The sequence below is a fragment of the Nitrosospira multiformis ATCC 25196 genome (assembly GCF_000196355.1).
Taxonomy (GTDB): Bacteria; Pseudomonadota; Gammaproteobacteria; order Burkholderiales; family Nitrosomonadaceae; genus Nitrosospira; species Nitrosospira multiformis.
Genome location: NC_007614.1, coordinates 3,112,686 through 3,169,584, shown reverse-complemented (window position 1 = coordinate 3,169,584; position 56,899 = coordinate 3,112,686). Strand labels below are relative to the sequence as shown.

General features: G+C 54.5%; 56 protein-coding genes, 2 tRNA genes and 1 riboswitch (2 of these 59 only partly in view). Of the genes, 41 read left to right on the top strand and 17 right to left on the bottom strand.

What is annotated here, in order from left to right; all coding sequences use genetic code 11:
* The 6 genes from NMUL_RS14395 to NMUL_RS14370 form a co-directional block, all read left to right on the top strand.
* Window positions 1–495, top strand: the end of a protein-coding gene (locus tag NMUL_RS14395) for a methane monooxygenase/ammonia monooxygenase subunit B (protein WP_011380155.1). Its footprint begins 750 nt before the window's first position; 495 of the gene's 1,245 nt are visible here — the last part of the coding sequence; its start codon lies off the left edge, out of view; it ends in the stop codon at window positions 493–495.
* 181 nt (window positions 496–676) lie between these two features.
* Complete coding sequence (locus NMUL_RS14390; RefSeq protein WP_011381620.1) at window positions 677–1,267, top strand: hypothetical protein; 591 nt, start codon at window positions 677–679, stop codon at window positions 1,265–1,267.
* A gap of 149 nt (window positions 1,268–1,416) precedes the next feature.
* Entirely contained in the window at window positions 1,417–2,007 is a 591-nt protein-coding gene (locus NMUL_RS14385) for a hypothetical protein (RefSeq protein WP_041352601.1), read from the top strand.
* A 281-nt stretch (window positions 2,008–2,288) separates the two neighbouring features.
* Window positions 2,289–2,714 (top strand): copper resistance CopC family protein, encoded by a 426-nt coding sequence (locus NMUL_RS14380; protein ID WP_011381618.1) that lies wholly within the window; start codon window positions 2,289–2,291, stop codon window positions 2,712–2,714.
* Window positions 2,711–4,819: a CopD family protein gene (locus NMUL_RS14375; RefSeq protein WP_011381617.1), complete on the top strand. Its 2,109-nt coding sequence runs from the start codon at window positions 2,711–2,713 to the stop codon at window positions 4,817–4,819. The genes NMUL_RS14380 and NMUL_RS14375 overlap by 4 nt, the downstream gene beginning before the upstream one ends.
* Before the next feature lie 367 nt (window positions 4,820–5,186).
* The gene (locus NMUL_RS14370) at window positions 5,187–5,747 is read left to right on the top strand and encodes a hypothetical protein (protein WP_011382038.1); all 561 of its coding nucleotides are present in this window, start codon (window positions 5,187–5,189) and stop codon (window positions 5,745–5,747) included.
* Between the two features lie 161 nt (window positions 5,748–5,908).
* On the opposite strand, the gene NMUL_RS14365 is transcribed toward NMUL_RS14370, so the two are convergent.
* The 5 genes from NMUL_RS14365 to NMUL_RS14345 all read right to left on the bottom strand — a co-directional run bounded on the left by NMUL_RS14365 (window position 5,909) and on the right by NMUL_RS14345 (window position 12,006).
* Window positions 5,909–7,243 (bottom strand): MFS transporter, encoded by a 1,335-nt coding sequence (locus tag NMUL_RS14365; protein ID WP_041352670.1) that lies wholly within the window; start codon window positions 7,241–7,243, stop codon window positions 5,909–5,911.
* 174 nt (window positions 7,244–7,417) lie between these two features.
* Window positions 7,418–7,696, bottom strand: coding sequence for a hypothetical protein (locus tag NMUL_RS14360; RefSeq protein WP_011382036.1), 279 nt, complete (start codon window positions 7,694–7,696; stop codon window positions 7,418–7,420).
* Between the two features lie 1,089 nt (window positions 7,697–8,785).
* On the bottom strand, window positions 8,786–9,577 hold the full coding sequence (locus NMUL_RS14355; RefSeq protein WP_011382035.1) for a hypothetical protein: 792 nt from the start codon (window positions 9,575–9,577) through the stop codon (window positions 8,786–8,788).
* A gap of 999 nt (window positions 9,578–10,576) precedes the next feature.
* Window positions 10,577–10,981: a hypothetical protein gene (locus NMUL_RS14350; protein ID WP_041352669.1), complete on the bottom strand. Its 405-nt coding sequence runs from the start codon at window positions 10,979–10,981 to the stop codon at window positions 10,577–10,579.
* A gap of 949 nt (window positions 10,982–11,930) precedes the next feature.
* Window positions 11,931–12,006, bottom strand: a tRNA-Thr gene (locus NMUL_RS14345).
* Window positions 12,007–12,370: 364 nt separating this feature from the next.
* Here NMUL_RS14345 and aroQ point away from each other — a divergent pair.
* From aroQ to NMUL_RS14275, 13 genes are all read left to right on the top strand, one after another.
* Window positions 12,371–12,826 carry a type II 3-dehydroquinate dehydratase gene (gene aroQ, locus NMUL_RS14335; protein ID WP_011382033.1) on the top strand — a complete coding sequence of 152 codons (456 nt, stop codon included), beginning with the start codon at window positions 12,371–12,373 and terminating at the stop codon, window positions 12,824–12,826.
* 219 nt (window positions 12,827–13,045) lie between these two features.
* Window positions 13,046–13,510 (top strand): acetyl-CoA carboxylase biotin carboxyl carrier protein, encoded by a 465-nt coding sequence (accB, locus tag NMUL_RS14330; RefSeq protein WP_011382032.1) that lies wholly within the window; start codon window positions 13,046–13,048, stop codon window positions 13,508–13,510.
* Between the two features lie 99 nt (window positions 13,511–13,609).
* A complete protein-coding gene (gene accC, locus NMUL_RS14325) occupies window positions 13,610–14,968 on the top strand; it encodes an acetyl-CoA carboxylase biotin carboxylase subunit (protein ID WP_011382031.1) in 1,359 nt (452 codons plus the stop codon).
* Between the two features lie 128 nt (window positions 14,969–15,096).
* Complete coding sequence (gene prmA / locus NMUL_RS14320; protein ID WP_011382030.1) at window positions 15,097–16,011, top strand: 50S ribosomal protein L11 methyltransferase; 915 nt, start codon at window positions 15,097–15,099, stop codon at window positions 16,009–16,011.
* Window positions 16,012–16,039: 28 nt separating this feature from the next.
* Window positions 16,040–16,921 carry a zinc-ribbon and DUF3426 domain-containing protein gene (locus NMUL_RS14315; protein WP_011382029.1) on the top strand — a complete coding sequence of 294 codons (882 nt, stop codon included), beginning with the start codon at window positions 16,040–16,042 and terminating at the stop codon, window positions 16,919–16,921.
* A gap of 106 nt (window positions 16,922–17,027) precedes the next feature.
* The gene (locus tag NMUL_RS14310; RefSeq protein ID WP_011382028.1) at window positions 17,028–17,840 is read left to right on the top strand and encodes an ABC transporter ATP-binding protein; all 813 of its coding nucleotides are present in this window, start codon (window positions 17,028–17,030) and stop codon (window positions 17,838–17,840) included.
* Window positions 17,833–18,630 (top strand): lipid asymmetry maintenance ABC transporter permease subunit MlaE, encoded by a 798-nt coding sequence (gene mlaE / locus NMUL_RS14305; RefSeq protein ID WP_011382027.1) that lies wholly within the window; start codon window positions 17,833–17,835, stop codon window positions 18,628–18,630. Before NMUL_RS14310 ends, mlaE begins: the two co-directional genes overlap by 8 nt.
* Complete coding sequence (mlaD, locus tag NMUL_RS14300; RefSeq protein WP_011382026.1) at window positions 18,630–19,115, top strand: outer membrane lipid asymmetry maintenance protein MlaD; 486 nt, start codon at window positions 18,630–18,632, stop codon at window positions 19,113–19,115. Before mlaE ends, mlaD begins: the two co-directional genes overlap by 1 nt.
* A 158-nt stretch (window positions 19,116–19,273) precedes the next feature.
* A complete protein-coding gene (locus NMUL_RS14295) occupies window positions 19,274–19,930 on the top strand; it encodes an MlaC/ttg2D family ABC transporter substrate-binding protein (RefSeq protein ID WP_011382025.1) in 657 nt (218 codons plus the stop codon).
* A gap of 3 nt (window positions 19,931–19,933) precedes the next feature.
* Window positions 19,934–20,224, top strand: a complete 291-nt coding sequence (locus NMUL_RS14290; RefSeq protein WP_011382024.1) for an STAS domain-containing protein — start codon at window positions 19,934–19,936, stop codon at window positions 20,222–20,224.
* 139 nt (window positions 20,225–20,363) lie between these two features.
* A complete protein-coding gene (locus NMUL_RS14285; RefSeq protein ID WP_011382023.1) occupies window positions 20,364–21,293 on the top strand; it encodes an ABC transporter ATP-binding protein in 930 nt (309 codons plus the stop codon).
* Window positions 21,290–22,045, top strand: coding sequence for an ABC transporter permease (locus NMUL_RS14280; protein WP_011382022.1), 756 nt, complete (start codon window positions 21,290–21,292; stop codon window positions 22,043–22,045). Before NMUL_RS14285 ends, NMUL_RS14280 begins: the two co-directional genes overlap by 4 nt.
* Before the next feature lie 101 nt (window positions 22,046–22,146).
* Window positions 22,147–22,398: a BolA family protein gene (locus tag NMUL_RS14275; RefSeq protein WP_011382021.1), complete on the top strand. Its 252-nt coding sequence runs from the start codon at window positions 22,147–22,149 to the stop codon at window positions 22,396–22,398.
* Window positions 22,399–22,459: 61 nt separating this feature from the next.
* Here NMUL_RS14275 and rpoH read toward each other — a convergent pair whose 3' ends face one another.
* The 4 genes from rpoH to ftsY all read right to left on the bottom strand — a co-directional run bounded on the left by rpoH (window position 22,460) and on the right by ftsY (window position 26,030).
* A complete protein-coding gene (rpoH, locus tag NMUL_RS14270) occupies window positions 22,460–23,305 on the bottom strand; it encodes an RNA polymerase sigma factor RpoH (RefSeq protein WP_011382020.1) in 846 nt (281 codons plus the stop codon).
* A gap of 106 nt (window positions 23,306–23,411) precedes the next feature.
* Window positions 23,412–24,320 carry a permease-like cell division protein FtsX gene (ftsX, locus tag NMUL_RS14265; protein ID WP_011382019.1) on the bottom strand — a complete coding sequence of 303 codons (909 nt, stop codon included), beginning with the start codon at window positions 24,318–24,320 and terminating at the stop codon, window positions 23,412–23,414.
* Window positions 24,317–24,970, bottom strand: coding sequence for a cell division ATP-binding protein FtsE (ftsE, locus tag NMUL_RS14260; RefSeq protein WP_011382018.1), 654 nt, complete (start codon window positions 24,968–24,970; stop codon window positions 24,317–24,319). The genes ftsX and ftsE overlap by 4 nt, the downstream gene beginning before the upstream one ends.
* Window positions 24,971–25,043: 73 nt before the next feature.
* Window positions 25,044–26,030, bottom strand: coding sequence for a signal recognition particle-docking protein FtsY (gene ftsY, locus NMUL_RS14255; protein WP_011382017.1), 987 nt, complete (start codon window positions 26,028–26,030; stop codon window positions 25,044–25,046).
* A 103-nt stretch (window positions 26,031–26,133) separates the two neighbouring features.
* Between ftsY and NMUL_RS14250 the strand changes: the two genes are divergently transcribed.
* From NMUL_RS14250 to NMUL_RS14230, 5 genes are all read left to right on the top strand, one after another.
* Window positions 26,134–27,531: a M16 family metallopeptidase gene (locus tag NMUL_RS14250; protein WP_011382016.1), complete on the top strand. Its 1,398-nt coding sequence runs from the start codon at window positions 26,134–26,136 to the stop codon at window positions 27,529–27,531.
* A 16-nt stretch (window positions 27,532–27,547) separates the two neighbouring features.
* Complete coding sequence (locus tag NMUL_RS14245; protein ID WP_011382015.1) at window positions 27,548–28,858, top strand: M16 family metallopeptidase; 1,311 nt, start codon at window positions 27,548–27,550, stop codon at window positions 28,856–28,858.
* Window positions 28,859–28,920: 62 nt separating this feature from the next.
* Window positions 28,921–29,460: a 16S rRNA (guanine(966)-N(2))-methyltransferase RsmD gene (gene rsmD / locus NMUL_RS14240; RefSeq protein WP_011382014.1), complete on the top strand. Its 540-nt coding sequence runs from the start codon at window positions 28,921–28,923 to the stop codon at window positions 29,458–29,460.
* A complete protein-coding gene (gene coaD / locus NMUL_RS14235) occupies window positions 29,461–29,958 on the top strand; it encodes a pantetheine-phosphate adenylyltransferase (RefSeq protein WP_011382013.1) in 498 nt (165 codons plus the stop codon).
* 2 nt (window positions 29,959–29,960) lie between these two features.
* On the top strand, window positions 29,961–30,221 hold the full coding sequence (locus NMUL_RS14230) for a YfhL family 4Fe-4S dicluster ferredoxin (RefSeq protein ID WP_011382012.1): 261 nt from the start codon (window positions 29,961–29,963) through the stop codon (window positions 30,219–30,221).
* A 210-nt stretch (window positions 30,222–30,431) separates the two neighbouring features.
* Here the strand turns inward: NMUL_RS14230 and NMUL_RS14225 are convergent, their stop codons facing one another.
* The 3 genes from NMUL_RS14225 to NMUL_RS14215 form a co-directional block, all read right to left on the bottom strand.
* Entirely contained in the window at window positions 30,432–31,166 is a 735-nt protein-coding gene (locus NMUL_RS14225; protein WP_011382011.1) for a YggS family pyridoxal phosphate-dependent enzyme, read from the bottom strand.
* A 152-nt stretch (window positions 31,167–31,318) separates the two neighbouring features.
* A complete protein-coding gene (gene dnaE / locus NMUL_RS14220; protein ID WP_011382010.1) occupies window positions 31,319–34,843 on the bottom strand; it encodes a DNA polymerase III subunit alpha in 3,525 nt (1,174 codons plus the stop codon).
* 220 nt (window positions 34,844–35,063) lie between these two features.
* Window positions 35,064–36,092, bottom strand: coding sequence for a YheT family hydrolase (locus NMUL_RS14215; protein ID WP_011382009.1), 1,029 nt, complete (start codon window positions 36,090–36,092; stop codon window positions 35,064–35,066).
* Between the two features lie 385 nt (window positions 36,093–36,477).
* Between NMUL_RS14215 and NMUL_RS14210 the strand changes: the two genes are divergently transcribed.
* Window positions 36,478–36,807, top strand: coding sequence for a hypothetical protein (locus tag NMUL_RS14210; RefSeq protein ID WP_011382008.1), 330 nt, complete (start codon window positions 36,478–36,480; stop codon window positions 36,805–36,807).
* 237 nt (window positions 36,808–37,044) lie between these two features.
* Here the strand turns inward: NMUL_RS14210 and NMUL_RS14205 are convergent, their stop codons facing one another.
* The 3 genes from NMUL_RS14205 to NMUL_RS14195 form a co-directional block, all read right to left on the bottom strand.
* A complete protein-coding gene (locus NMUL_RS14205; protein WP_011382007.1) occupies window positions 37,045–38,433 on the bottom strand; it encodes an alkaline phosphatase PhoX in 1,389 nt (462 codons plus the stop codon).
* Window positions 38,434–38,476: 43 nt separating this feature from the next.
* A riboswitch (cyclic di-GMP riboswitch) is annotated at window positions 38,477–38,569 on the bottom strand.
* 102 nt (window positions 38,570–38,671) lie between these two features.
* Complete coding sequence (locus NMUL_RS14200) at window positions 38,672–39,163, bottom strand: SRPBCC family protein (RefSeq protein ID WP_011382006.1); 492 nt, start codon at window positions 39,161–39,163, stop codon at window positions 38,672–38,674.
* A gap of 671 nt (window positions 39,164–39,834) precedes the next feature.
* A complete protein-coding gene (locus NMUL_RS14195; RefSeq protein WP_011382005.1) occupies window positions 39,835–41,505 on the bottom strand; it encodes a dihydroxyacetone kinase subunit DhaK in 1,671 nt (556 codons plus the stop codon).
* Window positions 41,506–42,110: 605 nt separating this feature from the next.
* Here NMUL_RS14195 and NMUL_RS15840 point away from each other — a divergent pair.
* Complete coding sequence (locus tag NMUL_RS15840) at window positions 42,111–42,311, top strand: hypothetical protein (RefSeq protein ID WP_146063200.1); 201 nt, start codon at window positions 42,111–42,113, stop codon at window positions 42,309–42,311.
* Here NMUL_RS15840 and NMUL_RS14190 read toward each other — a convergent pair.
* The gene (locus NMUL_RS14190; RefSeq protein ID WP_011382004.1) at window positions 42,294–43,733 is read right to left on the bottom strand and encodes a diguanylate cyclase domain-containing protein; all 1,440 of its coding nucleotides are present in this window, start codon (window positions 43,731–43,733) and stop codon (window positions 42,294–42,296) included. The genes NMUL_RS15840 and NMUL_RS14190 overlap by 18 nt on opposite strands.
* 852 nt (window positions 43,734–44,585) lie before the next feature.
* On the opposite strand from NMUL_RS14190, the gene NMUL_RS14185 reads away from it, so the two are divergent.
* On the top strand, window positions 44,586–45,404 hold the full coding sequence (locus tag NMUL_RS14185) for a type I restriction enzyme HsdR N-terminal domain-containing protein (protein ID WP_011382003.1): 819 nt from the start codon (window positions 44,586–44,588) through the stop codon (window positions 45,402–45,404).
* A 215-nt stretch (window positions 45,405–45,619) separates the two neighbouring features.
* On the opposite strand, the gene NMUL_RS14180 is transcribed toward NMUL_RS14185, so the two are convergent.
* Window positions 45,620–45,695: transfer RNA gene (locus tag NMUL_RS14180), tRNA-Lys, on the bottom strand.
* Window positions 45,696–45,857: 162 nt separating this feature from the next.
* On the opposite strand from NMUL_RS14180, the gene thiO reads away from it, so the two are divergent.
* The 14 genes from thiO to queC form a co-directional block, all read left to right on the top strand.
* Window positions 45,858–46,994 carry a glycine oxidase ThiO gene (thiO, locus tag NMUL_RS14175; protein ID WP_011382002.1) on the top strand — a complete coding sequence of 379 codons (1,137 nt, stop codon included), beginning with the start codon at window positions 45,858–45,860 and terminating at the stop codon, window positions 46,992–46,994.
* Between the two features lie 162 nt (window positions 46,995–47,156).
* On the top strand, window positions 47,157–47,879 hold the full coding sequence (locus NMUL_RS14170; RefSeq protein ID WP_011382001.1) for a YebC/PmpR family DNA-binding transcriptional regulator: 723 nt from the start codon (window positions 47,157–47,159) through the stop codon (window positions 47,877–47,879).
* Window positions 47,880–47,916: 37 nt separating this feature from the next.
* Entirely contained in the window at window positions 47,917–48,435 is a 519-nt protein-coding gene (ruvC, locus tag NMUL_RS14165) for a crossover junction endodeoxyribonuclease RuvC (protein ID WP_041352663.1), read from the top strand.
* The gene (ruvA, locus tag NMUL_RS14160) at window positions 48,432–49,025 is read left to right on the top strand and encodes a Holliday junction branch migration protein RuvA (protein ID WP_011381999.1); all 594 of its coding nucleotides are present in this window, start codon (window positions 48,432–48,434) and stop codon (window positions 49,023–49,025) included. The genes ruvC and ruvA overlap by 4 nt, the downstream gene beginning before the upstream one ends.
* Window positions 49,026–49,133: 108 nt before the next feature.
* Window positions 49,134–50,177, top strand: coding sequence for a Holliday junction branch migration DNA helicase RuvB (gene ruvB, locus NMUL_RS14155; protein ID WP_011381998.1), 1,044 nt, complete (start codon window positions 49,134–49,136; stop codon window positions 50,175–50,177).
* A gap of 73 nt (window positions 50,178–50,250) precedes the next feature.
* Complete coding sequence (gene ybgC / locus NMUL_RS14150) at window positions 50,251–50,679, top strand: tol-pal system-associated acyl-CoA thioesterase (RefSeq protein ID WP_011381997.1); 429 nt, start codon at window positions 50,251–50,253, stop codon at window positions 50,677–50,679.
* Complete coding sequence (gene tolQ / locus NMUL_RS14145; RefSeq protein WP_011381996.1) at window positions 50,676–51,362, top strand: protein TolQ; 687 nt, start codon at window positions 50,676–50,678, stop codon at window positions 51,360–51,362. Before ybgC ends, tolQ begins: the two co-directional genes overlap by 4 nt.
* Before the next feature lie 65 nt (window positions 51,363–51,427).
* Window positions 51,428–51,814, top strand: coding sequence for a protein TolR (gene tolR, locus NMUL_RS14140; protein ID WP_041352662.1), 387 nt, complete (start codon window positions 51,428–51,430; stop codon window positions 51,812–51,814).
* 187 nt (window positions 51,815–52,001) lie between these two features.
* Complete coding sequence (gene tolA, locus NMUL_RS14135; RefSeq protein WP_011381994.1) at window positions 52,002–53,063, top strand: cell envelope integrity protein TolA; 1,062 nt, start codon at window positions 52,002–52,004, stop codon at window positions 53,061–53,063.
* A gap of 31 nt (window positions 53,064–53,094) precedes the next feature.
* Window positions 53,095–54,420: a Tol-Pal system beta propeller repeat protein TolB gene (gene tolB, locus NMUL_RS14130; protein WP_011381993.1), complete on the top strand. Its 1,326-nt coding sequence runs from the start codon at window positions 53,095–53,097 to the stop codon at window positions 54,418–54,420.
* A gap of 38 nt (window positions 54,421–54,458) precedes the next feature.
* Window positions 54,459–54,986, top strand: a complete 528-nt coding sequence (pal, locus tag NMUL_RS14125; RefSeq protein WP_011381992.1) for a peptidoglycan-associated lipoprotein Pal — start codon at window positions 54,459–54,461, stop codon at window positions 54,984–54,986.
* 2 nt (window positions 54,987–54,988) lie between these two features.
* Entirely contained in the window at window positions 54,989–55,903 is a 915-nt protein-coding gene (ybgF, locus tag NMUL_RS14120; RefSeq protein WP_011381991.1) for a tol-pal system protein YbgF, read from the top strand.
* Window positions 55,904–55,952: 49 nt separating this feature from the next.
* On the top strand, window positions 55,953–56,657 hold the full coding sequence (gene queE / locus NMUL_RS14115; protein WP_011381990.1) for a 7-carboxy-7-deazaguanine synthase QueE: 705 nt from the start codon (window positions 55,953–55,955) through the stop codon (window positions 56,655–56,657).
* 53 nt (window positions 56,658–56,710) lie between these two features.
* Window positions 56,711–56,899 carry the start of a 7-cyano-7-deazaguanine synthase QueC gene (gene queC, locus NMUL_RS14110; RefSeq protein ID WP_011381989.1) on the top strand. 510 nt of this gene lie beyond the right edge of the window, so only the first 189 of its 699 coding nucleotides appear in the window; it begins with the start codon at window positions 56,711–56,713; the stop codon falls past the right edge of the window.

Here is a 56,899-nt window from a genome sequence, read left to right as displayed (position 1 = left end):
CGCTACACCGAGACCAAGCACCCGTACACGGTGCCGATCCAGGCTGGCGAATCCAAGGTTGAACCGCTGCCGGTGAAACCCAACCCGATCGCAATCAAGGTCACGCACGCCAACTACGACGTGCCGGGACGCGCCTTGCGGGTAACGATGTCTGTTACCAACAGCGGCGACAAGCCCTACCGCATCGGGGAATTCACCACTGCGGGCGTGCGCTTCATCAACAAGGTTGGCTTGAAGCACCTGGACCGCGGCTATCCGAAGGAACTGGTGGCCACCGGTCTGTCGTTCGACAACGAGACGCCGATCCAGCCTGGCGAGACGCGCGAAGTCAAGATGGAAGCGAAAGACGCGCTGTGGGAAGTGCAACGGCTGATGGCGCTCCTGGGTGACCCGGAAAGCCGCTTTGGCGGACTTCTCATGACCTGGAGCGAGGATGGCGATCGCAACATCAACAGCATCGCAGGTGCGGTCATCCCGGTCTTCACCAAGCTGTAAGGACAAACCCCGGGGGCAAGCCCTACAGGACTAATCCCGGGTCAATCCTAAAAAGCCGCCCGGCTCCTGCCCGACCAGGGCAGAAACCGGGCCAAGACTGGAACAGGCAGCATGCAAACACCGGTCCGCCACCGTTACAGACGGCAAGGTGGATCGGTGTTTTTTTAACGAATCTAGAGAAATGCAAGCGAAAGGCACTTCGAGCAGACAAGGCAGCCGGGCAGGTGCCCTGGCGCTGCTGCTGATTACCACCCTCTACAGCGGGTTTGTTAGCGCGCACGGCAAGGAATCGCTGGAAGAAGACAGCTGCGTGCGCCGTATCGGCGAGAACATGGTGCATCTGAGCGCCTACCAGCCGCAATTCGAACCTACTGCCCAATACTGCACCGAGATTCCCAAGGGAGGCGATACCTTCCTCGTGATCGACCTCATCGACCCTGCCATGCGCGACATGCCCATTGGCATGAAGGTGGTACGGGGCACGAGCGAAGAGGACGAGATGGTCACGCAACTGCGTCCTGTGCACCATCCGGATGGTGTCATCCAGGGCCAGACCACCCTCGAGCAGGGACTCTACACCGTATTCATCACCGCAGAAGGCGTGCCGCCCCTGCGCTACCAGTATCCCCTGCGGGTACAGATGATCAACTATTCCGAAATATTCCGCGCCGCGGTAGGCCCCCTGATCGCCCTGCTGCTGCTTGCCGTGCTGGGATACAAGCTCGTGAAATCCCCGCGCGTGCAACGCTGGCGCTCCTCGCGCAACCCGTAATGCAGGAAAGGTCACCGGATAAACCGGCTCCTGCCGTTGCAGAGGAGCGCCGGACACAAGCCTGGCAAAACAGCGGCGGATAAATGCAACCGCGACCCTGCAGGATCACTGATTCACTGACTCACCATACTTATATAGGCGAATTGATAATGTTCTCATCCTCACTCAAACCTGCCTTGATCGGACTGGTATTTGCCCTGGCCCTGCCCTTCTCCTCCCAGGTGGAAGCGCACGGCGGCCTGTCGCTTGCCGATGATATATGCAAGCTCACCATCGGCCCCTACACCATGCACTTTACCGGCTACCAGCCGGATGCCACGCAGGAGAAGGAATTCTGCGAAGACATTCCCAATACCGGCCGCACCGTAGTTGCCCTGGACTACATTGAAGAAGCGCTGCGCCCCCTGCCCACCGAAGTGCGCATCATCCGCGACACCGGTTCAGGCGGACAGCCCGCTCCCGACGAACAGCAGAAGCTCGATGAAATCACCATCCTGCACATACCGCCCAAGGTCTATCCCAATGGCTCCATCAATTTTGAATACAACTTCACCCAGCCTGGCAAGTTCGTGGGGCTCGTGACCGTCACCGACAAGGAACCGCTGGTCTCGCGCTTCCCCTTCTCCGTGGGTGAACCCAAGGGCATGTCGCCCTACCTCATCATCGCCATTGCGGCGGTGATCATAGGAGCGGCCGTCTTCTTCCTGCGCGGACGCAAATCCGCCGGTGCAAGCGCCTAGCAAAGGGAAGGAAGAGAGTAAGCGCTGACTTCAGGTTGACTTGAGCTTGGGCTCGCCGCAGTCCCTTTGTGCAGGGGGCACCCCGGGCATGGGCCGCGGCCTGGCTCCCCCTCTGAACCATAAGCGCGGGAAAGAGTCCAAGATGCAATAAGGCAGGAACAAAAAAGTCAACCGGGTGCAGATCGAACAAGAACAACCGGGGACAAATAAAAAAGACAAGGACCACAGTGGCTGCCCGAAGCCCGATCTTCGGGTGCAGAGCCCATATAAGAGGAGCAAAAATGCAACCATCGATGATATCTGCCGACAGGAGAGCAAGTGTTCACTTACTGGCAGGCAGCCTTTTGTCGTTCCTGCTGCTGGTAGCGGGGCTGCACAGCAGCCCGGCGCTGGCGCACGCCATGCTGGTCAAGGCAGAACCTGCGCGCCGCGCGCAACTGACCCAGGCCCCCACCCAGGTGCGGCTGTTCTTCAACGAAGAAGTCGAAAAGGACTATGCCGCACTCTCCGTACTCGACGCCTCCAAGACCCCTGTCACCGAAACCAAACCGCATATCGATGCCAACGACCCCAAAGCCATCGTTCTGCCCCTGCCGGAATTGAGCCCGGGCAAGTACACGGTCAAGTTCCGGGTGCTGTCGGTGGACGGGCATGTGGTTGACTCGTCCCACGACTTCACGATAAAGAACAAAGCCGCCGCGAAATGATCGAGGTCATCGCGACGCTCCTGCGCTGGGCGCAGCTGGCGTCCAACATGATCCTGGTGGGGGGCTGCGTGTTTCTGGCCATTGCCGGCTCCGTCCACTCGCCCTGGGTCACGCGGGTGGAGCGTGCGCTGCCGTGGCTTGCCCTCATCCTGCTCACCGGCCTGTTCGGCATCCTGGCGACCACCACGGCGCAAGCCACCGGGATTGACGAGAACGCCTGGCATCCGGCCGCCTGGCTCTCCCTCATGGAGAATACGCGCATGGGGCATATCTGGCTCGCGCGCGCCGCCTGCGCGCTCGTCGTCTTTGCCATTGCCCTCTACATCCGCTTCTCCCCGCCCGCACGCTGGCAATACATCCTGTGCGCAAGTGTGGCGGCCTTGACCCTAGGGGTCGGCTCGCTTGCCAGCCACGCCGCAGCCGAGGACCTCTCGGTCGTCTCGCTTCTGCCCTACGCCCTGCACATCATCCTGGGCAGCGTCTGGTTTGGCGCCCTGCCGGCTTTCCTGGTGGTCTGCTTTGCCTGCAAGCCCCAGAGCGAATTGAAGCAGGCGCAAGCCGGAAGCGCCGGAACGCAGCCTGCCCTGCAGACGCAGGCGCTCCAGCGCATCCACGCCGTATTCCAGTCGCGCGAGGAAGCTTTCCGGCATGATGCCCAGGCCCTGCGGCGCTTCTCCACCCTGGCGCTGCCCGTCATGCTGGCGGTGATTGCAACCGGCATCCTCATCACCTACCGCATGGTCGATACCAACTACAGCGGCCTGGTTGCCACCAAATATGGCTGGCTGCTCAATGGCAAGATCGCCCTGCTCATGATGGTGCTCATCATCGCCTCGCGCGCGCGCTCGAGCTGGCTGCCGCTGTTCTACGAGGACGCAGGCGCAAAAGGAGCGGATAACGGCGGGCGCAAACTCAGGAAATGGGTGAGCCTGGAATTCGGGCTGGCCTTAGGGATAGTGCTGCTTGCCACCATCGTGGCCAACACGGTTCCTGCCAAGCACGCCCTGATCCAGGACTGGCCCTATTCCTTCCGTTTCTCCCTTGCGGCCACCTGGGGGGAGCCTGTCATCATGCCGCGCGTCTACGGCGGCATCGCCCTGCTCGTTCTGGCCGCAGCCGCAGTCTTCTATGGGCGCAGGAAGCACTGGGACAAAAAGCTGCGCTTCGGGTTGCCTGTCCTCCTGGCGGTCATCGGATTGGGCGTGGGCCTGCCGCCCTTGACGGTGGATGCCTATCCCGAGACCTACCGCAAGACGCCGGTGCCGTTTGACACCATCTCCATTTCCAATGGCGCCGTCCACTTTGCCGAGAACTGCGTGGCCTGTCACGGGCTGCAGGGCAAGGGCGACGGCGTGATGGCCAAGAGCTTTGCCAAGCCGCCGGTGGACCTCTTGACCGAACCGCACACGGCCCGCCATACCGCAGGCGACTTCTTCCACTGGCTCTCCTTCGGCATCCCCGATACCGGCATGCCCTCCTTTGGCGACAAGCTCGATGAGGAAGACCGCTGGGACGTGGTGAACTTCCTGCACGCCATGTCGCGCGGCTACCAGGCGCGCCTGATGAGTCCCGCTGTCAAGCCCGAGCAGCCGCAGCCCAACATGGGCCCGCCCAATTTCTCGTATGTGGCGCAGGATGGCTCAAGCGGCACCCTGAAGGACTTCCGCAACCAGAAGAACGTGCTGCTGGTATTATTCTCCTGGCCGCAATCCCGCGAGCGCCTGGCGCAACTGGAAGCGCTCCATGCAAAGCTGCAGGCCGGCAACACGGTGCTTCTGGCAGTGCCCGAGCATGACCTGAGTGCTGCCGCGCTGGGCCAGCTCAAGGCGGGCGTTCACTTCCCCATCGTGACCGAAGGGGCGGAGGAGATCGTGCGCAGCTATGCCCTGTTCCGGCGCACGCTCTCCCATCCGGACCTCCTGGGCGCAGGCACGCTGCCTGACCACATGGAGTTCCTGGTGGACCGCTTCGGCTACCTGCGGGCGCGCTGGATACCCGAACTCGATGGCGCAGGCTGGTCCGCCTCCGACATGCTGATGCAGCAGATAGCGCAGCTCAACCGCGAAGAGGAGATCCTGCCCCCACCAGGCGAGCATGTGCACTAGCCAAGCGGTAGTGGAAAGGATGCCAGGATCGGGGCGAAGGAAGCGCCATCCCCCTTGAGCGCCCTTGGAGCAGTCCGGGCAGGTTCAACTGCCCGCTGACGCCCCGACCTGCCTGCCTTGACAGCATGCGTTCCTTTACAGGGCATCCCCGCGCCGCTCCCTTCGACAGGCAGGTACCGCCCTCCAGGTCAGGGCGCAGGGAAAACCAGGCAATACAGCCGGAAGCAAAAATACGGCGGGGGATTCCAGAAAGCTTCGAGGAAGAGAAGTAAGAGCAATCCAGGCAAGAGAAGCAAGCAGTAATACAGTTCCCGAGATGGGGCAGGCGTTACAATTCTTCAATTCGTACCTACAAGGAGTAGAGCAAATGATTAAATCGATGGTCATGGTCTTGACGAGTGCTGTTCTGGCCGTGTCATTGCCCGCCTCGGCGCATACCGACGAATATTTCGAGACTCATGCCGCGCCCCACGGCGGGCAGATGCGTATGGCGGGGCCCTATCATCTGGAGCTTGTAACCAAAGATAAAGAATTGACGGTTTATGTAACAGATCATGCGGATGCGCAGATCAACACAGAAGGAGGCGTGGGCAAGGCGGCATTTCAGGTCGGCAAAGCCAAGCCGAAAACTTCCATAAAGCTCGAGCCGGCGGGAAATAACATGCTGAAGGGAACAGGAGATTTTGTCCTGACCCCGGATACGGTAGTCGTCGTATTTGTCAAATTGCCGGAACAAGAGGCCCAATCCGCCCGGTTCACTCCGTTGAAGGCTGCGGCAAAGGATGCGCAGAAAAAGAGCGATAAAAAATCAGAAGAGGGTCATGGTGATCACGCCGGTCACGGAAATCACAGCGGCCACAGTGGGCATGGGGCACACGGCCAAGGCGGGAACCAGGGTAGCGATCATAATCACCACATGCATCACTGATTATTATCAAGCCGCGGCCCGCAAGGATGGAATGGCGGGTATCTGCGTTTATAAAGAATAAGCGCAGATAAACCGGCGGCAATGGCGCCAGACTCAAAAAAGAGATAACGGGCAGCTGAAATGGAAAGCCTGGCGCCGTGGAGCCTGCAGGGGATTGCTTATCAGCGATTCCCTGTAAGCCTCTCCCCTGGAGGGCTGATATTCAGTGCGGCTTGTCGTCCCCGTTGTATATCGATGCTCATCAATATCATCAAGCCAATAATAAAATAGCTGCCGGTAATCAACATGGCCAGCCGGTGGTCTCCTCCAGAAATCCAGCTCACGATCCCATACGTGATCGGACCGAGTATCGAGGATAAATTGACTGCAAGTCCCCACAGTCCGAAAAATTCGGCGCGTCTCGCATCCGGACTCAAATAACCTATCAGTGCGCGCCCTGCCGATTGGGACGCTCCCAGGCAGAGGCCGGCGACATTGGCAGCAAGCCAGAACACGGGACGCGTCACAGCCATCCATGCCAGCAGCACCATTACAATCCAGCCTCCGAGGGTCAGCGCGATGGTGGGAATATGGCCGATTCTGTCCTGGATATGGCCGAAGGCGAACGCACCGATCGAGGCCGTAATGTTGACAACCAGAACCAGAAACATGGTATCGCCGGTATCAAAGCCCATTACCTGCTGCGCATAGATGGCGGCTAAAGTAATCACCGTCTGAATGCCCGCCTGGTAAAACACGATACATGCGAGAAAGCGTACGAGGTCGCGAAAATCGCGCACATGATGGAACGTGACAAGCAAGCGGCCAAATGCTTCGCGCGCGACATGGCGCTCCGCCGGATGCGGTTGCGGCAGCGCACGTTCCTTGAGAAAGAGAAAAGTCGGTATGCTCGAAATCGCGAAAAGGCCGGCCGTTATAAGCATTGCGCCCGGAACGAACTGCTCTGCAGGCCTGCCCTGGCCTTGTGCCCAGGTCACGTAAGCCAACGACAATCCCAGGCTGATCAGTCCGCCAACATAGCCGAAACTCCAGCCCCACCCGGAAACCTTTCCCAATGCCTCGCCGTGGGCGAGTTCCGGGAGAAAAGCAGAAATCAAATTCGTGCCGCTGCTGAAAAAAAAGTTACTTAGCACGATCAATACCACGGCCAGCATCAGATCGCCCGGACCGACAAAGTAAAGCAATGCGGTAAAAAGCACGCAACCGATTGTGCTTATCAGCAGCAGAGGCTTTTTCATCGCATATGCATCGGCATAAGCGCCTATCACCGGTGCGGTCACCATAATAAGCGCGTAAGACACTGCCAACGCAGCTGTCCAGGCAAACGTCCCCCACGCTTCATTATTCGCCACTACCGCCACGAAATAGGCGTTAAAAATAGCGGTAATCACAACGGTGGTGTAGCCTGAATTCGCGAAGTCGAACATTGCCCATGACCAGACTTCACGTCGGCTTACCCCCGGAGCGAGATATCGGGACTTATCTTGTACCTGCATGAGATCCAATATGGTGTGATACCCTTGTGGGCCTGATTCGCTCTCGTTCAGCCCCCATAATTACCTGGGGATAGATGTGGCTCACATGATACCTGAGTATTCAGGAAATACTCAGCCATAGCAGGGTTCAGCAGCCGCTCTTCATGTGAAGTAAGCGCTTACTGAGACCAAATCTCAATGTTTTGCCTGCCCTACCCCACCGCAGACGTTTACCAGGACGCCTATCAGATTCAGCATGCCTTCCATCAACACATTCAGGTGTTCCTCGGTACACTCAAATGAGCGCAGCAGGGTTAAGGTGTCTATTACTGCTATCTCTCCGTGTTTCACCTGATGGTGAGCCAGATTTAATGCAAGCAGTCGCGCGCACTCCGCCAGCTCGTCTTTGGTCGCCTTCTTGATCAGAATATTCGCGAGATCGTAGGCTTGATCGTAAGTTATCAGGTCATTCATCTTCAGCTGCCTATTATTGGTTTATCAAGCAAAGTCTCCTGGACCAGAGCCTGCTAGTGATAGGAGCAGGTCCAGGTAAAACTCTTCCCTCTTGGCCTGATACAGCCTAATTCCTCACGCCAGCAAGAGTTTCCAGTGCTCCATGATAATCGCATCAGAGCGTTTTACTATTGGACCTTGGTACGGCCTTTCGACAGATTGCTGAAACGGCAGTAAAAGAAAGCAAAAAGAACACTACTCCTGGCGAAGCGGGGCATTGATTCACTGCTGGAATGAGATTCAGCAGGTGATTAACGCATGTGGAGTTCCATTTATCCGCATGAGCTGGGCGTCGCTATATCACAATTGCAGAAAGTATCGATATCCCGGGCTTATGCGTTAAAGCGTTTCGTGAGCAATAAAATGAGCAATGACGTGACAGAAGTTATATCGTTAACGATGTGGAGCGACCAAGAGAGCCTACGCGAGAATTACCAGCCATATTCTTAGAAGCATCAGTACCGAATAGCTCTCTCAAATCGTCGAGCTAGTCCGGCACCTATCTTCTATCTTATAAGAATTACCCTCGAACACATGCTGGTGGAACTTGGCTAGTTCTTGTTCAAGGAGGGCTTGCTTGTGCTACTCCTCGGGCTTCCTAACGTCCCTGTCCATCTGGTCTACCCAATATTGGACAGCGATACGGAGTATGTCCACCCGGTCATCCTTGGCTAGGAGAGCCTCTTTCTCAGAAGTGACTCTCCAGGAAGCTCTAGGATAAACGATATTGAGTCTTCCTAGGCAAGGGTATGGGAAAGAGCTGATAATTAAGTGCAGGGCGTCTGATTGAGTCTCAGGGGATCTTGAAGTTTTTCATCGATCAAAAACCACCCGCCATACCGCTTGGCAAGCTAGATAACTCCCCCTAGGTGTCACCCAGATTTGATTGAAGGCGAACCCATGTCTCACCGCGGGCAATAGCCAGGATCAAATTCAGAACTCATCGGGGTACCAAGGGGGAATGCCTGCCATTGCGGTAAGGAGTACCCTAAGACAAATTTTTGATGAAATATTTAGGAGCTGCTGGAATGAGACGCTATGCTCACGCTCTCATGCTCGCATTATTTCCCGAATTGCCTGAACATCATTTTCATGAATTTTAGAAAGATGGGATAACTCTGCGAGTCGTTTTCCATAGGGGGTAATTCTCAGGTTCGCTGGGATGACATGAACCCAAGAAGGAACCCCATAAAGAGGACCTTGATCGTAATTTACTTGAGATAAAAGTCCCCACCCTTCAAGCTCGAAACATTCCTGCATTAGTGAGCTTAGTTCATCTGAACCCTTCTCTTTATCCAGGCAGTTTGTACGCAACCCTTCCTGTTCCCTTTCCTGGGAGAGCATTGCGAGAATACAAATCTCCCGATAAGTAGCGGATTTGAGAAGGCGTAGCAAGCGGTTAGCCTCATCGGGCGAGATTTCGTCAGTAAATGCTACAGAGACATATAGATTACCTATATAACTGATTTTCTTCTCTTGGTGTTCTGAGCGGGACATCTCAAGGATGGCATCACATAACTCATCAGCCGAGCTACGTATTGCTGGCTTCATATCAAAAAAGCCATCTTCTCTGGGTTTATGCCCTTGTTCGAGGCGGTCTTTGATTTCAAGGAGTATAGAATTACCTAGCCTATCTAACCGCCGTTTCTCACTAGACGATAATAAATCCATTCCGTAGCCAAGAGTACTGGATATTATCGATGTTCCCATCCCAATGCTGAATACAGTCGAGGGACTATCCGTTAAGAACTGACAGAGAGCGGAAATTCCAGTTATCAAGGCGATTGGCCCCGCTTTTATTAGGCTCCTGGCTTCTTCCAAGTTTCTTTCTTCTTTATCCATACTTTGTTCTTGTTACACTGATTCCCTTCTTTGTTTAAGCCTCGGCAAAGCTACATCTTATCTAGCCACATCTTCAACTGCTTCAACCCGTGCCCTAGCCCGTACTTGTCCCTAATGTCTTCCTTATTCCACTCCCCTACTGCATCCTGAATATCCTTAAGTGCTGCCTCCACATTACACAAGCAGCCCGCATTGTGTGGCAAAACTTATGAGTTGTCTTATTGACACCTAAGCGAGAATCAATCCACTTATCGAGCGTGTTGGAAGCAATGAGCCGCCTTGCATTCGGTCTTATTGGTGTACTGAGGGAAAGCAAAAAGTTGACCCGGCTGTGCTGCCTGGATAATTCTTTGTGCTGCCCATAGGGAAAGCCCTACCAGGGGATATTTCTCTTGCTGGATTTAGTCTTAAGGGGGCGAAGGATGGAGGCGAACGGAAACGGGGGATAGAAGAATTCAGGTGTAAATACTTCAATATCAGAATTTCAGCCCTCAGCTTCTGCTATGCGGCATCCTTGTATTACTTAATTATTTATAACTAGTGCTGTTGAGAGGCGCAAGGCACTCTAACTTACCCTGAAAAGCGGCGCCAACACGGGTCTTGAGGCGGAGGATTAAAGAAAGTACTACAAGAGTACCACAAACTACCTTTAGGACACATTTCTACCGCAGCAGGAGTTGATCATTCCCATCAAGAATTGAACCCCCACGGATCGGGGTTCAGAAAATAAATCGTAACTCGCAAGGACATCCTAGTAAGAGGGGCAGAGGCCACACAGGTTGGATAAGCGTTGGAGACTTGACGACCAACTGTTCACCTATTCAAAACAGGCTAAAATCGGCATAACCAGCTATTTGAAGGGTCACCCCGATATCAAGGACGTGATGCTCGTGCTCGTGCTCGTTCTCGTGCTTTGCGGCCTGTACGGAAGCGTTTTGTCCTTGAACCAGAACATGGAGGTGGAAGAATTTCAAAAGCTCACAGTCACGCTAAGTGATATCAGTCCAGCTTTTCCTTACGGCCATCCAAATACAGCTTATAACCGCCCTTACTCACTGGCCCGCCCTTCATGACCCAAGCTCTATCTCCAAGCAGAGAGACAAGCCGATGCCAAAGCCGAAGCTCTGCATCTCGATCAAAGTTGCTTACCCCTACAAAATGCAGCTCTTTTGCACGCTTGGGTACAGGATACCTGCCTGACCATTCGATATATGGTGATAAACGGCTCAAGGCTTCCATCTCTTCCATAGTAATTGCCAGACTGACACATTCCGGCCGTCGCGCAAGTGCTTCGAGTCTATGGGTATAACAGTCCTTGGGCAATGGAGGAGATTCGCCGTTTTCAAGTCTCACAAGTGAAATAAAGCCCTTGAGAAGGCACTCAAAGGCCATACCAAGTAGCATCTGGTATTCAGCCAGAAAAGATAGGGTTGGCTCTTCGTCACGAACCGGGGCGTCTAACCAATACCGGGGCGTCTAACCAATCAAGACGAGCGGCCGCAGCTTGCAAGCTCCGCGCTCTAAATAGCCACCCCCCAGGGCTTTCTTGGCGAGCAAGAAATAAATGCTCCTGAAACTTTGCATCCATGTACTGATAAAAATATTATTGGCACGGTTACAGTTACAATTTTCTAAATTGATGGCCATAACGGAGACACAATAAAGAGCGCCCCAACCTTTTCCACATACTTCCGCCAATACGGCATTGATATAGCCTCTAAGAGTGAGCGAAGAAGAGTTTATTTACATAGAAAGGGCATGGGTGTAATTACATCCCGCTATGCACAAAAGTGCTTGTATCACTGCATACCAGCAGGCCGTAAAAAGTTATCGAAAGCTAGAAGTCAGGGGTTGAGGCTGTCTTCCTCTGACTCTTCATCAAGCTCTTCCGCTTGGAGAAATCCGTTATACCTTAATCGGACAATACTAGATTCTTATAGCGGCAGAGTGGAGATTTGCCGTGTGTCGTATAGTCGAGTGCGAGTGGGATAGGAAGAGCTGAACAAGAAAGTATACAGTGTGACTTGTAAGGAATTCCTCCACTTGGGTACAGAGGAGGAAAAGTGCTGCCCATGTTGATTCGTACTTTCTATTGAGTTCACCAACCCTTTTAGCAATCAATCCTGGGTCGCTAGTTTTTAGGTTAACCTTGACATGGGTTGCACCGTGGTAGCGATGCAGTAAGTCCTTGGGGTGGGTAATAATAGGTATTACCACGATGATAGATGTACTTGATTGACACGCTAAAGATGCGGCCGAGCAATAGCTTCATTAGAGGGTACCACAAAAGTATCCCCACAATAAAGCTATTTTTTGGATAAGAGATTGATTTTACTTATTAATCACTTGCAACTGGTGCTGTTGAGAGGAGTCGAACCTCCGACCTACTGATTACGAATCAGTTGCTCTACCAACTGAGCTACAACAGCCTGGGAAGGGATCAGAATAAACCATGCCAATTATAGTCTTTTGGAAAACGACGAGCAAACGTTCTCACTTGGGACACCGCTGCGGATGAAAGAAATAAAAGAAAACAGAGAAGTCGGAGAAGTCGCCGTCCCGTGCATAGGCGCGAGCTCACTTAACCAACCCCCCATAAATCTTCAACTCAACCTTCTGCTCCAGCAAGATTCCGCTTCGATCAATCCGGATGGGGCTCCATCTTTCTCCAAAAAGAGCTCATCTGAAGCATTTGAATTCCTCGTTGAAATAAAAAAACGTAAATTCCAACATATTCGCCGAATGGCCGAGAATCACTAGACAATTTCCTGCAATTGGGTCACACTTGCCGCCATGAAAGATGGCTCAAACCGCTGCCAAAATATCCTGGTTATCCATGGGCCGAACCTGAATTTGCTGGGAATCAGGGAGCCTTCGATTTACGGAACTGTCACATTAGAAGAAATTAACAGAAATTTGGCGAAATTAGCCGAAAAAGAGGGCATTGGTCTTGATTGCTTCCAAAGTAACACCGAGGGAGAGCTGATAGACCGAATCCAGCAGGCGGGTGCTGAAAAAACAGACTTCATTATCATCAATCCTGCCGCTTATACCCATACCAGTATTGCCTTGCGTGATGCACTTGCGGCTACCCGGATACCTTTCATTGAAATTCACCTTTCCAATATTTTTGCTCGCGAATCTTTCCGCCAGAAATCTTTTTTTTCCGATATGGCGGTGGGGGTCATAAGCGGTCTGGGAGCAAAGGGATACGAGCTCGCCTTCAATTATGTGCTGGGCCGCAAGTGATGGGCGTCAAGGATGGCAACGAAGTGATCGGGTACCATTGAGGAGCTGAGAATTCCTTTTGATAAGCCAATGCAGTGGTGGCTCATCTCACCCCTTGTGTTTTGAAACAGGGGTATTTTTCAAAAAGCAAAAACACAAAGTCCGCGTCTTCGGGCGCTGACAGATGGTTAGAGGTTTTGACAGAACATAACGCAAAAGGAACCGATCGGGAGACCCTATATGGACCTGAGAAAGCTTAAAAAACTGATTGACCTGGTGGAGGAATCCGGCATTGCCGAGCTGGAGATAACGGAGGGTGAAGAAAAGGTTCGCATCAGCAGATCCACGCCGTCGATGCAGATGCCCGCAATCGCAATGCCTTCTCCGCAACCCGCCCCGGTACCCGCCATCATTCCGCAAGCTGCGCCAGTCACCACCCCGGCAACAGCCGCCGCCGAAATACTGCCCCAAGGTCATATGGTCAAATCGCCCATGGTGGGCACGTTCTATCGTAGTTCCGCCCCCGGCAGCAATCCGTTCGTCGAGGTGGGTCAGACAGTCAAGGAGGGGGACACGCTCTGCATCATAGAAGCCATGAAGCTGCTCAATGAAATAGAGTCGGACAAGAGCGGTGTGATCAAGGCAGTGATGGTGGAGAACGGCCAGCCTGTCGAGTATGGCGAACCGCTGTTCGTGATTGAATGATTCGGCTTTTAGCCGCGCTACACGCTACCCCGAGGGACACCCGCATCAATAGAAGAGGAGAAATCACCTCCATCATGAAACCAGATACGAGCGGCAGACATGTTTGAAAAAATACTGATAGCAAACCGTGGCGAGATTGCCTTGCGGATACAGCGTGCATGCCGTGAGATGGGTATCAAGACTGTAGCGGTGCACTCCCAGGCCGATGCCGAGGCAAAATATGTAAAACTCGCTGATGAGTCCGTATGCATCGGACCTGCTCCTTCGGCACAAAGCTACCTCAATATTCCCGCCATCATCAGCGCCGCAGAGGTCACCGATGCGGAAGCCATTCATCCGGGTTACGGGTTTCTGTCGGAAAATGCCGATTTTGCCGAACGTGTGGAAAAAAGCGGCTTCGTCTTTATCGGCCCGCGGCCCGAGACGATTCGGCTGATGGGCGACAAGGTCAGTGCCAAGAACGCCATGAAAAAGGCGGGCGTGCCTTGTGTCCCGGGCTCGGACGGCGGTCTCCCCGAATCGGTGGACGAAATCAAAGCCATCGCTCGTGCCATCGGCTACCCTATCATTATCAAGGCCGCGGCAGGTGGGGGCGGCCGTGGCATGCGCGTGGTGCACACTGAAGCAGCGTTATCGAACGCGGTGATCATTACGCGCAACGAAGCTCAGGCCGCCTTCGGCAACCCGACGGTCTACGCCGAAAAATATCTGGAGAACCCGCGCCACATCGAGTTTCAGGTATTGGCGGATGAGCATCGCAACGCCATCTATCTGGGGGAACGGGATTGCTCCACGCAGCGCCGCCATCAGAAAATTATCGAGGAAGCACCTGCCCTGGGCATTCCCCCCAGATTGCGCGACAGAATGGGAACCCGTTGCGTCGACGCATGCAAGCGCATCGGCTATCGCGGTGTGGGTACATTCGAGTTTCTGTTCGAAAAAAACGAGTTCTATTTCATTGAGATGAATACGCGCCTGCAGGTCGAGCATACCATTACCGAGGCCATCACCGGGATCGATCTGGTGCAAGCGCAGATCCGCGTGGCAGCCGGCGAAAAGCTCACTCTGCGGCAGCGCGACATCGTGTTGAAGGGTCATGCCATCGAATGCCGTATCGCGGCCGAAGACCCGTACAAGTTCACCCCGTCGGCAGGGCGTATCACCCAGTATCATGCTCCCGGTGGCCCTGGCATTCGTGTGGATTCCCATATATATCATAACTACTTCGTGCCGCCCTATTACGATTCCATGATAGGCAAAATAATCGCGTATGGAGACAACCGCGAGCAGGCGATAGCACGAATGCGCATTGCGCTGTCGGAAATGGTGATCGGCGGCATCAAAACCAATACGCCGCTCCACCTTGACCTGTTGTCCGACGCCGCTTTTCTGAATGGCTGCACGAGCATTCATTATCTGGAGCAAAAGCTTGCCAATTATAATAACAATTCCGGCTGAGGCTCTATCGGCCTCGTTACTGGAACTCGGGTAACGGACGGGGGTGAGGTAGGAGCCTCTCGGGAAACGGGCCTGGAATGTTCTGCCCGCCGTCTGCTTACGCAGCCAAATGCAAGGGACGTACCCTCATGCCCTGGATTTCAGTCATCATAAAAACGGACAGCATGCATGTCGAGATCTTAAGCGATGCGATGCTGGCTTTGGGCGCGCTGTCAACCGACATCCATGATTCCGCAGCGGGAACCGAGCATGAGCAACCCTTGTTTGGCGAACCAGGAGAGCCCGCCGCAGGAGTCTGGCTTGCTCCGGAGCTGACTGCGCTATTCAAGGGGGATACCGATATTCCCGCAGTAATGCGCGCTGCGGCCGAAGCGGCGGCGTTGCCTGCTCCCCCGAGCTATCGTATCGAATATGTGGAAGAACAGGATTGGGTACGGGTAACCCAGTCGCAGTTCAATCCGATCCGCATATCCTCCCGCTTGTGGGTCGTGCCAAGCTGGCATGAAATACCTGATCCGAATGCCATCAACCTGATCCTCGATCCGGGACTCGCCTTTGGAACCGGAACTCATCCTTCTACGCAGTTGTGCCTGGAATGGCTTGACGAAAATCTCGGAGGAGGCGAAGATGTTCTTGATTACGGTTGTGGTTCAGGCATATTGGCCATTGCCGCGCTCAAGATGGGCGCTCATCATGTTGTCGGCATCGACATAGATCCGCAAGCGGTGGAGGCAAGCTGCCAGAATGCAAGGCTTAACCAGTGCTCGGAAACCGAAATAGAGTTTCATACACAGATGGCGGAGCGGACGGATACAGAACGCGGGGGCTGGGCGAACATCGTTGTTGCCAATATCCTCGCCAATCCGCTGATCATGCTGGCTCCCATACTGACGCATGCTGCCCGGCCGGGAGGACGCATTGCCCTATCCGGTATACTCGCGGAACAGGCAGAAGAAGTGATGGCGGCCTATCAGCAATCGTTTGATATGCATATTGCGCTAAATCGTGAGGGATGGGTCCTGTTGACAGGCGCGAGGAAGTGAATTCGATTAAACAAAAACCAGAACCGGAATGCCACTTGTAACTCGATGTCCTAACTGCTTAACGGTCTTTCGCATCACGCCTCTGCACTTGCAGGCGCATGGGGGCGAGGTGCGTTGCGGGCAGTGCAATCATATATTTAATGGCTTCGCTTCGCTGCTGACCATGGAGGACCCGGAAATCATAAAACCGGGGAAGACCGGGGAAGCGGCAAGAGCGTCGGAAAATACTTCGCAACTTTCTCCTGATGCGGGGATTTCCCACCCTGAAGCGCTACAGGGCGGCGGTGTGCGGGAGCCAGGGACGCCGGAACCTCACATCTCTGAATCGCCATCAGCGCAAAATCCGCCGGAGTCATTGACATCAGAGCCGGCCGGGACAGCACCTGTCAAGCCAGAGGCAGCAGAGGCTCGCGCTCCTGAAACGCCTGCAAGGGGGAAACCTGACGCCAGGGCCGCAAAAAAAGCAGACAAAGCGCGGGACAGGCGGGTTGCGAGAGAACAAATTCCGCAAACGGGTAACGCGATGTATGCCGGCCTGGAAGACGACATGCTGGATAATTATTTGCCGGAGCACTACATTTCCAGGAGAGGGCAACTGCCGGAGATCACGGCTGCGTGGGCGGTTGCCAATCTTTTTATGCTCATCGTGCTCGTGGCGCAGATCCTCTATGCATTTCGCAGTGACCTGGCGGCTAGCATGCCAAGTACCAGACCCTTTCTGGAGCAATATTGCAAAGTTTTGCAATGCACTGTTTCTCTGCCGTCATCCGCCGCTTCGGAAAATACGGCATCGTCCGGAATGAGCGCGAGCCCGTCTATTGGTTTTACTGCGCCCGCTGACAAGCAATCATCTGTTTTCGGTCATTATCGCCGCGTCCATTCACCTTGCCCGACAGGGCGAGTTGCCTGACTTCGTCAATTCCTCACTACCTGTCTCAGGTGCCTGCCCGCCCTCTGGCTACCCGATTTGGGGTAAAATCGATGTCCCGTTAAATTAGGTATTCCTCTTTTGGAAGATGGCGTCTGAAAGCCTGATCGAAATCCAAGGCCTGAATTTCTCTTATGGACAGCGTCCGATTCTCAAGGGAATCGATATGACGATGGGAAGAGGGAAAGTCATTGCCATCATGGGTGGCAGCGGCAGCGGGAAAACAACCTTGTTGCGCCTCATCGGCGGGGCCGTGCGCCCGACTTCCGGCTATGTGAAAGTTGCAGGCCAGGTAGTGCATAAACTGAAGCGGGACGAGCTTTTTCGCATGCGCCGAAAAATGAGCATGCTATTTCAGTTCGGCGCATTGTTTACCGATCTCTCGGTATTCGACAACGTGGCTTTCCAGATGCGGGAACATACGAACCTGCCGGAGTCCATGATACGGGACCTTGTGTTAATGAAACTCCAGGCTGTGGGTTTGCGCGGCGCACACGAGCTGATGCCTAACCAGCTTTCCGGCGGCATGGCGCGCCGCGTCGCGCTGGCGCGCTCGATTGCGCTTGATCCTCTGCTTATCATGTACGACGAGCCTTTCACCGGACTCGATCCCATTTCACTCACAGTGATCGGGAACCTGATACGACGCCTGACCGATGCCTTGGGCATGACCTCCATCGTCGTAACGCACGACGTCCAGGAATCCTTGAAAATTGTCGACTACGTTTATTTCATCGCGGACGGAGTGATTGCGGCCCATGGCACGCCGGACGAGGTGCGCCGATCGGTTGCACCGTTTGTACATCAGTTCGTTCATGGGGAAGAAGACGGTCCCGTCTCGTTTCACTATCCCGCCAGGCCCTATGCGCAGGATCTGAAACTGGAGGGCAGTTTTGCCTAGGCGTATCGTAACTGGTATCCAGAGCGTCGGTCATCGCGTCATAGACAGTATCTGGCGCTTGGGCTACGCCAGCCGTTTCTTCCTGCTGACCTTGATCAAGTCCGGGACCAGTCTGCGCCGCTTTACCCTGGTGATACGGGAGCTTTATTTTACCGGAGTACAGTCGCTCATCATCATCCTCGTGTCAGGGCTTTTTGTCGGCATGGTACTCGGCTTGCAAGGCTTCGAAACCTTGCAGCGCTATGGAGCAGAATCTGCGGTAGGCACCATGGTGGCGTTGTCATTGCTACGCGAATTGGGGCCTGTAGTGTCCGCGCTGTTGTTCGCCAGCCGCGCCGGTTCGGCAATCACAGCGGAAATCGGGCTGATGAAAGCGACCGAGCAACTGGCGGCAATGGAAATGATGGCTGTAGATCCGATTGCGCGCGTAGTCGCGCCCCGGTTCTGGGCGGGCGTGATTTCAATGCCGTTGCTGGCAGCATTGTTTTCCGCCATAGGCATCTATGGCGGCTATCTGGTGGCTGTCGTACTTATCGGAGTGGATGAAGGTTCGTTCTGGTCGCAAATGCAAAGCGCCGTCGATTTCCGCTACGATGTGGTCAACGGCATCATAAAAACCTGTGTTTTCGGCATCGCGGTGACGGCAATCGCCGTGTTCGAGGGGTATGATGCGGCGCCCACGGCCGAGGGCGTATCCGGTGCCACAACCCGCACCGTGGTGACTTCTTCACTCGCAATTCTTGGACTCGATTTTATCTTGACCTCGTTCATGTTCAGGGGAATGGGCTGATGCAGCGCGCAACAATGGATTTGTGGGTAGGACTGTTCGTCATGGCAGGTATCGGCGCATTGCTCGTGCTGGCGTTGAAAGTCGGCAATCTTGGTACTTATAGCGCGAGTGACAGCTATCAGGTGACAGGCAACTTCGAAAACATCGGAGGGTTGAAAGTGCGGGCGCCGGTAAAGAGTGCCGGTGTCGTCGTCGGCCGGGTGACGGACATCCGGTTCAGCACGGAGACATATGACGCTCTGGTGATCATGAATATTGACAGCCGTTATAAATTTCCCAAGGATACTTTTGCCAGCATCCTTACCTCCGGTTTGATCGGGGAGCAATATATCGGCCTGGCTGCCGGGGGGGATGAAGCGACGCTCAAGGATGGCGACACCATCATGAAAACCAATTCTGCCCTTGTTCTGGAAGAAATGATCGGGAAATTTTTGTTCAATAAGGCCTCAGAAGGAGGCAGCAGTGAAAATTCCGACAAGAACTAGAAAGGGCAGTAACAAGTCCAACGCCTGCGGTGGCTCCGTGTCCCGTATTTCACGGATAAGGGCCTGCGGGCAGGAAGCAGGAGCAGTTGATGCGGGCACGGGAAGCGCAACCGCATAAGCATTTCGTGTATTGAGCAGTCTAATCAAGCGAGGAAATCATGAAAAAATATCTTGGTATCTCAGGTCTGCTGGCAACCTGGCTGGTCGCATTCCCTGCTGCCGCCGCAGAAATCAGTCCTGATACGCTGGTGGATAACACCGCTCAGGAAGTATTGTCGATCGTTCGGCAGGACAAGGAGCTGCGTGCGGGCAATATGGCCAAGATTCTTGATCTGGTCGAAGCCAAGGTTCTACCGCATTTCAACTTCACCCGCATGACCCGACTCGCCATGGGCAAGAACTGGAATAAGGCAACCCCACAGCAACAGGAGGAATTGGTGAAAGAGTTCCGTACGTTGCTAGTGAGGACTTACTCCAATGCCCTCAGTACCTACAGTGACTACAAGATCAAGGTTGAGCCGGTCAGGAGCAAGGCAGAGGACACGGATACCACCGTCAAAACCAAAGTCATGCAGGATAGCGGGCAACCCGTGGATATCGACTACAGCATGGAAAAAACAGGGGACGGGTGGAAAGTCTACGATGTGACAGTGGCAGGCGTAAGCCTCGTCACGAATTACCGCAGCACGTTCAATAGCCAGGTGCGTGAAGGCGGTGTGGAAAAATTACTGAAAACCCTCGGGGACAAGAACCGTGCGCTGGCCGCTAACGATAAAAAAGCAGCCGGCGAATTAAAGACGGTAGCCACGCAGTAGCCGATGACCACTATCGTCCGGCGTGAGGGCGGGGAACTCAGCGTCGAAGGATCGATTACGATCGATAACGTCGTTTCGGTGGTTGCGAACGGTGTGGCTTTGTTTGACGGGGCAGAGGTGATAATCGATCTGGGACGGGTTACCGAAGCCGATTCCGCTGCCGTCAGCTTAATGCTGGAATGGCGGCGCGAGGCAGCACGCCACCATCGCAAGATACGCTTTCTCAATATGTCCCGGAATCTGCAGAGCCTCGTGCAACTGTACGGGGTATCCGAATTGATGAGTGGGGCATAATTCGCAGAAACCAGTCTGCCGCTTGCAGATCAGTTGTCGCCAAGGAATCGCGTAACGGTATGTTTCCTGCTCACCTGCACCCCGGCTTCTGGCGAATGCATTACGGTTTCGTTTTGGTTCCTTCCTCCTTTATCCCCACATGACACCCGCCATAGAAGTGGAGCAGATGCACAAACGTTATGGTGCACTGCAAGTTCTGGGGGGCATCGATCTCAAGGTAGACCCAGGCGAGTTTTTTGCCTTGCTGGGCCCCAACGGCGCGGGCAAGACCACGCTTATCAACATCGTGGCAGGGCTCACCCGCGCAACCAGCGGCCGGGCGCGGGTGATGGGATACGATGTGGTCTCCCATTACCGTGAAGCGCGACGCATGCTGGGCGTGGTTCCGCAGGAGCTGGTTTTCGATCCGTTTTTTACTGTCCGCGAAACCCTGGCCATTCAATCGGGATATTACGGGTTGAAGAACAATGGCCCGTGGATAGAGGAAATCATCCATCATCTCGATCTCGCGGATAAAGCCGATACCAACATGCGAGCGCTCTCAGGCGGCATGAAGCGGCGCGTACTGGTGGCCCAGGCATTGGTGCACAAACCGCCGGTCATCGTGCTGGATGAGCCGACCGCCGGGGTGGACGTCGAGTTGCGCCAGGGACTCTGGCGCTTCATCAAGCAGTTGAATCGGGAAGGCCATACCATCGTATTGACCACTCATTATCTCGAGGAAGCGGAAGCGCTCTGCAGCCGCGTGGCAATGATGAAGCAAGGCAATATCGTTGCCCTAGACAGCATCAGAAACCTGACCAGCAGCGTATCGGGATGTTTCGTGCGGCTGCGGCTGATGCCCGACACGCTGCCTCCCGCACTACAACCGCTAATGAGCAGCCGCGAAGAGGGTTGCTACATACTGACCCTGGCAGAGTATTCCCAACTCGAGCAGGTCATGGCCACATTGCGCACAGCAGCACTGCAAGTACTCGAGATGCAGGTGTTGCAGCCTGATCTGGAAGAGGTATTCATACGGATCATGGGCACACACAAAATCAGGCAGCCCGAGGCCCTATCCGTATGACCGGGTTTCTCACACTGCTCTACAAGGAGTTGCTGCGATTCTGGAAAGTCGGATTCCAGACGGTATTCGCGCCCATGGTATCCACCCTGCTATATCTCCTGATTTTTTCGCACGTGCTGGAAGAGCATGTACAAGCGTACCCCGGTGTTGCGTATACAGTTTTTCTCGTGCCTGGCCTGGTGATGATGGCGATGCTGCAAAACGCTTTCGCCAACTCCTCATCGAGTCTCATCCAGTCCAAGATCACCGGTAATCTGGTTTTTATCCTGCTGTCGCCGCTTTCGTATCACGAAATATTTTTCGCCTACGTCACTGCGTCGGTCGTGCGAGGTCTGGCAGTGGGTCTGGGCGTCTACCTGGTTACCCTGGTGTTCTTCGATGTGCCCCTGTCCTCGTTCTCCTGGGTGCTGATGTTTGCGTTGATCGGCAGCGCATTGCTGGGAGCTATGGGCGTCATTGCCGGTATCTGGGCGGAAAAATTCGATCAGCTCGCCGCGTTCCAGAATTTTGTCATTCTGCCGCTGACGTTTTTATCCGGCGTCTTCTACACAATTCCCTCATTGCCACCCTTCTGGCAAGGCCTGTCGCACCTGAATCCGTTTTTCTACATGATCGATGGTTTCCGCTACGGGTTTTTCCACGCATCCGATATCTCACCCTATTTCAGTCTCGGCATTGTAGCCACGTGCTTTATAGCGGTATCATGGCTGACGCTGCAAATGCTCAAAAGAGGCTACAAGATCAGGCACTGACTATGGTTTTTAGGGGTGGAACGGGATACATTCATGCCCATTCTCGTTTTTTATGGCAAGTGCCAGCAAGGGAAACTACAGGAAAGTAAGGGAAACTATAGATGGTTACAGCGGACAGCATAAAAACACATATCGAGACATCCATGTCTTGTGAACTGGTGCATGTGGAAGGGGATGACGGCTACCATTTCAGTGCCCTCATCGTCAGCCCGGAATTCCGGGGGAAAAATATGGTGCAGCAGCACCAGCTGGTTTACCGGGCACTCGGCGACAGGATGAAACAGGAGATTCACGCACTGTCCATGAAAACCATGACGCCGGAGCAGTGGGCGGAAAGCAACAACCAGAACTGAGCTCCCCTTGGGGACTAGGGCTGCGCAATCTGGATTCGAGAACAGAGACTCCGCCGGGGTATCAGGCGGCAGGCGCCATGACCGCACGCAGCTTCTGCATGGCCTTGGCTTCGATCTGGCGGACACGCTCGGCGGATACTCCCAACTCATCGGCGAGCTCATGCAGCGTCGCAGTGTCTTTTTCCCGCAGCCAGCGGGCCTCGATGATGTGGCGGCTGCGAGCATCCAGGCTCTCGAGCGCCTGCTCCAGTCCTTCACCCCGCAGACGCATGGTTTGCTCGTCCTCCAGCACATGGGAGGGTTCGGAACCATCGGTCAGGTAAGCAATGGGGCTGAAGGTTTCCTCATCGTCGTCTTCCGACAGGGGTTCGAGTGAAATATCGCGGCCGCTGAAGCGGGTTTCCATTTCCACCACTTCCTCGGGCTTTACACCCAGCTGTTCTGCAACCTCGGCAACTTCCTTCTGGCTCATGGTATCGAGAGCCTGTTTCAAGCTGCGTAAATTGAAAAATAGCTTGCGCTGAGCCTTTGTCGTGGCAATTTTAACCAGGCGCCAGTTGCGCAGTATGAATTCGTGGATTTCAGCCTTGATCCAGTGTACTGCAAATGAAACCAGCCGGACGCCGCGCTCGGGGTCAAAGCGCTTGACCGCTTTCATCAATCCGATATTTCCTTCCTGTATCAGGTCAGCCTGAGGCAAGCCATAGCCTTTGTAACCCCGCGCGATGGCGACGACCAGGCGCAGGTGCGACAGCACGAGCTGGCGCGCAGCATCTATGCTGCCCTCATCACGCAGCGACCGGGCCAGTTGCAGTTCCTCTTCCTGAGTAAGGATGCGGAACTGGTTGACGGACTGAATGTAGTTTTCGAGGCTGCCGGCAGAAGGTACGGTTAAAGCGAAAGTCATTTATCCTCCTTGGTTTCCTGTGAACGTTAACCGTTTCCCTTTAAGAGCGTCAACATTTTTGAAAGTTCCCTCCACTATTCATTGTAAAGTACCTTAACCTTATGAATTATCGGGATTCTATTTTCAGAAGATGACTCACGACAGACAACCAGGCACCGAGCCAGCCAAGGCCAGCCGAAAACAGAAACATGATCAGGCTATCTCCCATGGAAAGATGATAAAGGCGGAAATCCGTTTCATACAATTGCATCAGATGCTTTACCGGCTCGTCAGTGAGGTGGATCCCCAGAGAGATGATGAGCCATGCGACGATGCCGCCTACCAGGCCCTGTATTGCCCCGAAATATAAAAAAGGGCGACAGATAAAGCCGTTGGTTGCGCCAATCAGCTTTGCCACTTCTATTTCATCCCGCATGGTCAGGATCTGGAGGCGTATGGTGTTGAATACCACAGCAACGACGAGAAGGCTGAGCAGCACGCTGAGCATCCAGGCCGCAAGCCGCCCCAGCTTGAGCAGCGCATCCAGACGCTGCGTCCAGGCAGAGTCCAGTTGCACATGCTCGACTTGCCGGAGTTCCGACAAGGCCCTGCTCAATGTTTCGAGTGTCTCTGTTGAGACGTCCTTGGCAGTAACAACGAACGCATCAGGCAGCGGGTTTCCTTCGAGGCCCTCCATCACTCCGGCCAGCCCCGGGTTCTCCTTGAACTGCTCAAGGGCGCTGGCCTTGGGAATGAACTTGAAACTCTCCACGTGCGGATTTTCTTTCAGAAAAGATTCAATTTTTCCTACGTCACTCTCGGTCGCATTCAGTTTTAAAAAAAGACTCAACTGAGGACCGCTCGAAAAATGGCCCGAAAGTGCCTCGACATTCTCGAGAAACACATAAATTCCTGCTGGCAGACTGAAGGCAATACCGATCACTCCCAAGGTCAACAGCGTGCTGAACGGGATCAAGGCCAGCCGCCTGAAGGCGAGCGCCAAAGCGTGCCAGTGATACGAAAGCCAGATGTTCATCCAGTCAACTCGCCGTGACTGAGAGTGAGAATACGTTGCGGGGTGCCACCGAGCAATTCAACATCGTGAGTGGATATAAGTACGGTAACGCCTACCTGATGAAAAGATTTGAAAATAGCCATGATATCCTTTGCATACTCCATATCCAGATTGCTCGTCGGCTCATCGGCGATGAGTATCGAAGGCCTGCTGACAATGGCGCGCGCGATGCACAGCCGCTGTTGTTCTCCCCCCGAAAGCGTGATGGGACGCGCTTTCTCCTTATTCAGCAGCCCTACCTTGTCGAGCGCGGCGCGCACCCGCCTGACAGCCGCTTTCGACTCGAAACCGCTGATCTGCAGGGGAAGCAGAACATTCTCAAAAACGCTGCGGTCGAACAGCAACTTCTGATCCTGAAACACCAGTCCGAAGTTGCGGCGCAGGAAAGGAACAGCGGCATCATTGAGTCTGCCTACATCCTGGCCATTGACGATAACGCTGCCGGTGGTGGAACGCTCGATCGCGGCAATGAGCCGCAGCAGCGTTGTCTTCCCCGCTCCCGAATGGCCATTGATCAAGGCCATCTCGCCTGTTTCTACTGTGAAACTGACATTCCGGAGTGCCTCGAAACCGTTGGGGTAGCGCTTGGAAACCTCACTGAAGCTGATCATCTATTGGTACGGCGAGCTGGCCGGGTCAACTCCATCTCAACTCCATCCTTTTCGTATATTTCCCTCAATCAACTCAATCAAACAACGCTCCGACAAATTCGCGTGCGACGAAAGGCCTCAAATCGTCCAGACCCTCACCTACACCGATAAACCGGACAGGCAACGGGACTTTTTGCTGGCGTTGGCGGGCGATGGCGGCAAGCACGCCTCCTTTTGCGGTTCCATCCAGCTTGGTGACAATGAGACCTGTCAGGCCAAGGGCATCGTCGAATGCCTGTACCTGATTGACTGCATTCTGCCCGGTATTCGCATCCAGAACCAGTAACGTTTCATGAGGCGCCCCGGGCTCGGTTTTGGCAATAACGCGCTTCACCTTTTTTATTTCCTCCATGAGGTGGAGTTGCGTGGCCAGCCTTCCGGCAGTGTCCGCCAGCACGATATCGATGCCCCGCGCTTTCGCCGCGTTGACGGCATCGAATATGACCGCCGCCGGATCACCTCTTTGTTGATCGCTGCTTTCCTGCGCGATCACCGCGACGCGGTTGCGCTCCCCCCACGCCATCAGCTGCTCGCGCGCTGCGGCACGGAAGGTATCGCCCGCGGCGAGCAGCACGGACTTGCCCTGCAGTTGATAATAATGCGCAAGTTTTCCAATGGAAGTGGTTTTTCCGGCACCGTTCACCCCGGTCAGCATGATGATGAAAGGGTGGTGGGCGCTGGTATCGAGGGGTTGCGCAAGCGGTTCCAGCAGGTCGACCAGCGCCTCCTGCAACGCCTCTTTGAGCTGCGACGCATCGGTCAAGCCGTTACGTTTGACTTTTCTGCGCAACTCCTCCAGCAGCCAGGTGGTGGCACTGACACCCGCATCCGCCGTGAGCAATATGGTTTCCATCTCCTCGTAGAGATCTTCATCGATTGCTCCGCCACCGAAGAGACCCGAAAGGCGCTTGCCAAGGTTGTTACGCGTGCGGGACAGGCCTTGCCGAACCCTCACCCCCCAATTCGAATTCGGAGGTTCGCTCGTCGTGGAATCATTTTTGGATTTGAAGAAACTTGCCATTCTGGTAGGCTGTCAGTATTTGAGACCTCGAAGTAAACCTCACGCAATCTTATTCTGGATTTTATTCTGTTTATCCGGATTCAGGTATTAATTAAAAAAGAAGATGACTTATCCGTGCTTTCGCTTTTTGCCGGCTTGCTTATGGGCGGCTCTCGTAATCCCCGTCTCGCTGTTCTCCTCCGCCGCTCTTGCCAGCACGCATGAATTCACTCTGGGTAATGGCTTGCGGCTCATCGTCAAGGAAGATCATCGTTCCCCGGTCGTCATCTCGCAAATCTGGTACAAGGCCGGGAGCATCGACGAGGTAAACGGCAGGACTGGCGTCGCCCACGTGCTTGAACACATGATGTTCAAGGGCACGAAGAAAGTACCGGGCGGCGAGTTTTCCCGCCTCATCGCAGCGGCGGGGGGCCGTGAAAACGCTTTCACGGCGCAGGATTATACGGCCTATTTTCAGCAATTGCATAAGTCCCGGCTGCCGCTGGCGATGGAACTGGAATCGGACAGGATGCGCAATCTGGTGCTGACAGAAGAGGAGTTTTCCAAGGAAATCAAAGTCGTGATGGAAGAACGGCGGTTACGTACGGACGATCAGGCGCGCTCTCTGGTCCATGAGACACTTATGGCGACCTCCTATCAGTCGCACCCTTACCGGCATCCGGTGATAGGCTGGATGAACGATCTGCAGAACATGACTGTGGGGGACGCCCGGCAATGGTATGAACGCTGGTATGCGCCCAACAATGCTGTGCTTGTGGTGGTCGGGGATGTAGACCCCCGGCAGACCTTCAATCTGGCGCGAAAATACTACGGACAGATAAAGGCGAAGCCCGTGCTGTCCCTGGACCAACGCAAGCCACAGATCGAGCCGAAGCAGCTCGGCGTCAAGCGGCTGACAGTAAAAGCGCCCGCGCAATTGCCCTACGTTGCAATGGCTTATCATGCTATATCGCTGAGCAAGCCGGAAACGGACTGGGAGCCGTATGCACTCGAGATGCTGGCGGGCGTGCTCGATGGGAATGAATCGGCGCGGCTCAATAAAGCCCTGGTGCGTGAGCAGCGCATCGCCAGCACGGCCGGAGCCAGCTATGATTCCACCGCGCGAGGTCCCGCGGTGTTTTATCTCGATGGCACACCGAGCGAAGGCAAAACAGTGGGTGAGGTGGAAGCGGCGTTGCGTGCCGAGATCGAAAAGCTCGTACGTGACGGCGTGACAGAGGAGGAGCTTGCGCGCGTCAAGGCACAGGTGGTGGCGGGACACGTTTTTCAGCTCGATTCCATGTTTTTCCAGGCAATGCAGATCGGCCAGCTCGAAAGTATAGGATTGTCCTATCGCGATGTGGACACCATATTGCGTAAATTGCAGGCTGTTACCGCCGAACAGGTGCGCGAGGTGGCAAAAAAATACTTGAAGGACGATAATCTGACGATTGCAGTACTCGATCCGCAGCCCCTGGAACAGAAAGCACCCGCGGCAGTACCGGCGGGTTTGCGGCATTAAGCGGCGAGGTTGAGAGATGCTCCGTCACCTGTTTTTCCTTTTCCTGGGCTTTTATTCCCAATGGGCGTACGCCACTCTGCCAATCCAGCACTGGCAGGCAAACTCGGGTGCCCGCGTTTACTTCATCGAAAGCCGCGACTTGCCCATTCTCGATGTGAGTGTGGATTTCAGTGCGGGTAGCAGCACCGACACACCCGATAAATCAGGCCGCGCGGCGATGGCCCTGCATCTCGTGAATCTGGGAGCGGGAGGATTGACCGAAGACCAGCTCACCAAGGGATTCGCTGATGTCGGCGCGCAGCTGGGCGCCCATTTCGATCAGGATCGGGCGGGGATTACGCTCAGAACATTGAGCAGCGCGCGCGAGCGTGGCCGCGCACTGGAATTGTTCGGCAAGGTCATCCAGCACCCCGATTTTCCTGAATACGTCCTGGGGCGGGAAAAAGCGCGTGTCATCGCAGGGCTCAAGGAAGCGGATACCAAACCCGGCAATATTGCCGACCGATCGCTGATGAAAATGCTCTACGGTACCCATCCTTATGGATTGAGAGGTTCGGGTGAGATCGAGAGCGTGAGCAAGCTGGGGCGTCAGGATATGATCGATTTTCACCGGTTTCGCTATACGGCGGTAGATGCGGTGGTGTCGATCATGGGAGATGTAAGCCGTGACGAAGCCGCAGCGATTGCCGAATCCCTGACCAAGGATCTGCCACGTGAAAAACGAGGACAAAGCATCCCGGCAGTGACGCCACCCGTCCAGGGCACCCAGCGGATCGCCCATCCGGCTACCCAGAGTCATATCCAGCTCGCCTATCCCGGGATCAAACGCGATGATCCCGATTATTTTCCTCTCATTGTGGGAAATCACATCCTTGGCGGGGGCGGATTCACCTCACGCCTGATGGAGGAAATCCGCCAGAAACATGGGCTGGCCTACAGTGTTCACAGTTCGTTTACCCCCCTGAAAGAAGAAGGCCCTTTCGAGATCGCATTGCAAACCCAGAAAGAACAGTCTGAAGAGGCGCTTTCCATAACCCGGAAAGTCCTGGCTGATTTTATTGCCGGAGGGCCAACGGAAAAAGAACTGATCGAAGCAAAAAAAAATATCATCGGCAGCTTCCCGCTGCGTATCGACAGTAACAAGAAGATACTCGGATACCTCGCCATGATCGGTTTTTACAATCTGCCCCTGACCTATCTGAATGATTACGTAAAGGCGGTATCGAAGGTAACCATCCCCCAGGTAACCCAGGCTTTCCAGCGACGCATCAATCCCTCCGGCATGGTAACCGTGGTGGTGGGTCTTCCGGACACGAGTGGAAAGTAAAAAACTTTTTGCAAGCCGCTTCCTCCTGACAGACGTTTTTCTCTTTTTTCATCGCATGCACGATGAGAAATAGAGTTCGAATCATAGGAGGTGAGTGGCGCAGCCGCATCCTGACTTTTCCCAACGATATGGACCTGCGTCCCACCCCTGACCGGGTGCGCGAGACGGTCTTCAATTGGCTAGGGCAGGATATGAGCCACAAACGCTGCCTCGATCTGTTTGCAGGCAGCGGCGCAATGGGTTTCGAAGCAGCTTCGCGTGGAGCGGCGGAAGTCGTGATGGTGGAATCCAGCCCTGCGGTATTGAAAGCGCTTCGCGCCACCGCCGAGAAACTGGGGGCAACGCGCATTGAACTGGCGGGAATCGATGCCATGAATTTTATTGATTCCGATCGGCGCCGCTTCGATGTGATATTTCTCGATCCACCTTATCGTCTCGATTTGTTGCCCAGGCTACTGCCCAAATTGCACGCACATCTTGCCGATGGAGGAATGGTCTATCTGGAAGACGATTGCCCCGCGGAGTTTGAAGGATGGGCAGTGTGGCGCAGGGGACATGCAGGAAAGGTGTGCTATCACTTGTTAAGCTCCACGATAAATTAAATGGATAAAGCGATATACCCCGGTACTTTCGATCCCATTACGCGGGGTCATGAAGATCTGGTGCGACGTGCCTCCGGTTTGTTCAGGGAGGTGGTGGTAGCGGTCGCTGCAAGCAGCGGAAAAAAACCGTTCTTTACCCAGGAGGAGCGGGTGGCGATGGTGCGTCAGGTGCTGACGGATTATCCCAACGTTAAAGTCATGCCGTTTTCAGGCTTGCTGATGGAGTTCGCGCAACAACAGCAGGCGAGGGTAATCGTGCGCGGTTTGCGAGCTGTGTCGGATTTCGAATATGAATTCCAGATGGCAGGAATGAATCGTACGCTTTATCCGGATGTCGAGACTTTGTTTCTTACGCCCTCCGAGCAATATATGTTTATATCCGCCACGATCGTGCGCGAAATCGCCTTGTTCGGCGGCAATATAGAAAAGTTCGTGCACCCCCTTATTTCGACGCAACTTGGAATGAAGATCGCGTCGAAGGACAAATCATCGAGGTAGCCATGGCTTTAATGATCACCGATGAATGCATCAATTGCGACGTGTGCCAGCCAGAGTGCCCGAACAGCGCCATTTCGCCCGGCGAGGAGTACTATGAAATAAACCCTGATCTATGCACGGAATGCGTAGGACACCACGAAGAGTCGCAATGTGTGGAAGTATGTCCTGTAGACTGCATCGTTCTCAACCCGGATATCGCTGAAACCCGAGAGCAGCTATACAAAAAATACCTTGATCTTACCGGGCAAGCGGTTCAGGAATAGCCGATGCCGAGCGGGAAGCAAGAGGACCCGTTCTCCCTTATCCTTCGTTCTCTCTTCACGCTGGATTTGTCAAAGGGTTGAATGGACGGAGTGCGGCAGGTGGGCCGGCGGGAAAAATAGCCGGCAACCGGTTATTTCGGTGACGGAAATCGCTATTTCAAAACTGCTGGATTCCCTCTTCCGCGGGAATGACGAATGAGAAAGGCTTGTTCAGGGCTGTGCTTGCCGGACAAGCTCCTCCGGGATAGGATAGCGTCTCGGTCCAAAAATGGCTGTACCGATCCGCACCATCGTTGCTCCTTCCTGAATGGCGAGTTCGAGGTCTTCCGACATCCCCATCGAGATGGTGTCCACATCATACCCGCTCTGCTTGAGCTGGTCGTAGGCTTCCTTCAGCATTCGAAACTGGCTGCGCTGCAAGGCGGTGAATTTGGTAAGCTCAGGGATTGCCATTACTCCCCGCAACCTTAATCGCGGCAATTCGGCAACATGCGCTGCCAGATCGGCCACTTCTTCCGGGGCGACACCGCTTTTGCTGTCTTCGCCGCTTACATTGACCTGCAAGCATATCTGAAGCGGTGGAAGCGCTTCGGGCCTGTCCTTCGACAGGCGCTCGGCAATTTTTTTGCGGTCTACACTGTGTACCCACGCAAAGTTTTCCGCGATGCGCCGGGTCTTGTTGCTCTGGATAGGCCCGATGAAATGCCACTCGATCGGTAAATCCTTAAGGGCGTCGATTTTGACCAGCGCTTCCTGCAAATAGTTTTCGCCGAAAACGGTTTGTCCTGCAACAAACGCTTCCCGTAACCGCTCTGCGGGATTGGTTTTGCTGGCGGCCAAAAGGGTGATTTCCCCGGCTTGCCGGCCTGCCTTCCCTGCGATCTCGGTGATATGGGCTCTTACTTTTTTCAATCCAGCCGCGACGGTTGATGTATTCGGTTCCAATTTTCTGCCTTTTACCAGCCGCTCCGGACAACCTGGTCCGTGCGGTGGGAACGATAGTTGAGGGTGTGCGTGAGCATAGTAGAACTACTCATCCCTGGGGTCAAGAACGCTTCCCATTCGAATCTTCTCCAGGAATAGTCTGGCATGACTCATCAGTATACGATTCTGACATTTTCCATCTTGAAATGCGCGGTCAGAGATTGCAGTGCTGGCTCATGGAGGCGGATACGCCATGCATCGCCCAGGTCGAGCTCACAGGCGGCATTCTGGTTTCGGTAGACGATCCGCACAGGACAAACCTCGGCATTGGCGCCGCTCGAATGACCGGCAGCTCCTTTTTTTGGACCGGCACCGCCGCCATCGAGCCGGTAGGGCGCAAGCAGTTCTTTCAATCTGGTGGCGCTGGAGGATCCGTTGCAATGTACCTCCACCCGTCTGGCGTACCGTGAGCGCGCGCCATCCAGATCATACAGCACATCAGCGGTTATCCGCAGCCCGTTTCCATATTCATCATCGCCCATCCTGTGACTGACTCTTGCTTCCGCAATCACAAGCTGATCTTCCTTCAACCAGCCGCGGGCAGACTCGAACAGTTCGCTGTATGCAACCAGTTCCACCTGATTGCTTCCGTCATCCAGCACGATCACCCCCATTCTGCCCCTCCGGGTTACCTGCGTGCGTATCGCATACACGATGCCTGCGAGGAGCTGCGGCTCCCGCTGAGGAACCAGCCGATTCAGCCGGGTGCGCACAAAATGATTCAATTCCTCCCTGTAGGCATTGAAGGGATGGCCGCTCAAATAGAGCCCGAGGGCCAGTTTTTCATTTTTCAGCGTTTCCTTTTCCGGCCATACGGGCACCTTGACCAGGGCCGGACGTTCGATGACGCCCATTTCCTCCCCAAACAAGCTTACCTGATTAACCGAGCGTTCTGCCTGCTCCGCCGATTCGAGGGCGATTCCAACCGATGCCAGCAAGGCTGCGCGATGGGTGTCGATAGCATCGAATGCGCCCGCGCGTATAAGCGATTCCACCACGCGCCGGTTAACGATACGTTTGTCTACCCGATGACAGAAATCGAACAAATCGCTGAATGCACCTCCCTGCTCACGGGCCTGAATGATAGCGGCTATTGCCGATTCTCCTGTTCCTTTTATTGCCCCCAGCCCATACCTTATGGTTTTCTCGTCTACCGGGACAAAGCGATAACCGGACAGGTTGATATCGGGAGGCAGGACCGCCAACCCATTGGCAATGCTGTCCTCAAAAAATATGTGTACCTTGTCCGTATCATCCATGTCGGCGGACAAGGTGGCCGACATGAATTCAGACGGATAATGCGCTTTCAGGTAAGCGGTCTGGAAGGCTATCAGGGCATAAGCGGCTGCATGGGATTTATTGAATCCATAGCCGGCGAATTTTTCCATCAGGTCGAACAACTCAGCCGCATCGCCCTCTGTCAGCCCATTCTTGACTGCTCCTGACACGAAGATGTCGCGCTGCAAAGCCATTTCCTCGGGCTTTTTCTTGCCCATTGCCCGGCGCAGCAGATCGGCGCTGCCCAGGCTGTATCCGCCTATCACCTGGGCGATCTGCATCACCTGTTCCTGATAAACCATGATCCCGTAGGTGGGCTCGAGTATCGGTTTCAGGCGAGGGTCGAGATATTCCACTACCCGCTTGCCATGCTTGCGTTCGATAAACTCCGGGATCAGCGACATTGGGCCGGGACGGTACAGGGCTACCAGCGCGATGAGGTCTTCGAACCGGTCCGGCCGGGCTTTCTGCAAAAGATCCTTCATGCCGCGGGATTCGAACTGGAAGATTCCCACCGCGTTACCTTGTCGCATCAGCGCGTAGGTATCGGGGTCATCCAGCGGGAGGTTCTCGAGCGAAAACGATCGAGTTTCGGAATCGTTTCCTGTATTGCCCGACTTGCGCTGCCGGATATACCTTACGCTCCAGTCGAGTATGGTTAAAGTCCTCAATCCCAGAAAATCGAACTTCACCAGACCAACTTTCTCCACATCATCTTTATCAAGCTGGCTTACGACCGATTCCCCCCCGTCCGCGCAATATACAGGACAAAAATCAGTGATCTTTCCCGCGGCAATCAGCACACCTCCCGCATGCATGCCCACATTGCGCGTCAGTCCCTCCAGCCGCTCGGCCAACTCGAGCAGATTGCGAACCTCCTCCTCCGCTTCTGCCCGTTGATTCAATTGCGGCTCTTCCTCCCGCGCTTTTTTCAGAGTCATGCCCAGTTCGAAAGGAACCAGTTTGGCCAGCTGATCGACAAAGTTATAGGGCAGGTCCAGCACCCGGCCCACATCCCTGACCACAGCCTTGGCCGCCATGGTGCCGAAAGTGGCGATCTGCGAAACGCTCTCGGCCCCATATTTCTGTTTCACGTATTCGATCACGTGTTCGCGCCCATCCTGGCAGAAATCGATATCGAAGTCGGGCATGGAGACGCGTTCGGGATTGAGAAAGCGCTCGAACAACAGATCATAGCGGAGCGGGTCCAGATCGGTAATGCCGAGGGAATAAGCAACCAGCGAACCCGCTCCGGAGCCCCGTCCCGGCCCGACTGGCACGTCATTCTGCTTGGCCCAGTTGATAAAATCAGCCACGATCAGAAAATATCCGGCAAAACCCATTTGCACGATAGTATCGGCTTCGAAATCCAGTCGGGCGCGATACTTCGGCATCTCGGCAGCGCGTCGATCGGGATCCGGAAAAAGTGCTCGCATGCGTTTTTCCAGACCTGTGCTGGCCTGATTGCGCAGGTACAAATCCAGGCTTTCGTTATTCGGCGTCGGAAACTGGGGAAGGCGATTGATTCCCAATTCCAGGGCCAGATTGCATCGCCTGGCAATTTCCATGGTATTGGCAAGTGCCGAAGGTATGTCGGCAAATAAAGCGCTCATTTCCGCCTGGGTTTTGAAATATTGCTCCTCGGTGCAATGCCTGGGCCGGCGCCGATCGCCCAGCACGTAGCCCTGAGAAATGCAGACCCGGGCCTCGTGGGCGCGGTAGTCTTCCGGATTCAGGTATTGCACCGGGTGCGTTGCCACCACCGGGAGGCGCAAGGCCGCCGCCAGAGCAAGGGAACGTTGCACCAGCGCTTCAGCGTTGGCGTGCCCTGCCCGTTGCACTTCGATATAAAAACGACCGGGGAAGAGTTCCGTCCACTCTTGGGCAAGGGTGCGGGCCTGATCCAAGTCGTTGTGTATAAGCGCCAGGCCTATGTCGCCCAGATTGGCGCCTGAAAGAGCAATCAGGCCTTCCGTTCCGAGATCGCTGGCGCTTAACCAGGATTTCCTGATTTCCGCCCGCCCCCGATACTGATTTTCCCGATAAGCGCGCGATAGCAGGCGGCACAGCGCGAGATAGCCGGGATAGGATTGGCATAGGAGCAGTATTCGAAAGGATTTGTCCCGATCGATGTCGTTACTGATCCACACATCGCAGCCGACAATCGGCTTGAGTCCTTTATTGCGCGCTTCCTGGTAGAACTTGATGAGGCCGAACAGGTTCGAGAGATCGGTCAGCGCCAGGGCCGGCATTCCCTCAGCAACGGCTTTGGCCACTGCCTCGTCTATGCGGACGATGCCATCTACTACGGAATACTCGCTGTGCAACCGTAGATGAATAAACGTTGTCGGAGCAGACACTGGAGGACTGATGCGGCAAAAGGTTAGGGACTGTGGCAGCAAGCCGACTCGCGGGAAGCCGGCTAAATTTCATGGAGTATTTTACACCAGTTAAACCGCATTAAGGTCCCCGCCAAGGAACAACAGTTTCTGACCGGATGCTATTCCGAAGTCCGAATTCGGTACCGCCGCAGCAGTATTTCTGAAGGGGAAAGTCCGGAAGGTGCAACGAAAATCGTAGTCAGGAAATCTGGGTGGCCGGCATTGCTTCGCCGGTTTGCACCACGATCCGGCCCCCTTGTTCGCCGAAAAAGCTGACGATTCTTTCCGGCAACCAGGTCAGCCTGCCTGGAAACGGGGAATCGAGGAAGCCTACATGTCCCCCCTCGTCCGGATATTCCAGGACGACCATGGAAGAAACATCCGCCCCCGAGGGCAGGGCATGCGGCGGCATGAACGGGTCGTTGATTGCATTTACAATGAGTGTAGGCACCTCAATGTACTTGAGCCATGGTTTGCTGCTCGATTGGTTCCAATAGTCCTCCGCATTACGGAAACCATGGAGCGGCGCAGTTACGAGATTATCGAACTCATACAGCGTAGTGCAGGCGCTGACTGCCGCGGGATCGAACAAATCCGGAAAGAGGTCAAGTTTTCCGACCGCCTTGCGCTTGAGCGTATCAAGAAAATGGCGCGTGTAGAGCAGATTGAAGCCGGAAGCGAGAGCATTCCCCGCAGCAGCAAGATCGAGGGGCACGGAAACGGCCACGACTCCATCGATCAATCGGCAAGCCTGCCTGCCCTGCTCACCCACCCATTTCAGCAGTGCGTTGCCTCCCAGCGATACCCCGACCGCGTAAATCGAAGAGGGTTGCCTGCCGGACTGTCTTTCTCTGATATTGATGCGTTCCAATATCCAGTTGATCTCTGCCGAATCGCCCGCATGATAGGCGCGTGGCAGCCGATTCGGTGAACCGGAGCAACCACGAAAATGTACCACTGCCGCGCGCCAGCCTATCTCGCGAAACAGGGTCATGGTGCTTACGACATAGTGACTGTTCGAGCTTCCTTCGAGGCCGTGAAACAGCACTATCAGGGGCGCGTCCATCTCGCCCTCCAGCCAGTCGAGGTCGATGAAATCCCCATCGTCCAGTTCCCACCGCTCGCGTCGGTAGGGAATCGAAGGGCGGGCAAGAAAATAGGGATAGATGGTTTGAGCGTGACCGCCCCGCAGCCATAGCGGAGCGACATAAGGTCTTGCTGGTTGCATGGATAGGGAGGAAAGGAATGTTTTCACATCAGGTCTTATGATTCTTGCCACCTCGAATGACGGAACTGCCGCGCTCGACACGTTTTAAATATAGCAATAAAAAAAGCCGGTGGTCCAGCTGAAGAATTCCTTGTGCTCCTGATTATTGGCGGCATTCATTACAGACCCGAGTCCAGCCCCATGAATCGACTGAAGGCAGGACGATCTGTATCGCGCAGCGGAACAGCAGTACTATAATAGATGTACCTACGCACTTCCATTTTGCAGTTGCCCGTTTGAAGTTGCCGGACGCCGGGAAGGGAAACGATATTTCGTCCATCTCGGTTGATCTTCATCCCCAGCCCCGCTGAACGACAATCATGAATCTGAATCTTTAAGGAGCAGCATGAAAAACCTGTTTTTGTTATTGTTTCTGGCGGTTTTTTCCAGCACCGTTACCGCTAACGAAGAGGATTACAAGCTGTGTACGATAGGGGGTTATTTTTCAGGCACAAACGACAAATTCCTGAGCGGATTAGCCGCACACATTGCCGAAAAGAAGCATGTTTTTGGTGACCCCATTTGCGACGCGGCGTGGGCGAACGGCTACAGGGTCGGCGAAAAGCTAACGAAGACGGGAAAGATCAAGGACCCCTCCGAGCGGGAGATCATCCAGCAGGCGACTGCATTCAGTTCGAAGATATACGAGACCATCAGTTCCCGCATAAAATTTTAGTGGCATCCGGTCCGGTTTCCATTTTCGCTATTCCTGCAAAAATGCGGATATAAATAGGACTGGCGCGCATTCCCGCCACAAATTCAAGCTCCACCTGGCCCGTAAAGGTGCTGGCGGATCATCGTTAATGGTGTCGGATCGCCGGCTACATGGGTGAGTTTGATCTCGATGCAGGCGGAAGCGGACGCTTCCGCCTGCATCGAGACTGGCAGGAATCCGCGGAACTCTTGCAGCAATTTATGCTGGGAAGGCTTTTCTGCGACGCACTACGGCGCCAACGAGGCCTAGCCCTGCCATCATCAGGGCATAGGTTTCCGGTTCCGGCACAGCCGTGATCATGATGGTGCTGTCCACCATGCTGTCCGGGTGCTGTATGTTCACATATGCCACATTGGGGTTGAATTTGTCGAAATAGAGGCCGGTCGGTTCAGCGCCCACTGTGGACATGGATGCCCAGCGCCCCAGCGACTCCGCAACACCATCGTGATTGGCATCCTGCGCGAACCAGATGTCCGCCCTGCCGCCAGGTTGATCCTCGATAACATAAATATTGCCGGCGGCGTCGATGGCCAGGTTGTCCGGACTGGCGAGCGCGGTGCCCACGGCGGTGCCGTTCGCCTGATCGAGCGTGTCGCGGCTGACGAAGAGCTGCGCGTTGTTGGCATCCAGGTTGATCGAGTACACCTCGTTCGTGGTCGTGGTGGCAACGAAAAGGATCTGGTCACCATTGGCAAGCGTCTTGATTTCGATATCCTCGGGGCGCTGATACTCTGTTGCGTTCACCATGTCAGCGGTCGCTCGGCCATCGATTGTGCCGTCCGCATTCAGAGCTGAAATGCCCGGGAGGGCGCCGCCTGTGGCATCGGTAATGGGAGTCCATGTTACGGAACCTACTGCGTTGGCATTGCCGCCGCCATTGACCGCCACGGCGAAGGTCTGGCCTGCTGCAAAGTAGTCGCCTCCGTTACTGGCGGTCGGGTTGGCCGACACGTACTTGTAGATACTGCCGCCATTCAGTTCATCGACGAAATACAGGTTGTTGTTCTTGTCGAACGCGAGACCCTCGTGAGATACGCGGGGCAGGATAGAACGGAATACGAAGTTCGCGTCCCCGGTTCCGGTGGCAGACACGGGATTGGTCAACTCGAACAGGCGTCCTTTGGTACTGCCGGTGCCCCAGGATTCTTCGGCAGTGACATAGCTGCCCCAAGGTGTCCAGCGCGATGCATCGCCCGAGACGAAATCCTGTGTGCCGGGGTGAACGAGGGTTTTCGTGATGCCGCTTGCCAGATCGATCCGCTGCACACCTGCCATCGAAGTCTCGAACGGAGTGAACAAATAGCGCCCGGCATTCGGCCCGGTTTCGTTTGCGGTGATCATATCCCAGCTGCCGGAATTACCCTCACCAAGATCGAGTTGGGTCGTGCGGTCAGCGATCCGAATCTGGGAGAAATTGGGGGAAGCTAACCGGAAGGGGGCGTTTTCGGGGAGCGAGCCTGCTGCCACACTGTCTTTCAGCGGGGTAAAGCTACTGAAATGCGTGTTCGCCGCAATGGCTCCGGTCGTGCCGGTCGCCATCAAGAGCGCACCTGAAACAAGAGCGCCTATTTTTTTCTGCTTGAACATTGAAAACCTCCGGAAAATTGAGGAAAAGTCTGCTTTTTGATGTACTGGCAGTCCGGCTACCTGCGCGAGTTCCCTTCAATTGCGCAAATCCGGGACTTTCCGGCCCCGCCTCGCGACGGGTGTGGCTTTTACGGTACGGCAGAAATATAGCTTTCCCTTATGACAGAACCCTCAGTGTTCGGGCGCGTCCTTGTAGTCCCTTCGGCTCCATCCGGCGTAACGCGATCGCTTTCGCTAGTCATCGCCCATCCTGTTTCTCGTGTCCTTTCTTTAGGGCTGCCCTCTTCCTCCGGATTATTTCATTTCTCATTTCATTAAATTGCTCCCGCACTTCATGTTCGATAAACACCTTTCCCACTACCGCAGGAATCCAGACTTTCGGGATAGCCTCCGTACGATGGACCACGCGAGTCCCCCCGGTCTCATCAGTCAGGTAAGTAGTACCGTCCAATTTGTGCATGTTGCCGCTGACCAGATGCGTCAATATCTTATGGTAAGGGATCAATCTTACTTCCCGTATTGACTCGAACGGATAGCGGATGGGGCCGTAAGTGGCAGTGCCGTTTTGGAAAATAGTAAACTTATCTTCAGAAATACTGACAACCTTGCTCTCCTTCAAGTTGGAGACAAAATCAGCCATACGGTCGAAGTCGGTGAGCACGTCCCAGACCTCCCGCGGGTTTGCTGACACAGCAAAATTAAGATCAATAATAATATTTTCTCCGGCCATGCTGACCTGAACCTCAATGTCCCTACCCTGGGGTGAGTCTGCTGACGATCCTGCCATAAATGGCATTGACCACAGAAATAGCAAGAAGGAAGCGTTTCTCATCGGTAGTACAAGAGAGGGCATTACCTGTTTTGGAGTATGTTCGCTTGTATCGAAGGCGGCCTAGCCAATTTATTCCAAACGGGCAGGTAAAACAAACACTACGCGGCTATTCGCGAGGATAATCCTCCCGAGGAAATAAGTAATGTAGAGGAAACCGATCCTCCGCTCGCCCCACAAAATGCAATGGTGGCGCCCTCTCTTTCTACCGGCACCTTAACATTTCATGATGAACTGCGATTAACTGATGATCAAGCCATATTAGGTGCAGTGACGGAAGTTTTAGAACCTCCCGGACCCGGTCTGACCGGGAGTTCCCCTATTGCGACCGATGTGTCCCTACCTGCAATCGTGCTGATCGTTGGCCTGCCCGGTCCCTCACGCGTGAAGATTCACAGTCGCTAAATGCAGATTACTCGCGATGGCCTGAATCCCGCGCCGGATTTACCCATGATAAGTAGGTCATCATGGGTAAAAATAGCAAAAGGGGAGAAGCAGTTTTCTTTGTGATCGCGGGAAAAATTATCCAGCTCAAAAATCAGGGCGATTCAACAGATGCTTACAATCTAAACCTAGGCCAAGTGTTCAAACAGTCGCGCGACCGCCTCAGCACCTGGATCAGCGTGACCGACCAAATGCCTGGCATTGACATAGGAAGCGCGACCCGCATTCGCCTTGCTCATGTGGGCAGTGCGATCGGCGCCCGCACGCGCGGCTTTCGCCGCCTCGGACAGGCTCTCTTCCAGGACATCAAGGGCCGGCGCAAGGGCATCGACCATGGTGCGGTCACCCGGGCGAGCCCCGCCGATTTCCTGCATTCTCCGCAACCCGGCCTGCAACGCTTCGCGCATTGGCGAGCCGCTTGAGGCGGCGTCGCCCGCAGCGGCGAAGAAGATCGCGAGGAGCACACCGCACGAGCCTCCCATGGTTTGGGAAAGCTCCAAGCCAATGGCTCGATAGAGCTGGGTATGGTCGGCAAGCGGCAATCGGTCCACGGCGCTGATCAGGGCACGTGCCGCCCCGGCTAGCGTGCTGCCGGTGTCGCCATCGCCTGACTTCGCGTCGAGCGCGTTAAGGTCGTTCTCGGCGGCGATCAGAACCTCGCAGCACCTGATCAGGAACTCCCTGGTCGGCCTGTGCATCGAGGGCATCGGAACGACTGGCGTCAGGCCGTCCGGAAGCGCCTGAATCGCGACCTGACCCAACCGGGAGACCCCGGGCCATGCTGCCAGCGGCGTGTGCTGCTTGAGAAGGGCGATCTCTGCATCGTCGGCAGGATAGGCTGAAATCGAGAAGCCATGCATATCGAGAGATGTCATCATGGCCGCCGGCCCGATGACGTGGGTTATCTGCTCGCCAATCGCTGACCGCCGGATTTCGTTGAGGATGATCGACATCTCGATGACCGACGTGCCGCCGAGATTGTTGACCATAACGACATGCGGCTTTTCTTCCATTGCAGCTGACAGGCGCTCGACCATGGCAGCGACAGCTCCGGTCGCGTCCTTGAATTCGACCTGCTCAACCCCGGCTTCACCGTGGATGCCAAGCCCAAGCTCGGCCATGCCGGGCGGGATGCGATCCTCCTTTGGCAAACCTGGGATGGTGCAGGTGTTTAGCGAGATGCCGATGCTTTTTGTCTTTGACACCACCTTGCGCGCGGCTGCGGCGACATGCGCCAAGTCGGCTCCATTCTCGGCCAACGCGCCGGCTATCTTGTGCACGAAAAGCGTGCCGGCGACGCCGCGGGCTTGCGGCAAGCCGGGCAACGCCACATCATCGCCGACGATGACTATCTCGACATTCAAGCCGAACGGGCGAGCGCGTTCGGCCGCCAGCCCGAAATTCAATCGGTCACCGGTATAATTCTTGACGATGAGCAGGCAGCCGGACGATCCCGTCACGGCAAGGATGCCTGCCAGTACCGCGTCGACTGTAGGGGAGGCGAAGATGTCGCCGCACACCGCAGCCGTCAGCATTCCTTTCCCGACGAAACCCGCATGTGCCGGTTCGTGGCCCGATCCGCCTCCCGAAATCAACGCGACCTTGGACTTATCCCAGTCATTGCGTACGACCACCCGTATATGTGGATAGCCGTCGAGCCGCGCCAGCTTACCGCCAGAGGCCGCGACCAGAGCATCGACCGCTTCGGTGACGATGTTTTCTTTGGTGTTGATGAACTGGGCCATGTTTTCTCCTATCTGACTGAATTTTTGCTGATCAAAAAGCTGCGCACGCAACATCCGTTGCTCAACCCGGGTATAAATGCGCGCGCGTCACTGGAAGATATCGTTTTGCTGGTCTCTGAAAGAAACGGGCGGTTGACAAGCTTATTTATTACTCAATGTTTTGCATTATGCTGATGCTGTTTGCCAGAATCACCTATTTTGATAATCAGAAATTTCCACTCAGCAAGGGCATTACTTTCGGGTCAGCGGTTTCGTTTCTCTTCCTTTCAGGCTTTGTGCTCCGGCGCGAGAGTTTTAATTTACCTTCACCACTTCTTTTATAGCTAGAAAGGATGAAATGCAAGGCGAATGGCGCAAAGATGCCGGAATCACAGCGCGGGCTTCTGCCCGGGAAACTATAGATACATGATGAAGCGCGTCCTGTGGAGCGAAGCGATGTGGTGTCATCCGGTGATGAGGAGACTGCCGTCAATGGCAAGTTGCTGCGCAAGCGCACCAAAGGACGCGGCAGGTGCAGCCAGAGTGCTGTCCCCTATACGTTTTCTGACTACACTTTAAAGAGTCCGAATTGCTGCTCATGTCGGATGTGAGCATACGTCATTCGACGGGGGTTATTTCGGGCCGATGAATCTTTCCCATATCGAAGGAGTGATTACACATTGGGCAGGGATAAAAATACTGCCATCGTACTGCGGGTCCTGCTCCTGGAAGCGATTGGTATAGATGAATACACCGATGCGTTGCATACCCCCATCCCGGGCGTGCAGTTTCTCCCCAGAAATCACTCTGGAGAAAACAAGCCGCTGCCACCGAATGAGCGCTTCGGCCCCCATAAGTCGCTGCTATCCATCCGGGGCTGATAATGGAGAACAAATTCGTTTCTCTTCCAGCTTTTGTGCAAATCCGCCTCCAGAAGGGTGCAGGCATTCATTGCCGCTTGCGTCCGGATCGAAAAAGCACATTGCGTTGCGGCCTGATGCTTTTGCCTGATACATCGCGAGATCCGCCTGCTTGAGCAACTCGTCTGTCGTGTGCGATTGATCGTTAAATAGTACGACGCCGATGCTCGCCGTGCTGTGATGTTTATATGCACGGAGATTAAAAGGCTGATTGAATGCGCTGTGAATCCTCTCGCAAATGGCCTTTATCTGAGCAAGGGATTCTTCATAATTTTCGCTAAAGTCCGTTATCAGTATTACTACAAACTCGTCGCCGCCCAGGCGAGCGACCGTGTCGCTTTCCCGTATGCAGGAGATCAGGCGAGGAGCCAGCTGCTGCAGCAACAGGTCCCCCAAATCGTGGCCGAACGTATCATTGAGTAATTTAAAGTTATCGAGGTCGATAAACAGTAACGCGCCCATGCGATGTTTCCGGGCTCTCGCCGAGAGTGCCTGACTCAGCCGGTCCAGCAGGAGTTGCCTATTGGGCAATCCGGTCAAGGAATCATAGAAGGCGAGGTGTTCGATTTTGTTTTCCGCCATCTTGCGCTGGGTAATATCGGTGTTGATTGCGAAAACAGATTGCGCTTGCCCCTCGTCATTTTTAACCAAAGTCCAGTGTGCTTCAGCAAGCAATATACTCCCATCTTTGCGCCGCTGTGCGATCTCCCCCCTCCATTCGCCTTTATTCAATAGCAATTTGCTCGCTTCATGGAAGGCTAAGGGATTGTCATACAGCATCTCTATGGATTTACCGAGGACCTCTTCAGGGGTCCATCCGTATAACCGCTGCGCGCCCTGATTCCAAAACTGAATGCGATGATCGATTCCGTGAACAATGATCGCGTCGGTTGCCTTATCAAGCAGGGAAGCCTGCTGGCGAATGCGGGCCTCGGCCTCCTGGCGCGCCTGCTCAGATTGTTTACGCTTCGTAATGTCATTAAAATAAACAGCCAGACCATCTTCCAAAGGATAAACGTGTACCTCGAACCAGCCGTCTAGAGGAGCGTAGAAGTTTTCAAATTTCACTGTGGTATTTTCCACGAGCGCCCGGCGGCATTCATGATCGAAGATTGTTCCTACTGCCTCCTTGAATTCTTCCCAGATCACCTTGCCCAGAAGATCACTGCGAGAGCGTCGCAGCAGATTTTCTGCTTCCTTATTTAGGCACGTGAAGCGCCATTCGCGATCCAAGGTATAAAACGCATCAGTAATACCGTCCAGAATCCTCTCTGGGCGAAGCTTCGCATGTGAAAGTCCGAGCGCTGTTACCCTCTGTTTCTCGATAGCTGACAACAGTTTTTTATTTACTCGTCCTGGTGCCGTAGCTTTCTCTTTGTTCACTGAGATGATCTCCTGATAGATTCAAAACTCTACCTAAGTTCACCTACGATTTTAACGATCCTTCGATATGAAAGGGCATATTTTTGACTACTGGCCCCGGCGAATTTCATCCAACTGCAAGCGGACCGTCACAATCTAGAAGCGTGTGGATCACCACGGGCGATAGATTAGATAGATTACGTGAGGCTTTCCATTACGGTGAGATCAAGGCACTGAAGAGAAAAGAGAATATTTGTATCCAGCACCTCCCGCATCAGGGTTTGTGTGCCCATTGCAGGGCTTCATCGACCATCGAGGCAAAATCTGCTTCGCTCCCTGCTTCTTCAACAAAGCGCGACAGATCGCCTTTTTGCCCCATCCTGGTTGGCCAGAAACAATACTGCGAAAATTTTTCCGGCTCGTTTGCCGCTCGTCACAGGCATGCCAGTCGCTTGGCTTTCCTGTCATGGCCTGTAATCCGCAAAGCTTGCGGCCGCGGCGCACTTGAATTCCAGTCTCACCGGCATGGGGCAACGCTTACAAGTTGCACGAGGCAGTTTTTACCCGAGAAAAAGTAGTCTATCCACTTTTCCTGCTGGGCAGGTGGTAGGAATGTCTTACACGGGCGAAGGATTCCATGCTTTCATCACCGGTCTCAATGGTGAAGGCGGGTAGGTACCGCTGGCAAGCCTACTCTCGAGGAAGGGTAAGGTAATGTACAAGTTAACCATGTACACGAAAAAATCAGCGTAGGAAGTTGTAAACTCGATGCTCTGTCAAATTGACAAGATGGGAGGAGCGGAAAGTAAATAATAAAGAGAACAGGAAACTGATCGTTAACTACTTTCGAACATTAAAAGCGGAGAAAAGCAGATGTCAATCTCAAAAAAAATAACCGATAGGATTATGTCGGGTATAAAACAATACCAACCGATTCTGGCGGCGGCGAAAACAAGAGACGCTGGAGAAGCTGACACAGTTACAATTATCAAGGATATGTTGGCCGATATTTTTGGCTTTGATAAGTATGTGGAAATTACATCTGAATATGCTATCCGAGGTACGTATTGTGATCTTGGAATCAAGATAGACGGCACACTTCAAACGCTTATTGAAGTAAAGGCAATTGGAATTGATCTCAAAGATAATCATCTGAAACAGGCTGTAGATTATGCTGCCAATCAAGGGGTGGATTGGGTTTTGCTTACAAACGGAATGTGTTGGCGTGTTTATCGCGTCATTTTCTCAAAACCGATAAATCAGGAACTGGTGGTAAGCATAGATTTCGCCGCACTGAATTCACGGTCTTTAACCGATGTTGAATTGCTTTATTTGTGCTGTAAGGAAGGGTGGCAACGATCAGTACTGAGCGAATACCACTTGCAAAAGCAGGCATTATCTCGTTTCTTTATAGGAGCAATCCTTCAGACCGATCCGGTTCTTGATGTCATTCGACGGGAGTTACGCCGCATTTCGCCTGATGTTCGTATTGACACAGATCAAATTCGCGACGTACTAACAGCCGAGGTTATAAAGCGTGAGGTAATGGAGGGAGAAAAGGCTATCGAAGCAAAGAAGAAAATTGCGCGTATCACATCAAAAAACAACAGAGCCCGCAAGAATGTGAAGGAAGGGGGAAAGGGGGAAAGAGAAAGCGAGTTAGTTCCAGCTGAACTTGAGGGCGTGCAGTAGGAAAAACTGAGCCGAGATCATCTGGCGCTCAACCGTCTTACGATTTTAGGTTTTAGGTTTGTGGGTCTTCTTAAATTTAAGGAGGTCCCGCAAAACAAGCAGTCCCAAATTTTTTGGAACTGACTGAAAAAAGGCTGATGGGGTTACAAAATGGTTCCATTCTGGAAAAACAAAAGGAATCCCAGTTCCTAATAAGTCACAAGCGATTGATTATTTGGTAGGCCGTGGCAGATTCGAACTGCCGACCAACGGATTAAAAGTCCGCTGCTCTACCGGCTGAGCTAACGGCCCACAGGTGTGAAGGGACGTGCATTATACCGGCTCACTCTCCCGATATAAAGTTTTTTGACCGCCTTGTAGAACTCGTCGGTTTTGTAAACAGCTGCTCGAATTGCGTTTCATCACAGAACCGCTTTTGTTATTCTGTGCGGAGGCTTGTTGAAGGAATAATTTTTGAGCAGCGATGTGATGGTGATGGGTGGCGGCATCGTCGGGCTTGCCACCGCGTGGGAATTATTGCGTTCGGGCGCGACAGTTTCCGTACTTGAGCGCAATCTTTGCGGGCAGGAAGCCTCCTGGGCGGGCGCCGGCATACTCTCGCCGTTGCTGCCATGGGACTATCCGGAAGCGGTTACACAGCTTACACAGTTTAGTGCTCATCTGTTTCCTCGATTTGTTGATGCGTTGCAGGCGGAAACGGGCGTCGATCCGGAATATCAGGCAAGCGGCATGCTGGTGCTGCCCGATTCTTCCTCCCAGGCCTATGTCGAACCGGGGACGTTTGATATGTGCAGCCGGATGCTTCTGGCCAAGCACTGGTGCGCGCGTCACGCCATACCCGTGCAGGAGGTTCAGTCCAGCCAAATAGCCCCTTCGCTCTCCCGTGACACGGCTGCGCTCTGGCTGCCCGAAGTATGCCAGGTAAGAAATCCACGTTTGCTGCAGGCGTTGATAAGGGCGGTGAAGATGCTTGGCGGTAAAGTCCTCGAGCATGCCGAGGTTGCCGGGTGGAAAATCGAACGGGGATACGTCCAATCCATCCATACCGTGGCGGGCGAGCGTCATTCCGCAGGTCAATATGTTGTTGCCGCGGGGGCATGGAGCAGGGGGCTTCTGGCTGAGCATGCGGCAGCGCTGGAAGCTTGGCCGGTCCGCGGCCAGATTCTGTTGTTCAAGGCCCAGCCAGGATTGCTCGAGCCCATGGTGTTCGATGAGCGGGACAATTTTTATCTCATCCCCCGCCGGGATGGACACATACTTGCAGGCAGCACCCTGGAGGAAGCAGGTTTCGACAAGAGTACAACGCCCGAAGCGCGAGAAACATTGCTTGCAAGGGCGCAAGCCCTGATTCCTGTTCTTGCTGAAGAGATGATTGCCGCGCATTGGGCAGGCCTGCGGCCCGCTTCACCTCATAACATACCTGTGATTTCCATGCATCCGGCGATCTCCAACCTGTATCTCAACAGCGGTCATTATCGCTACGGTGTCACCATGGCCCCCGGCAGTGCGCAGCTTATCGCCAACATGATTCTGGGCAAGCTCCAGCCGCTCGATGTGACGCCCTACCAGTGGCCGCATAGGGCGATTTGAACCGGTAAGTTTGAAACCAGTAAGTCCGATTATCGACCAGGGAGGGCCGCTTGCGGAACGCCTCCTTGTCGGCTTTATGCTGGAGACGGGGGGTGATAACATTGCACCACTTCAGCAAAGGACTCACCCAAGGACTCAATAAGGAACTCAGGGCATAGAATTATGGCTGGTCACAGCAAGTGGGCTAATATCAAGCATAAGAAAGCCGCGCAGGATGCGAAGCGCGGCAAGATTTTCACCCGTCTCATCAAGGAAATTACCGTTGCCGCGAGACTCGGCGGCGGGGATCCGAACAGCAATCCGCGGTTGCGTCTGGCTGTCGACAAGGCTTATGAGCAGAACATGCCCAAGGAAAACGTCGAGCGCGCGATCAAGCGCGGCAGTGGCGATCTGGAGGGCGTGAATTACGAAGAAATACGTTACGAAGGTTACGGCATTGCCGGTGCGGCTGTGCTGGTCGATTGCATGACCGACAATCGAGTGCGTACCGTGGCGGACGTGCGTCACGCTTTTACCAAATACGGCGGTAACCTTGGCACGGACGGTTCGGTTGGTTTTCTTTTCAAGCACTGTGGCCAGTTGCTGTTTGCGCCGGGCACGGATGAAGACAAACTGATGGAAGTAGCCCTGGAAGCCGGCGCCGAGGACATTATCGCCCATGATGATGGCAGCATCGAAGTCATCACCGCGCCGTACGAATTTGTCGCGGTGAAGGAAGCGCTGGAAAAAGCAGGGTTCAAGGCGGAACTCGCCGAAGTGACCATGAAGCCCGTCAATGAAACCGAATTGACCGGGGACGATTCGGTAAAAATGCAAAAGCTGCTCGATGCTTTGGAAAGCATCGACGATGTACAGGAAGTCTATACAACCGCGGTGATCGACTGAGCAGGGGTTTTCCGCCCGGAAAATAAAAGGCAATAAAATCCGTATACTAGGTATAGACCCAGGTCTGCGGCTAACCGGTTTTGGAATCATCGACAAAACCGGCGGCAAACTGGTCTACGTCAGCAGTGGCCGCATCAGGACAGTAGAGGGTGAATTGCCGTTGCGCCTCAAATCCATCATGGATCACCTCAACGAAGTCATCGCGGAACACAAGCCTGACCATGTCGCGATCGAGCAGGTGTTTGTCAACGTCAATCCCAAATCCACCTTGATGCTCGGGCAGGCGCGGGGAGCGGCGATATGCACGGCAGTGCTGAATAACCTGTCCGTTGCAGAGTATACGGCGCTGCAGATCAAGCAGGCGGTGGTCGGTGAAGGCCACGCGCGGAAAGAACAGGTACAGGAAATGGTAAGACGGTTATTGCGCCTCTCCGGTCAGCCTGCATCGGATGCCGCCGATGCCCTTGCCTGTGCTATTTGCCATGCCCATGGAGGCTTGGGACTGGGTGCCCTGTCGACCGCCGGTTACCGGGTAAAACAGGGGCGTCTCATATGATCGGGAGAATAAGCGGACTCCTGCTGGAAAAATTTCCCCCGCTGGTGCTGGTTGATGTCCAGGGTGTGGGCTATGAGATCGACGTACCCATGAGCACGTTCTACAACCTGCCGGCCGTCGGGACGCAAATCACGCTCCACACTCATTTCGTCGTACGCGAAGACGCGCATTTGCTTTTCGGTTTCGCTACGGAAGGCGAGCGGCAGGCATTTCGCCAGCTCGTAAAAATTTCCGGTGTTGGGGCGAGAACCGCGCTGGCTTTGCTATCCGGTCTGAGCGTGGCTGACTTGCATCAGACAGTGTCCAATCAGGATCCTGCCCGTCTGATCAGGATTCCCGGCATCGGCAAGAAGACGGCAGAGCGCTTGCTGCTGGAATTGCGCGACAAGCTTGACTTGGGCGTATCCGCGATTCCAGGCGCAGCGGGAGCCCGGCGGCCCTCAACGATGGGAAGCGATGTGCTGAATGCCCTGTTGTCTCTAGGGTATAATGATCGCGAGGCCAATTGGGCGGTCAGTCAGCTATCCGTGGATCTTTCCGTTTCGGACGGCATAAGACAGGCACTGAAGTTCTTGTCAAAAGAGAAATAACGTCTTTGTCGGCGGTGGGGAAAGCCTGTCCTTCAGATTATCGCTCCGGTCGCCGATTCAATTCGATCAGCAGAAAACCTGGCGGAGATAGCGCTTTTTGAATTGGGAATGATAGAAACAGACCGCTTGATTACCCCTGCGCCCCTCTCGTTAAAAGAAGAGGATCTGGAGCGGGCGCTGCGGCCGAAGCATCTGGCCGAATACATAGGCCAGGAAAAAATTCGCGGACAGCTACAGATATTCATCGAGGCAGCCAGGCGGCGCAGGGAAGCGCTCGATCATGTACTGCTGTTTGGTCCGCCCGGCCTTGGTAAAACCACCCTTGCGCACATCGTTGCCAAGGAGATGGGCGTGGGGCTGCGCCAGACCTCCGGCCCAGTGTTGGAACGTCCCGGCGATCTTGCGGCCCTGCTGACCAATCTCGAGCCCAACGATGTTTTGTTCATAGATGAAATCCATCGTCTCTCCCCGGTCGTGGAGGAAATTCTCTATCCCGCACTGGAGGATTACCAGCTAGACATCATGATCGGCGAAGGCCCTGCGGCCCGTTCGGTCAAGCTTGATTTGCCGCCTTTTACCCTGGTCGGCGCAACGACCCGCGCCGGAATGTTGACCAATCCGCTGCGCGATCGTTTTGGCATCATTTCGCGCCTGGAATTTTACTCCGTCGAAGAACTCACCCAGATCGTCATGCGTTCCGCTGCATTGTTGGGAGCAGACATCTCTCCCGATGGCGCCACTGAAATTGCGCGCCGTTCGCGTGGAACGCCTCGCGTTGTCAATCGTCTTCTACGACGTGTGCGTGACTTCGCGGAAGTCAAGGCGGAGGGCCGTATCAACCGCCAGGTGGCCGACGCTGCCCTGCTCATGCTGGATGTGGATGCAATCGGACTCGATGTGATGGATAGAAAGCTGCTCCTTACCGTAATGGAAAAATTCGGCGGCGGTCCGGTCGGTGTCGATAACCTCGCCGCCGCCATCAGCGAAGAGCGCGGAACCATAGAAGACGTGCTCGAGCCCTATCTGATCCAGCAAGGATATATGAAGCGCACGCCGCGCGGACGGATGGCGACGTCCATCGCGTATCAGCATTTTGGTCTGGCCCTGCCAAGGAATGGACTCAGCGCGGATTTGTGGGATGAGAAGCAGTAGTAAATTTTCCGTGATGCAATCGTAGTAGCCGGCAGCTGGTCGCGATGTCGGCATCGATTTCTCAATTGATCAGATGAAGATGTCTTACTCAAGTCCCGAGATTCCCTTTTCTTTGCCCGTCCGTGTCTATTATCAGGATACCGATGCAGGCGGCGTGGTTTATCATTCAACTTATCTCGATTTCATGGAGCGTGCCCGCTACGAGTGGTTACGCGAATTGGGATTTCATATTCATTCATTAAGTCAGATTCATAAGGTGATTTTCATGGTACGTTCGCTTGGCATTGAATACTTTAAGCCGGCTCTGCTGGATGACCTGCTGCACATTACGGCGCAGGCAGCGGAATTGGGCAGAAGCCGCATCACGATCGCGCAACGGGTCTTGCGGGGCGATGTTACGCTCGCTGCCGCTACCGTGCAGGCGGTGTGCGTGGGAGTGGATAGTCTGAAACCGGTGAGCGTCCCTGCTGCCCTGCGCCTCAAGCTTGGAAAATTATCATGAGTCCGACTGTTAGCCAGGATATGTCCCTTTTTCAGCTCGTCGGCAGCGCGAGCTTGCCGGTGCAGCTGGTGATGCTGTTGCTGGTGATCGCTTCACTCATGTCATGGTGGTACATTTTTCGCAAACTGTTTGTCATCCGCGAGGCGGAGAGGCAGTGCGATGAATTCGAGAATGTTTTCTGGAAGGGAACCGACCTCAACGCGCTTTTCCAGAGCGCTGCTGCTTCCCGTCACACCGCAGGCAGCATGGAACGGATCTTCGAGGCAGGTTTCCGGGAATTCATGAAGCACAGGCGTCAGCCGGGAATGGATACCGGCACGGCCATGGACAGTACCCGTCGTGCCATGCGCGCGACCTATCAGCGTGAAATGGATCGTCTTGAATCGCATCTCTCGTTCCTTGCGACGGTCGGCTCCGTAAGCCCATATGTAGGATTGTTCGGTACCGTCTGGGGCATCATGAATTCATTTCGCGGTTTGTCCAATGTCGCCCAGGCCACCATCGCCCATGTTGCGCCGGGGATTGCCGAGGCGCTGATTGCCACCGCCATGGGCCTTTTTGCCGCGATCCCCGCGGTTATCGCTTACAACCGCTATGCCAGCAGTATGGACAGGCTGGCTACGCGGTTCGAGAGCTTCATGGAAGAAATGTCGAATGTTCTGCAGAGGCAGGCCGGCGGTTAGGAACGTGAACAGGATAATTTTGGAGAGCGGAGACTGTGAGTGAGCGGCGCGCCAGAAGGCGCCTGATGAACGAGATAAACGTAGTACCTTACATTGACGTGATGCTGGTGCTGCTCGTCATTTTCATGATCACGGCGCCGCTCATCACTCCGGGCGAGATTGAGCTGCCGCAGGTTAGCAAGTCGCTATCCCCGCCCGTCGCACCGCTGGAAGTGATCGTAAAGGCGAATGGAACCCTGAGGCTGAACGACCGTTCCGCCAGAGAGGGTGAGAAGCAGGTCAGCCATACGGAGCTGGTTGAGGTGATCAAGCAGAAACAGGCGGCAAATGCCGAGCAGCCGGTAGTGATCGCGGGCGACAAAAATGTGCGCTACGAGGAAGTGATGAATGTAATGGATATTCTGCAGCAGCAGCAGGTGAAGAAGGTAGGACTGCTGGCTAGGTCGAAATGAACGCACTTCTGAAAATTCGGATTTGCAGTCGTCCGTTGCAAGCTTTTGTTGCCCTCAAAAGACGTGTTTCCGGACGTGCTTCTGCTCATTCAGCGTATTTCGGCGCTGGAACTTGTGTTCCCCTGCAGATTGCCGAATGAGCGTGCTTGTGAGTTTGAGTTAGACGCCCACAACGAATACGAATGCCATGGCGTTGAGAAAATTCGTTCGACCTGAACCAGGGCGAGTGCCGGCGGCAGTGCTGGCAGTGCTGGTTCACCTCGTTTTTTTCGCTTTCCTGATTTTCGGCCTCAATTGGAAAACCGAGTCACCGGAAGGGATGATGGTGGATTTATGGAGCAGCCTTCCGCCGGCACCGGCACCCGTGGTAAGGGCAGCGCCTCCCCCGCCGCCTAAGCCGGTTGAACCGATGCCGGAGGTAAAGCCGCCTGAAACAAAACCGCTGCCCAAGCCGGAACCCCTGCCTCAGCCGGAAACGCCGACTCCCTCTAAACCTGATATCGCCATAAAGGAAAAAACCGAGAAACCCAAGCCGGAAAAAAAACCGGTGGAAAACAAGGTGCAACTGGAGAAAGAGCGTAAGGAGAAAGAGCGTAAGGAAAAAGAACTGCAGGAGAAAAAGGAACAGGAGCAGAGGGAAAAAGAACGGAAGGAAAAAGCCGAGAAGGAGCGGAAAGAAAAGGAGCGCAAGGAAGAAGAACAAAGAGAAAAGGAGCGGAAAGAGAAGGAACGGAAGGAAAAAGCCGAGAAGGAGCGTAAAGAAAAGGAACGCAGAGAAGAAGAACAAAGAGAAAAGGAACGGAAAGAGAAGGAGCAGAAGGAGAAAGAACGAAAGGAAAAAGCCGAGAAGGAACGGAAGGAGAAAGAACAGCAGGCGCGGGTTGCAGCAGAAGTGGAGCAACTTAGGCGCGAACAGGAAGAACGCGACAGGCTCCAGGCTGAGGCGGCAGCGCAAGCGCGGCTGGCGAAGGAGATTGACGAGTATAAGGCGAGAATCCTGGCCAAGATAAGAAGGAATATCGTGATGCCGCAGGATCTGCCCGGAAATCCGGTTGTCGAGTTCGATGTTACTGTGCTTCCCGGCGGCGATATCCTCGATGTCAGGCTGCGCAAGAGCAGTGGATTCGCCGCTTTCGATAGTGCGGTAGAGCGGGCTATTGCCTTGTCCAAGCCGCTCCCGCTGCCGCCCGACCCCGCGCTTTTTCCGAAGTTCCGCAACTTGAGTGTCAAGGTGCATTACCTTGAATGACTGGTATAATCTATTGTTTCAAAATTAACTTATGGCCATTGCTATGCTGCCCACGCCGTCCCGCTCGCATAAACTTTCCGGCTATGCTGCCGTTTTGTTCTTTTTGTGGCTGGTCTGCTCGCCAGCGCAGGCCGCTCTCAACATCGAAATTTTCGGTGGAGGCGCCAACCAGATTCCTGTCGCGATAGTTCCCTTTTCGGGAGAGGAAGGACTTGGGGCGCAAAGCCTTACCCCCGTCATTTCGGCGGATCTGCAACGTACAGGATTATTTAAGCTGGTCGATCCCGGAGGCCTGCGGCCGCATGAACCGGTCGAGGTTTCGTTCCCGGATTGGATCAATCGGGGTGCGAGCGCGCTCGCCATTGGCACCGCGATACCCGTCTCCGGAGGCCAGATATCGATCCGCGTCCGGTTGCTGGATGTGGCAAGGCAGGCAGAACTGGGAAGTTATGTCGAGACAGTGGCGCCGGAGCAGCTGCGCGCTGCCGCCCACCGCATTGCCGACATGATCTACGAAAAACTGACCGGTGACGTCGGCGTGTTCAGCACTCGCATTGCCTATGTGATCAAGCAGGGGAAGAAATACTCGCTCCAGGTGGCAGATGCGGACGGGTTCAATGCCCAGCCCGTCATCGAATATACGGAGCCGATCATATCGCCCGCCTGGTCCCCGGACGGCACCCGGCTTGCATATGTATCTTTCGAGAACAAGAAACCGGTGGTTTACGTTCAGACCCTTGCGACCCGGACACGCAAGGCGGTTGCAAATTTCAGGGGGAGCAATAGTGCGCCGGCATGGTCTCCCGATGGCAGGAAGCTTGCGGTTGTGCTATCTGTAATGGGTGGCTCGCAAATCTTTCTGATCAACTCCGATGGCGGAGGACTTCAGCGCCTTACACAAAGTTCCGGCATCGATACCGAGCCAAGTTTTTCGCCGGACGGCCGTTATATCATTTTCACCTCTGACCGTGGCGGCAGTCCTCAAATTTATCGGATGCCTGTCACAGGAGGTGTGTCCAAAGTTGCGGAACGTCTTACTTTCGAAGGAAGCTACAACGTGAGTCCGCGTTACAGTCCCGATGGAAAAGGTTTTACTTTTATCCACCGCAGCGGCGATAGATTCAACGTGGCCATTCAGGACTTTGCGACCGGCCAGGTGCGCTTGCTCACGGATTCGAGATTCGACGAATCGCCAAGCTTTGCCCCCAACGGCAGAATGGTTCTTTATGCTACTGAAATACGGGGCCGTGGTATATTATCCGCGGTTTCGAGTGACGGGAGAACCCGGCAGCAGCTTTCAACGCAGACGGGTGATATAAGAGAACCGGCGTGGGGTCCGCTACGGCGTCTGCAGTAATTCCAGTGTATTTTTGGCTAACCTAAAAGGGAATAGAAATGAAAAAAGTTTTGGGCGTGTTATTGATCAGCCTGTTGACAGCATGCGCCAGCCAGACAAAGCAGCCCGGCGACGCGGATATGGAGGATAGAGATCGATCCAGGGATGCTGCCGCCGCGCAAAGGGAGGGCATGCAGGCTGAGGATTACACATCCCCAACCCTCAATCCGCTTACCGATCCCAACAGCATTCTTTCCAAGCGCAGCATCTATTTCGATTTCGACAGCTATGTAGTAAAGGATGAATTCAGATCTCTGGTCGCGGCACATGCGAAATATCTGCGTGAGCATCCCAATGCCAGGGTGCTGCTGCAGGGAAATACAGACGAGCGCGGCAGTCGCGAGTATAACCTGGCGTTGGGCCAGCGTCGTGCGGACGCGGTCAAGTATGCAATGACCCTATCAGGTGCCCAGGAGGGGCAGATTGAAGCTGTGAGCCTGGGCGAGGAAAAACCTCATGCAATGGGCCATGACGAGGCTGCATGGGCTGAAAATCGCCGCGTGGATATCCGTTATCAGGGTGAATAATCATGCTCCAGCGCGCTTTCCTGCTATCGGTTCTGATGGTCTGTGGTTCGATTCATGCGAGAACCTTCGATGATGACAGGGCGCCGCGCCGCATGGTCGCGCAGCAGACGATGGGCGACCTGAGGAATCAGGGACAAACATTGGAATCTCGTGTTAGCAGACTCGAAGAAGATCTCGGTAGTCGGCCATTGCTGGAACTTCACAACCAGATAGAAAGCCTGCGGCTCGATCTGAACAGGTTGCAGGGTCAGATAGAAGTGCTGGTCAATGAAAACGAACTGGCGCAGAAACGGCAGCGGGATTTCTACGTTGATCTCGATAACCGGCTCAGGCGGCTGGAGCAGACGGAAGGAGCCGATGGGACAGCTGCGCCCAGGTCGGGGGTATCCTCCCCCGCTGCATCCAGCTCCGCCATTGATTCCAATGCAGGCCCGAATTCCAGTCAGGGGATGAAAGGAACTGCATCCGCTGCTGTTCCTGCCTCGGCTTCTGCCGTTTCGTCCGAATACGCCACGCCTGCCAACAGGAATTCTGTCGCCGATGGCGCCGATGGCCGCGCCTATGAGAACGGATACGATCTGTTCAAGACAGGCAAGTACAAGGAAGCCATATCCAGTTTCAACAGTTTTCTCAGGTCTTATCCCGAATCAAGTTTTGCTGCCAGCGCCCACTACTGGATCGGAAATTCCTTCTATGCATTGCGCGAGTTCAAGAATGCCGTTGCCGCGCAGGAGACGCTGATCAAAATCTATCCGGACAGCCCCAAAGTACCGGATGCGATGCTCAATATAGCCAGCAGCCAGTTGGAGCTGAATAAAAAAGATGCTGCCCGGACAATTCTGGAAAGCGTCATCGTCAAATATCCCGGCAGCGACGCAGCAGACAAAGCCAAACGGCGGTTAACCAGTATCAAATAGCGGCGTGTGCCGGCCAGGACATTTTCCTGCCGGCTTCCGTCCCGTATATATGGTTCAGATCCTGTCCCCGGATTTCCCACCTCTGTCCAGGAAGATTCCATCTTCCGCGGAAGGGGCAAGCTTGCGTGTCAACGAGATCTTTCTATCTCTGCAGGGAGAAACCAGTCGTGTAGGGCTGCCGACTGTTTTCGTGCGGCTCACCGGTTGTCCGCTGCGTTGCGGCTACTGTGATACTGCTTATGCGTTCCATGAGGGCGAGCGCCTCTCCCTTGCCGCTATTCTGATGGAGGTGGCAAGGCATGGGGCTCGTCATGTTACCGTGACAGGGGGCGAACCTCTGGCTCAAAAAGAGTGCCTGGCTTTGCTTCGATTGCTGTGCGATGCGGGTTATTCGGTATCAATGGAAACCGGCGGGGCTCTGGATATATCCAAAGTGGATGCGCGCGTATCCAGAATCCTGGACCTCAAAACGCCTGGTTCCGGAGAGGTGGAAAAAAATCTCTGGAGCAACGTTCAGTACCTTACAAGCCATGACGAGGTAAAGTTTGTGCTCTGTGACGAAGACGATTACCGGTGGGCGGTCGAGATGATGGGTAAGCATCGGTTGGACCATACTTGTCCTGTATTGTTTTCTCCCGTTCATGGCAAACTGGAGCCGACTGTCCTTGCGGAATGGATCTTAAGGGACCGGTTGCCCGTGCGCATGCAGGTTCAGTTGCACAAATTGCTGTGGGGGGAGGGCCCCGGACGATAACGGGTGCTAACGGGGTAAAATAGACCGCGTCGTGACTCGTTTTTTACAACTTTATGGTTAAGGCAGTCGTGCTGCTGTCAGGAGGTCTGGACTCGGCCACCGTCCTTGCTATCGCCCGCCAGCAAGGATATGAGTGTTATGCCTTGAGCGTGAGCTACGGCCAGCGCCACGGCGCGGAGCTCGCCGCGGCAAAAAATCTTGCCCGCTCCTTGGGTGCCACCGCCCATAAAATCATTCAAGTG

Bases quoted from the DNA above. Each gene is read 5' to 3' on its own strand.
- NMUL_RS14390 (WP_011381620.1), top strand. From the start codon at position 677: ATGCAAGCGAAAGGCACTTCGAGCAGACAAGGCAGCCGGGCAGGTGCC.
- NMUL_RS14385 (WP_041352601.1), top strand. From the start codon at position 1,417: ATGTTCTCATCCTCACTCAAACCTGCCTTGATCGGACTGGTATTTGCC.
- NMUL_RS14380 (WP_011381618.1), top strand. From the start codon at position 2,289: ATGCAACCATCGATGATATCTGCCGACAGGAGAGCAAGTGTTCACTTA.
- NMUL_RS14375 (WP_011381617.1), top strand. From the start codon at position 2,711: ATGATCGAGGTCATCGCGACGCTCCTGCGCTGGGCGCAGCTGGCGTCC.
- NMUL_RS14370 (WP_011382038.1), top strand. From the start codon at position 5,187: ATGATTAAATCGATGGTCATGGTCTTGACGAGTGCTGTTCTGGCCGTG.
- NMUL_RS14365 (WP_041352670.1), bottom strand. From the start codon at position 7,243: ATGCAGGTACAAGATAAGTCCCGATATCTCGCTCCGGGGGTAAGCCGA.
- NMUL_RS14360 (WP_011382036.1), bottom strand. From the start codon at position 7,696: ATGAATGACCTGATAACTTACGATCAAGCCTACGATCTCGCGAATATT.
- NMUL_RS14355 (WP_011382035.1), bottom strand. From the start codon at position 9,577: ATGGATAAAGAAGAAAGAAACTTGGAAGAAGCCAGGAGCCTAATAAAA.
- NMUL_RS14350 (WP_041352669.1), bottom strand. From the start codon at position 10,981: ATGCTACTTGGTATGGCCTTTGAGTGCCTTCTCAAGGGCTTTATTTCA.
- aroQ (WP_011382033.1), top strand. From the start codon at position 12,371: ATGAAAGATGGCTCAAACCGCTGCCAAAATATCCTGGTTATCCATGGG.
- accB (WP_011382032.1), top strand. From the start codon at position 13,046: ATGGACCTGAGAAAGCTTAAAAAACTGATTGACCTGGTGGAGGAATCC.
- accC (WP_011382031.1), top strand. From the start codon at position 13,610: ATGTTTGAAAAAATACTGATAGCAAACCGTGGCGAGATTGCCTTGCGG.
- prmA (WP_011382030.1), top strand. From the start codon at position 15,097: ATGCCCTGGATTTCAGTCATCATAAAAACGGACAGCATGCATGTCGAG.
- NMUL_RS14315 (WP_011382029.1), top strand. From the start codon at position 16,040: ATGCCACTTGTAACTCGATGTCCTAACTGCTTAACGGTCTTTCGCATC.
- NMUL_RS14310 (WP_011382028.1), top strand. From the start codon at position 17,028: ATGGCGTCTGAAAGCCTGATCGAAATCCAAGGCCTGAATTTCTCTTAT.
- mlaD (WP_011382026.1), top strand. From the start codon at position 18,630: ATGCAGCGCGCAACAATGGATTTGTGGGTAGGACTGTTCGTCATGGCA.
- NMUL_RS14295 (WP_011382025.1), top strand. From the start codon at position 19,274: ATGAAAAAATATCTTGGTATCTCAGGTCTGCTGGCAACCTGGCTGGTC.
- NMUL_RS14290 (WP_011382024.1), top strand. From the start codon at position 19,934: ATGACCACTATCGTCCGGCGTGAGGGCGGGGAACTCAGCGTCGAAGGA.
- NMUL_RS14285 (WP_011382023.1), top strand. From the start codon at position 20,364: ATGACACCCGCCATAGAAGTGGAGCAGATGCACAAACGTTATGGTGCA.
- NMUL_RS14280 (WP_011382022.1), top strand. From the start codon at position 21,290: ATGACCGGGTTTCTCACACTGCTCTACAAGGAGTTGCTGCGATTCTGG.
- NMUL_RS14275 (WP_011382021.1), top strand. From the start codon at position 22,147: ATGGTTACAGCGGACAGCATAAAAACACATATCGAGACATCCATGTCT.
- rpoH (WP_011382020.1), bottom strand. From the start codon at position 23,305: ATGACTTTCGCTTTAACCGTACCTTCTGCCGGCAGCCTCGAAAACTAC.
- ftsX (WP_011382019.1), bottom strand. From the start codon at position 24,320: ATGAACATCTGGCTTTCGTATCACTGGCACGCTTTGGCGCTCGCCTTC.
- ftsE (WP_011382018.1), bottom strand. From the start codon at position 24,970: ATGATCAGCTTCAGTGAGGTTTCCAAGCGCTACCCCAACGGTTTCGAG.
- ftsY (WP_011382017.1), bottom strand. From the start codon at position 26,030: ATGGCAAGTTTCTTCAAATCCAAAAATGATTCCACGACGAGCGAACCT.
- NMUL_RS14250 (WP_011382016.1), top strand. From the start codon at position 26,134: ATGACTTATCCGTGCTTTCGCTTTTTGCCGGCTTGCTTATGGGCGGCT.
- NMUL_RS14245 (WP_011382015.1), top strand. From the start codon at position 27,548: ATGCTCCGTCACCTGTTTTTCCTTTTCCTGGGCTTTTATTCCCAATGG.
- rsmD (WP_011382014.1), top strand. From the start codon at position 28,921: ATGAGAAATAGAGTTCGAATCATAGGAGGTGAGTGGCGCAGCCGCATC.
- coaD (WP_011382013.1), top strand. From the start codon at position 29,461: ATGGATAAAGCGATATACCCCGGTACTTTCGATCCCATTACGCGGGGT.
- NMUL_RS14230 (WP_011382012.1), top strand. From the start codon at position 29,961: ATGGCTTTAATGATCACCGATGAATGCATCAATTGCGACGTGTGCCAG.
- NMUL_RS14215 (WP_011382009.1), bottom strand. From the start codon at position 36,092: ATGCAACCAGCAAGACCTTATGTCGCTCCGCTATGGCTGCGGGGCGGT.
- NMUL_RS14210 (WP_011382008.1), top strand. From the start codon at position 36,478: ATGAAAAACCTGTTTTTGTTATTGTTTCTGGCGGTTTTTTCCAGCACC.
- NMUL_RS14205 (WP_011382007.1), bottom strand. From the start codon at position 38,433: ATGTTCAAGCAGAAAAAAATAGGCGCTCTTGTTTCAGGTGCGCTCTTG.
- NMUL_RS14200 (WP_011382006.1), bottom strand. From the start codon at position 39,163: ATGGCCGGAGAAAATATTATTATTGATCTTAATTTTGCTGTGTCAGCA.
- NMUL_RS14195 (WP_011382005.1), bottom strand. From the start codon at position 41,505: ATGTTGCGTGCGCAGCTTTTTGATCAGCAAAAATTCAGTCAGATAGGA.
- NMUL_RS14185 (WP_011382003.1), top strand. From the start codon at position 44,586: ATGTCAATCTCAAAAAAAATAACCGATAGGATTATGTCGGGTATAAAA.
- NMUL_RS14170 (WP_011382001.1), top strand. From the start codon at position 47,157: ATGGCTGGTCACAGCAAGTGGGCTAATATCAAGCATAAGAAAGCCGCG.
- ruvA (WP_011381999.1), top strand. From the start codon at position 48,432: ATGATCGGGAGAATAAGCGGACTCCTGCTGGAAAAATTTCCCCCGCTG.
- ruvB (WP_011381998.1), top strand. From the start codon at position 49,134: ATGATAGAAACAGACCGCTTGATTACCCCTGCGCCCCTCTCGTTAAAA.
- ybgC (WP_011381997.1), top strand. From the start codon at position 50,251: ATGAAGATGTCTTACTCAAGTCCCGAGATTCCCTTTTCTTTGCCCGTC.
- tolQ (WP_011381996.1), top strand. From the start codon at position 50,676: ATGAGTCCGACTGTTAGCCAGGATATGTCCCTTTTTCAGCTCGTCGGC.
- tolR (WP_041352662.1), top strand. From the start codon at position 51,428: ATGAACGAGATAAACGTAGTACCTTACATTGACGTGATGCTGGTGCTG.
- tolA (WP_011381994.1), top strand. From the start codon at position 52,002: ATGGCGTTGAGAAAATTCGTTCGACCTGAACCAGGGCGAGTGCCGGCG.
- tolB (WP_011381993.1), top strand. From the start codon at position 53,095: ATGGCCATTGCTATGCTGCCCACGCCGTCCCGCTCGCATAAACTTTCC.
- pal (WP_011381992.1), top strand. From the start codon at position 54,459: ATGAAAAAAGTTTTGGGCGTGTTATTGATCAGCCTGTTGACAGCATGC.
- ybgF (WP_011381991.1), top strand. From the start codon at position 54,989: ATGCTCCAGCGCGCTTTCCTGCTATCGGTTCTGATGGTCTGTGGTTCG.
- queE (WP_011381990.1), top strand. From the start codon at position 55,953: ATGGTTCAGATCCTGTCCCCGGATTTCCCACCTCTGTCCAGGAAGATT.